Origin of the sequence: Streptomyces sp. NPDC018833 (genome assembly GCF_044390825.1) — a bacterium.
Taxonomy (GTDB): Bacteria; Actinomycetota; Actinomycetes; order Streptomycetales; family Streptomycetaceae; genus Streptomyces.
Genome location: NZ_JBIRZM010000005.1, coordinates 115,741 through 172,131 on the forward strand (window position 1 = coordinate 115,741; position 56,391 = coordinate 172,131).

General features: G+C 69.3%; 49 protein-coding genes, 1 tRNA gene, 4 pseudogenes and 1 riboswitch (1 of these 55 only partly in view). Of the genes and pseudogenes, 21 read left to right on the forward strand and 33 right to left on the reverse strand.

Going from position 1 to position 56,391, the window contains the following annotated elements; all coding sequences use genetic code 11:
- Window positions 1-168: 168 nt before the first annotated feature.
- Both ACH5AF_RS12530 and ACH5AF_RS12535 read right to left on the reverse strand, forming a co-directional pair.
- The gene (locus tag ACH5AF_RS12530; protein WP_398901570.1) at window positions 169-1,665 is read right to left on the reverse strand and encodes a polysaccharide biosynthesis tyrosine autokinase; all 1,497 of its coding nucleotides are present in this window, start codon (window positions 1,663-1,665) and stop codon (window positions 169-171) included.
- A gap of 133 nt (window positions 1,666-1,798) precedes the next feature.
- Complete coding sequence (locus tag ACH5AF_RS12535; protein WP_398901571.1) at window positions 1,799-3,067, reverse strand: nucleotide sugar dehydrogenase; 1,269 nt, start codon at window positions 3,065-3,067, stop codon at window positions 1,799-1,801.
- 153 nt (window positions 3,068-3,220) lie between these two features.
- On the opposite strand from ACH5AF_RS12535, the gene ACH5AF_RS12540 reads away from it, so the two are divergent.
- Window positions 3,221-4,396, forward strand: a complete 1,176-nt coding sequence (locus tag ACH5AF_RS12540) for an NAD-dependent epimerase/dehydratase family protein (protein WP_398901572.1) — start codon at window positions 3,221-3,223, stop codon at window positions 4,394-4,396.
- Window positions 4,384-5,442: an MraY family glycosyltransferase gene (locus ACH5AF_RS12545; protein WP_398901574.1), complete on the forward strand. Its 1,059-nt coding sequence runs from the start codon at window positions 4,384-4,386 to the stop codon at window positions 5,440-5,442. The genes ACH5AF_RS12540 and ACH5AF_RS12545 overlap by 13 nt, the downstream gene beginning before the upstream one ends.
- Before the next feature lie 142 nt (window positions 5,443-5,584).
- Here the strand turns inward: ACH5AF_RS12545 and ACH5AF_RS12550 are convergent, their stop codons facing one another.
- The 3 genes from ACH5AF_RS12550 to ACH5AF_RS12560 form a co-directional block, all read right to left on the reverse strand.
- Window positions 5,585-6,721: a glycosyltransferase family 4 protein gene (locus tag ACH5AF_RS12550; RefSeq protein WP_398901576.1), complete on the reverse strand. Its 1,137-nt coding sequence runs from the start codon at window positions 6,719-6,721 to the stop codon at window positions 5,585-5,587.
- Entirely contained in the window at window positions 6,718-7,614 is an 897-nt protein-coding gene (locus ACH5AF_RS12555) for an FkbM family methyltransferase (protein WP_398901577.1), read from the reverse strand. The genes ACH5AF_RS12550 and ACH5AF_RS12555 overlap by 4 nt, the downstream gene beginning before the upstream one ends.
- Before the next feature lie 220 nt (window positions 7,615-7,834).
- A complete protein-coding gene (locus tag ACH5AF_RS12560) occupies window positions 7,835-9,184 on the reverse strand; it encodes a lipopolysaccharide biosynthesis protein (RefSeq protein WP_398901578.1) in 1,350 nt (449 codons plus the stop codon).
- Window positions 9,185-9,622: 438 nt separating this feature from the next.
- On the opposite strand from ACH5AF_RS12560, the pseudogene ACH5AF_RS12565 reads away from it, so the two are divergent.
- Window positions 9,623-9,981, forward strand: a pseudogene (locus ACH5AF_RS12565) (transposase); the annotation flags it as partial.
- A 615-nt stretch (window positions 9,982-10,596) separates the two neighbouring features.
- Window positions 10,597-10,809 (forward strand): hypothetical protein, encoded by a 213-nt coding sequence (locus ACH5AF_RS12570; RefSeq protein WP_398901923.1) that lies wholly within the window; start codon window positions 10,597-10,599, stop codon window positions 10,807-10,809.
- A 26-nt stretch (window positions 10,810-10,835) separates the two neighbouring features.
- Here the strand turns inward: ACH5AF_RS12570 and ACH5AF_RS12575 are convergent, their stop codons facing one another.
- Window positions 10,836-11,813, reverse strand: a complete 978-nt coding sequence (locus ACH5AF_RS12575; protein WP_398901579.1) for an NAD-dependent epimerase/dehydratase family protein — start codon at window positions 11,811-11,813, stop codon at window positions 10,836-10,838.
- Between the two features lie 5 nt (window positions 11,814-11,818).
- A complete protein-coding gene (locus ACH5AF_RS12580; protein WP_398901580.1) occupies window positions 11,819-13,018 on the reverse strand; it encodes a glycosyltransferase in 1,200 nt (399 codons plus the stop codon).
- A 174-nt stretch (window positions 13,019-13,192) separates the two neighbouring features.
- Here ACH5AF_RS12580 and ACH5AF_RS12585 point away from each other — a divergent pair, with 174 nt between their 5' ends.
- The 3 genes from ACH5AF_RS12585 to ACH5AF_RS12595 are packed head-to-tail and all read left to right on the forward strand — an operon-like array spanning window position 13,193 to window position 15,866.
- Window positions 13,193-14,128 carry an FkbM family methyltransferase gene (locus ACH5AF_RS12585; protein ID WP_398901581.1) on the forward strand — a complete coding sequence of 312 codons (936 nt, stop codon included), beginning with the start codon at window positions 13,193-13,195 and terminating at the stop codon, window positions 14,126-14,128.
- Window positions 14,125-15,231, forward strand: a complete 1,107-nt coding sequence (locus tag ACH5AF_RS12590; RefSeq protein WP_398901582.1) for a glycosyltransferase — start codon at window positions 14,125-14,127, stop codon at window positions 15,229-15,231. The genes ACH5AF_RS12585 and ACH5AF_RS12590 overlap by 4 nt, the downstream gene beginning before the upstream one ends.
- 14 nt (window positions 15,232-15,245) lie before the next feature.
- On the forward strand, window positions 15,246-15,866 hold the full coding sequence (locus ACH5AF_RS12595; RefSeq protein ID WP_398901584.1) for a low molecular weight phosphatase family protein: 621 nt from the start codon (window positions 15,246-15,248) through the stop codon (window positions 15,864-15,866).
- An 11-nt stretch (window positions 15,867-15,877) separates the two neighbouring features.
- On the opposite strand, the gene ACH5AF_RS12600 is transcribed toward ACH5AF_RS12595, so the two are convergent.
- The 3 genes from ACH5AF_RS12600 to ACH5AF_RS12610 all read right to left on the reverse strand — a co-directional run bounded on the left by ACH5AF_RS12600 (window position 15,878) and on the right by ACH5AF_RS12610 (window position 20,527).
- A complete protein-coding gene (locus ACH5AF_RS12600; protein WP_398901585.1) occupies window positions 15,878-17,722 on the reverse strand; it encodes a DUF4012 domain-containing protein in 1,845 nt (614 codons plus the stop codon).
- Window positions 17,723-18,290: 568 nt separating this feature from the next.
- The gene (locus tag ACH5AF_RS12605; protein WP_398901586.1) at window positions 18,291-18,563 is read right to left on the reverse strand and encodes a hypothetical protein; all 273 of its coding nucleotides are present in this window, start codon (window positions 18,561-18,563) and stop codon (window positions 18,291-18,293) included.
- Window positions 18,564-19,099: 536 nt separating this feature from the next.
- A complete protein-coding gene (locus ACH5AF_RS12610; RefSeq protein ID WP_398901587.1) occupies window positions 19,100-20,527 on the reverse strand; it encodes an O-antigen ligase family protein in 1,428 nt (475 codons plus the stop codon).
- A gap of 447 nt (window positions 20,528-20,974) precedes the next feature.
- On the opposite strand from ACH5AF_RS12610, the gene ACH5AF_RS12615 reads away from it, so the two are divergent.
- Window positions 20,975-22,153, forward strand: coding sequence for a glycosyltransferase (locus ACH5AF_RS12615; protein WP_398901588.1), 1,179 nt, complete (start codon window positions 20,975-20,977; stop codon window positions 22,151-22,153).
- A 51-nt stretch (window positions 22,154-22,204) separates the two neighbouring features.
- Window positions 22,205-23,410 carry a glycosyltransferase family 4 protein gene (locus ACH5AF_RS12620; RefSeq protein WP_398901589.1) on the forward strand — a complete coding sequence of 402 codons (1,206 nt, stop codon included), beginning with the start codon at window positions 22,205-22,207 and terminating at the stop codon, window positions 23,408-23,410.
- A gap of 341 nt (window positions 23,411-23,751) precedes the next feature.
- Here ACH5AF_RS12620 and ACH5AF_RS12625 read toward each other — a convergent pair whose 3' ends face one another.
- On the reverse strand, window positions 23,752-24,849 hold the full coding sequence (locus ACH5AF_RS12625) for a glycosyltransferase family 4 protein (RefSeq protein ID WP_398901590.1): 1,098 nt from the start codon (window positions 24,847-24,849) through the stop codon (window positions 23,752-23,754).
- A 234-nt stretch (window positions 24,850-25,083) separates the two neighbouring features.
- Entirely contained in the window at window positions 25,084-26,031 is a 948-nt protein-coding gene (locus ACH5AF_RS12630) for an LPXTG cell wall anchor domain-containing protein (RefSeq protein WP_398901591.1), read from the reverse strand.
- 458 nt (window positions 26,032-26,489) lie between these two features.
- On the opposite strand from ACH5AF_RS12630, the gene ACH5AF_RS12635 reads away from it, so the two are divergent.
- Window positions 26,490-27,233, forward strand: coding sequence for a hypothetical protein (locus tag ACH5AF_RS12635; RefSeq protein WP_398901592.1), 744 nt, complete (start codon window positions 26,490-26,492; stop codon window positions 27,231-27,233).
- A 42-nt stretch (window positions 27,234-27,275) separates the two neighbouring features.
- Here the strand turns inward: ACH5AF_RS12635 and ACH5AF_RS12640 are convergent, their stop codons facing one another.
- Together ACH5AF_RS12640 and ACH5AF_RS12645 are read right to left on the reverse strand one after the other, a co-directional pair.
- Window positions 27,276-28,463, reverse strand: a complete 1,188-nt coding sequence (locus tag ACH5AF_RS12640; RefSeq protein ID WP_398901593.1) for an acyltransferase family protein — start codon at window positions 28,461-28,463, stop codon at window positions 27,276-27,278.
- A gap of 663 nt (window positions 28,464-29,126) precedes the next feature.
- Window positions 29,127-29,200: transfer RNA gene (locus ACH5AF_RS12645), tRNA-Pro, on the reverse strand.
- 150 nt (window positions 29,201-29,350) lie between these two features.
- On the opposite strand from ACH5AF_RS12645, the gene ACH5AF_RS12650 reads away from it, so the two are divergent.
- Together ACH5AF_RS12650 and ACH5AF_RS12655 are read left to right on the forward strand one after the other, a co-directional pair.
- The gene (locus tag ACH5AF_RS12650; protein WP_398901594.1) at window positions 29,351-30,055 is read left to right on the forward strand and encodes a transketolase; all 705 of its coding nucleotides are present in this window, start codon (window positions 29,351-29,353) and stop codon (window positions 30,053-30,055) included.
- 107 nt (window positions 30,056-30,162) lie between these two features.
- Entirely contained in the window at window positions 30,163-31,059 is an 897-nt protein-coding gene (locus ACH5AF_RS12655) for a transketolase family protein (RefSeq protein WP_398901595.1), read from the forward strand.
- A 561-nt stretch (window positions 31,060-31,620) separates the two neighbouring features.
- On the opposite strand, the gene ACH5AF_RS12660 is transcribed toward ACH5AF_RS12655, so the two are convergent.
- Window positions 31,621-31,989 (reverse strand): MmcQ/YjbR family DNA-binding protein, encoded by a 369-nt coding sequence (locus ACH5AF_RS12660; RefSeq protein WP_398901596.1) that lies wholly within the window; start codon window positions 31,987-31,989, stop codon window positions 31,621-31,623.
- Between the two features lie 346 nt (window positions 31,990-32,335).
- On the opposite strand from ACH5AF_RS12660, the gene ACH5AF_RS12665 reads away from it, so the two are divergent.
- From ACH5AF_RS12665 to ACH5AF_RS12675, 3 genes are all read left to right on the forward strand, one after another.
- On the forward strand, window positions 32,336-32,776 hold the full coding sequence (locus ACH5AF_RS12665; RefSeq protein ID WP_398901901.1) for a substrate-binding domain-containing protein: 441 nt from the start codon (window positions 32,336-32,338) through the stop codon (window positions 32,774-32,776).
- A gap of 74 nt (window positions 32,777-32,850) precedes the next feature.
- Window positions 32,851-33,051, forward strand: coding sequence for a hypothetical protein (locus tag ACH5AF_RS12670; RefSeq protein WP_398901597.1), 201 nt, complete (start codon window positions 32,851-32,853; stop codon window positions 33,049-33,051).
- Between the two features lie 18 nt (window positions 33,052-33,069).
- Window positions 33,070-34,266, forward strand: a complete 1,197-nt coding sequence (locus ACH5AF_RS12675; protein ID WP_398901599.1) for an acyl-CoA dehydrogenase family protein — start codon at window positions 33,070-33,072, stop codon at window positions 34,264-34,266.
- Window positions 34,267-34,581: 315 nt separating this feature from the next.
- Here ACH5AF_RS12675 and ACH5AF_RS12680 read toward each other — a convergent pair whose 3' ends face one another.
- The 5 genes from ACH5AF_RS12680 to ACH5AF_RS12700 are packed head-to-tail and all read right to left on the reverse strand — an operon-like array spanning window position 34,582 to window position 38,429.
- Window positions 34,582-35,145: a GAF domain-containing protein gene (locus ACH5AF_RS12680; RefSeq protein WP_398901600.1), complete on the reverse strand. Its 564-nt coding sequence runs from the start codon at window positions 35,143-35,145 to the stop codon at window positions 34,582-34,584.
- Window positions 35,142-35,759 (reverse strand): GTP-binding protein, encoded by a 618-nt coding sequence (locus ACH5AF_RS12685; RefSeq protein WP_398901601.1) that lies wholly within the window; start codon window positions 35,757-35,759, stop codon window positions 35,142-35,144. Before ACH5AF_RS12685 ends, ACH5AF_RS12680 begins: the two co-directional genes overlap by 4 nt.
- On the reverse strand, window positions 35,737-36,108 hold the full coding sequence (locus ACH5AF_RS12690) for a DUF742 domain-containing protein (RefSeq protein WP_398901602.1): 372 nt from the start codon (window positions 36,106-36,108) through the stop codon (window positions 35,737-35,739). The genes ACH5AF_RS12685 and ACH5AF_RS12690 overlap by 23 nt, the downstream gene beginning before the upstream one ends.
- Window position 36,109: 1 nt before the next feature.
- Window positions 36,110-36,544, reverse strand: coding sequence for a roadblock/LC7 domain-containing protein (locus ACH5AF_RS12695; protein WP_398901604.1), 435 nt, complete (start codon window positions 36,542-36,544; stop codon window positions 36,110-36,112).
- 7 nt (window positions 36,545-36,551) lie between these two features.
- Entirely contained in the window at window positions 36,552-38,429 is a 1,878-nt protein-coding gene (locus ACH5AF_RS12700) for a sensor histidine kinase (protein WP_398901605.1), read from the reverse strand.
- 385 nt (window positions 38,430-38,814) lie between these two features.
- Between ACH5AF_RS12700 and ACH5AF_RS12705 the strand changes: the two genes are divergently transcribed.
- The 3 genes and pseudogenes from ACH5AF_RS12705 to ACH5AF_RS12715 all read left to right on the forward strand — a co-directional run.
- Window positions 38,815-38,943 (forward strand): hypothetical protein, encoded by a 129-nt coding sequence (locus ACH5AF_RS12705; RefSeq protein WP_398901606.1) that lies wholly within the window; start codon window positions 38,815-38,817, stop codon window positions 38,941-38,943.
- Window positions 38,944-39,157: 214 nt separating this feature from the next.
- Window positions 39,158-39,257 (forward strand): annotated as a pseudogene (locus tag ACH5AF_RS12710) (DUF664 domain-containing protein); the annotation flags it as partial.
- Between the two features lie 329 nt (window positions 39,258-39,586).
- A pseudogene (locus ACH5AF_RS12715) lies at window positions 39,587-39,850 on the forward strand (DUF6228 family protein); the annotation flags it as partial.
- Window positions 39,851-40,162: 312 nt separating this feature from the next.
- On the opposite strand, the gene ACH5AF_RS12720 reads toward ACH5AF_RS12715, so the two are convergent.
- A complete protein-coding gene (locus tag ACH5AF_RS12720) occupies window positions 40,163-41,368 on the reverse strand; it encodes an MBL fold metallo-hydrolase (protein WP_398901607.1) in 1,206 nt (401 codons plus the stop codon).
- A gap of 301 nt (window positions 41,369-41,669) precedes the next feature.
- On the opposite strand from ACH5AF_RS12720, the gene ACH5AF_RS12725 reads away from it, so the two are divergent.
- A complete protein-coding gene (locus ACH5AF_RS12725) occupies window positions 41,670-42,248 on the forward strand; it encodes a carboxymuconolactone decarboxylase family protein (RefSeq protein WP_398901608.1) in 579 nt (192 codons plus the stop codon).
- Between the two features lie 78 nt (window positions 42,249-42,326).
- Window positions 42,327-42,947, forward strand: coding sequence for a TetR/AcrR family transcriptional regulator (locus ACH5AF_RS12730; protein WP_398901610.1), 621 nt, complete (start codon window positions 42,327-42,329; stop codon window positions 42,945-42,947).
- Window positions 42,948-43,053: 106 nt separating this feature from the next.
- Here ACH5AF_RS12730 and ACH5AF_RS12735 read toward each other — a convergent pair whose 3' ends face one another.
- Together ACH5AF_RS12735 and ACH5AF_RS12740 are read right to left on the reverse strand one after the other, a co-directional pair.
- Complete coding sequence (locus ACH5AF_RS12735) at window positions 43,054-43,845, reverse strand: SGNH/GDSL hydrolase family protein (protein ID WP_398901612.1); 792 nt, start codon at window positions 43,843-43,845, stop codon at window positions 43,054-43,056.
- Window positions 43,846-44,003: 158 nt separating this feature from the next.
- On the reverse strand, window positions 44,004-44,921 hold the full coding sequence (locus ACH5AF_RS12740) for a peptidoglycan DD-metalloendopeptidase family protein (protein WP_398901615.1): 918 nt from the start codon (window positions 44,919-44,921) through the stop codon (window positions 44,004-44,006).
- A 4-nt stretch (window positions 44,922-44,925) separates the two neighbouring features.
- Window positions 44,926-45,081, reverse strand: a riboswitch (cyclic di-AMP (ydaO/yuaA leader).
- A 764-nt stretch (window positions 45,082-45,845) separates the two neighbouring features.
- Here ACH5AF_RS12740 and ACH5AF_RS12745 point away from each other — a divergent pair.
- Window positions 45,846-46,658: a tyrosine-protein phosphatase gene (locus ACH5AF_RS12745; RefSeq protein WP_398901616.1), complete on the forward strand. Its 813-nt coding sequence runs from the start codon at window positions 45,846-45,848 to the stop codon at window positions 46,656-46,658.
- A gap of 20 nt (window positions 46,659-46,678) precedes the next feature.
- Here the strand turns inward: ACH5AF_RS12745 and ACH5AF_RS12750 are convergent, their stop codons facing one another.
- From ACH5AF_RS12750 to hpnD, 10 genes and pseudogenes are all read right to left on the reverse strand, one after another.
- Window positions 46,679-46,843, reverse strand: coding sequence for a DUF6126 family protein (locus tag ACH5AF_RS12750; RefSeq protein WP_398901902.1), 165 nt, complete (start codon window positions 46,841-46,843; stop codon window positions 46,679-46,681).
- Between the two features lie 22 nt (window positions 46,844-46,865).
- Window positions 46,866-47,453: a helix-turn-helix domain-containing protein gene (locus ACH5AF_RS12755; protein ID WP_398901617.1), complete on the reverse strand. Its 588-nt coding sequence runs from the start codon at window positions 47,451-47,453 to the stop codon at window positions 46,866-46,868.
- 60 nt (window positions 47,454-47,513) lie between these two features.
- Window positions 47,514-48,908: an aspartate aminotransferase family protein gene (locus tag ACH5AF_RS12760; protein WP_398901618.1), complete on the reverse strand. Its 1,395-nt coding sequence runs from the start codon at window positions 48,906-48,908 to the stop codon at window positions 47,514-47,516.
- Between the two features lie 195 nt (window positions 48,909-49,103).
- A pseudogene (locus tag ACH5AF_RS12765) lies at window positions 49,104-49,292 on the reverse strand (1-deoxy-D-xylulose-5-phosphate synthase N-terminal domain-containing protein); the annotation flags it as partial.
- 90 nt (window positions 49,293-49,382) lie between these two features.
- A complete protein-coding gene (gene hpnH / locus ACH5AF_RS12770) occupies window positions 49,383-50,402 on the reverse strand; it encodes an adenosyl-hopene transferase HpnH (RefSeq protein WP_398901619.1) in 1,020 nt (339 codons plus the stop codon).
- Between the two features lie 5 nt (window positions 50,403-50,407).
- Window positions 50,408-51,073, reverse strand: a complete 666-nt coding sequence (locus ACH5AF_RS12775; protein ID WP_398901620.1) for a 1-hydroxy-2-methyl-2-butenyl 4-diphosphate reductase — start codon at window positions 51,071-51,073, stop codon at window positions 50,408-50,410.
- Window positions 51,073-53,112, reverse strand: a complete 2,040-nt coding sequence (gene shc / locus ACH5AF_RS12780) for a squalene--hopene cyclase (RefSeq protein ID WP_398901621.1) — start codon at window positions 53,110-53,112, stop codon at window positions 51,073-51,075. The genes ACH5AF_RS12775 and shc overlap by 1 nt, the downstream gene beginning before the upstream one ends.
- Before the next feature lie 134 nt (window positions 53,113-53,246).
- Complete coding sequence (locus ACH5AF_RS12785; RefSeq protein ID WP_398901903.1) at window positions 53,247-54,332, reverse strand: polyprenyl synthetase family protein; 1,086 nt, start codon at window positions 54,330-54,332, stop codon at window positions 53,247-53,249.
- A 38-nt stretch (window positions 54,333-54,370) separates the two neighbouring features.
- Entirely contained in the window at window positions 54,371-55,756 is a 1,386-nt protein-coding gene (hpnE, locus tag ACH5AF_RS12790; RefSeq protein WP_398901622.1) for a hydroxysqualene dehydroxylase HpnE, read from the reverse strand.
- Window positions 55,757-56,327: 571 nt separating this feature from the next.
- Window positions 56,328-56,391 carry the end of a presqualene diphosphate synthase HpnD gene (hpnD, locus tag ACH5AF_RS12795; protein ID WP_398901623.1) on the reverse strand. It continues 887 nt past the right edge of the window, so the window shows 64 of its 951 coding nt (coding positions 888-951); its start codon lies off the right edge, out of view; it ends in the stop codon at window positions 56,328-56,330.

The window sequence follows — 56,391 nt, forward strand, 5'->3', positions numbered from 1 at the left end:
GGCGGCCCCCCGGGCCCCCGGCCGGGGGCCCCGGGGGGGGGCCGCCCCCGGGCGGGCCGGCCGGGGTGGCGCGGGCGCCCCGGCACCGCCCGGGCCGGGCCCCCCCCGGGGGGGGCCCCCGGACCTGGCAGGACGGCCTGTGCCGAATATGTCCGTGGCCGTCCGGTTCTACGACCGCGTCTTGGCCGACACCGGCTCCGTATGACCGTTGGCGGAATGGCCGTTGGCGGACGACCCACGGCGAGGAACCACGGACGACAGGCGCGCCGACACGAGCGCCGAGAAGCGGCCTGACGGCTCCGGCTTCGGCTGGTACCGGTATGCATAGCCATGCACCTCACCGTCGCCTCGTGCCGGAGCCGCGTTCAGAACGGCCCCCAGTACAGGCACGTTGACGCGTTCGAGGACGCCCAGGGCGTCGAGGATCTGGCTCTTGCTCGTCCGTCCGGCACGTGCGACGAGCAGGTAGCCGTCGACGGCGTGTGCCATCGCCGGGGTGTCGGCGAACGGAAGCACCGGAGCGGTGTCCACGACGATGTGGTCGAACTCCTCGGCGAGGTCCTCCAGCACCGACGCGAATTGGGCACTGCCGAGGATCTGTGTCGGGTTGGGGGGAATCATCCCACTGGTGAGCACCGAGAAGGACCCTGTCGACTGCAGCACCTCACGCACCCCGGCCTTGCCCAACAGAGCAGTGGTCAGCCCGGCGTCCCTGACGAGGCCGAGGGCCGAGTGGACGGAAGGGCGGCGGAGGTCGCAGTCGATCAGGCACACTCTGGCGCCTTCCTCGGCCAGGGTGGCGGCCAGGTTGACCGACACGCTGCTCTTGCCTTCACGCGGCAGCGGGCTCGTGACGGCGATGACCTTCGGCCGTTTGCCCACTTCGGCGAACTGGAGATTGACCCGCAGCTTCCGGAAGCCCTCCGCACGGGTGCTGTGCGTGTCGTCGCGCAGGGAAACCGGGCGCCGTGCGGCTCGCGAGTCGTGCACGATGCTGGACAGCACAGGGGGCCCGGCGGCGGCCGCCAGGCATTCGGCCAGGGCCTTGGAGTCCCGCATCGACGTATCCACCGTCTCCACCGCGACGCCGATCCCGAGTCCGAGCACCAGGCCCACAGCTAGGCCGAGTGCGAGGTTGAGCGTGGTCTGCGGTGACGAAGGGGCGGACGGCACGGCCGCGGGCTGGATGACGGTGAGCCGCACCGGGGACTCGGTCGTGTCCCCGTCGGGACTCTCCAGCTCCCTGATCACCTGGGCGAAGCGGCTGGCGACGGCATTGCTGATCCGGGCGGCACGTGCCGCATGGGTGTCGGTGACGGTCAGACGGACCAGCACCGTGTTGACCGGAGCCTCGGCCGAGACTCGAGAGCCCAGTTCGCTAGGTGTCATTTTCAGCTCGAGGGATTTCACGACCGGAGTGGTCACCTCGGGGCTGGCCACGATATCGGCGTAGGACTGAACCCTTGCCTGGGTGAACGAGTTCCCCTGGTTGAGCTGGGATGTGTCGTCGCCACCTTGGAGGGAGGCGAAAAGTGTGGTCGTCGCCCGGTACTCGGGAGTAGCGGCCACACTGGCGAGGATGCCTGTGGCCGTCCCCAGCAGCGCCACCAGGGCGATGACGCGCCATCGGCGGGAAAGGACTCGTAGGTATTGGTGAAAATCCAAGGTCTTCTTCCCCGATCAGAGCGAGTAATTGGTCAGTCACCTTAGGGTTCGCATCGAGAATTTCGGCCACACGGCATGCGTGTTCGGCCACTCGGTGCCCTCAGCACCCCTCAGCGGAGTGCATTGCGCCTTCTCACAGGCGCTCGGCGGCGCCTGAACGGCAACGGTTGCACGCGTCGAACACGTAATCGGCGACACGCTCCACCATTGCGTAGTCGAAGGCGTCGTGATCGGTGGCAACGACCACTGCGTCGGCTGACGCGACCTGTTCCTCCGTGAGGTCGACACACAGGATGTCCTGGGGGAGCTGCGACGGTTCGACATACGGTTCCACCGCGAGGACGTGAGCGCCGAGTTTCTGGAGACCCTGGGCGACGGCGACGGAAGGGGATTCCCGGACGTCGCCGGTGTTCCTCTTGTAGGCGAGCCCGAGGACCAGGATCTGGCTGCCGTTGACGGGCTTGCGCCGTGTGTTGAGCCCTCTGGCCACCCGGAGAACCACATGATCAGGCATATGGCTGTTGATGTCGTTGGCGAGTGACACAAAGCGGAAGTCGTGCTGCAGAGCCTGTTTGACCTGCCACGAGAGATATGAAGGATCGATGGGCAGGCAGTGACCGCCGACACCGGGCCCGGGCAGAAAACGCATGAATCCGAAAGGCTTGGTCGACGCCGCGTCGATCACTTCCCAGATGTCGATGCCGAGCGGCCTGCAGAACATGGCAAGCTCGTTCACCAGGGCGATGTTCACATGCCGGAAGGTGTTCTCCAGAAGCTTTGTCAGCTCCGCCGTGCGCGGTGAACTCACCGGGACGGTACGGTCCACCACGTCGTTGTAGAAATCCTGGACATGCCGCAGGGAAACGTCATCGACCCCGGAGACCACCTTGGGTGTGTTCTCCAGCCGCCAGGTCGGGTTTCCCGGGTCGATCCGTTCCGGACTGTATCCCAGGAAGAAGTCCTCCCCGGCTTGAAGACCGCTGTGAGCCTCCAGGAGGGGGCGCACGACGTGCTCGGTCGTGCACGGGTACGTGGTGGACTCGAGGATCACCGTGGCGTTCGGCCGGAGGTGCGGGGCGACTGCCCGCGCAGCGCTCTCCACGAAACTCAGGTCGGGCGCACCGTCCTTCAGCGGCGTGGGCACCGTGATGACACACACGTCGAAGCCCGCCGCATCCGCGTAGTCGGTGCTGAGGCAGTAGCGGCCCGAATTGAGGGCGGCCAGGAGTCGGGAGGACGTGACGTCCTCGGCGAACGATTCGCCGGCCGCCAGACGCTTGACGCGCATCTCGTCCACGTCGAGACCCACGACGTTGTGCCCGGCCTCGACCACCCGAATGGCGAGGGGAAGGCCCACATACCCTTGGCCGACGACGACCACCTTCTGCTCTGACACCGACACGTCTGACACTCCTCTCGCCTGCCCAGCTCAATTCCTCTGTGGAATATGCGCGATGTATGCCAGCTTCGTCCGTCACGCGCCTGCTGAGTGACACCGCTTCAGGCAAACAGAGTCATCCTGTCCTTCGAGCGGCGGGCAAGTGGACTAACCGATATGTCAATTCACTCCGTTTGTGTCGTTCCGGGCTATCGTTGCCATGCGTCGCCGGTGCACATGACCCTGGCAATGCCCCACCCACAGACATGGAGTGACGGCGTGACGGACCATCCGAAGTACCTGGTTACCGGCGGAGCCGGTTTCATCGGCTCCCATCTCGTCGATGCGCTGCTGGCCCGTGGCGAGCCAGTCGTCGCACTCGACGATCTCAGTACCGGACGCCTGCAGAATCTTGCCGGCGCACGCAATCACGGACACTTCCAGTTCGTCGACGGCTCCGTGCTGGATGCGCCGCTGGTCGACAAGCTGGTAGGTGAATGTGACCGGGTCGTCCACCTGGCGGCAGCAGTTGGGGTGAAGCTTATTGTCGAGCAGCCACTGAGGTCCTTCACCATCAACACCAAGGGAACAGAAACGGTCATCCAAGCGGCGTACCGCCGTGGCCGGCCGGTCATTCTCGCCAGCACATCGGAGATCTACGGCAAGAACTCCTCGGGGCCGCTGACCGAGATGTCCGACCGAATTCTGGGAAGTCCCTCCGTGCCGCGATGGTCCTACAGCACGGCCAAAGCGGTGGACGAGATCCTCGCCGAGCTGTACCGCAGGGAGTACGGACTGCGTTCCACTATCGTGCGCTTCTTCAACACGGTCGGCCCCCGGCAGAGCCCGGCCTACGGCATGGTGATTCCGAGATTCGCCAGACAGGCGGTACGGGGGGAACCGCTCACCGTCTACGGCACCGGTCGGCAGAGCCGCTGCTTCCTCCATGTCACCGACGTGGTCGGGGCACTCGTCTCGCTGATCGACCGTCCGGAGGCCGAGGGAGAGACCTTCAACATCGGAAGCGACGAGGAAATCAGCATCCTCGATCTCGCCGCACGCATCATCACGTGCGCGAAGAGCGCGTCGACGGTGGAGCGGGTCTCCTACAACGAGGCGTACGGACCGGGGTTCGAGGACATGGACCGCCGGGTCCCGGACACGACGAAACTGAGGGCCCTCACCGGTTGGCAACCACGGCGGAACCTCGACGACATCCTCGCGGACGCCGTGGCGGACGCCCGCGGCGAAACGCGGCAGCACGAGCCCGTGGCCGCTTCCGGTCACCCGGACGAAGGACCCACCGGCGACACCAACGGCCAGGCGGTGGGGCTGAGTCCATGTCCAGTCTGAATCCGTGGATGGTGACGGCGCTCGCGGGGCTGGTGGCTCTGGCCGTTGCCGCTCTGCTGACCGAGCCCCTGCGTCTCCTCGCCGTGCGGCGCGGATACACCGACCAGCCCGCGGCACGTAAGGTGCATGTCTCCCCCACACCGTATCTGGGCGGCATGGCCGTCGCGGTGGCGACGGCGGGCTCGGCGAGTTTCGTGATGTTCGCTGTGGGCGGGAGTGACTCCACCCTCGGCGTCGTGCTCGGATGTGCCGCTGCGATCGCCGTGCTCGGTCTCGTCGACGACCTGCGTCCGCTCAGTATCCGGGTGCGGCTCTCCGTCGAGGCGGCCGCGGCGCTCGTGGTCGTCACGTGGTGCGGCCATCCCGTGCTCTTCGGCACGTGGCTCGACGCGGTCCTCGCGGTGATGTGGATCCTTTTCACCACGAATGCGTTCAATCTGCTGGACAACATGGACGGCGTGGTGTCCACGGTGACTGCGGTCATCGCGGCATTCCTCTGCTGCGCCGCGCTGTCCGCCGGTCTGATCGGCACCGCCGCGGTCACCGCCGCCCTGGCCGGGGCCTGTGCCGGGTTCCTCTTCCACAACTGGCACCCGGCGCGCATCTTTCTCGGTGACGCGGGCGCGCTCTTCGTGGGCTTCCTTGTGTCGTCCGCGAGCATGACCCTGCACAAGGACAGCACCGCGCTCTCCGGGTACGGCAGTCTGCTCCTCATCACGCTGGTGGTCACCGCGGACACCGGTCTGGTCATGGTGGCGCGGCGCAGAGAGGGGCGGCCTGTGCTGCAGGGCGGCAAGGACCACATCGCACACCGGCTCCAGCAGCTAGGGCTGACGGTTCGGCAGGTGGCCGTCGCCATCGGAGGCTTCGCGGCGATGACGAGCCTGACGGCCGTCCTGGTCATGCTCAAGGCCGTCCCGCAGCCGGTCGTGTTGATCACCGTTGTCGCCATGACCGCCATCGTCTGGCTCCGGCTTCTGCGCGTCCCCGTGTACAGCGCGATTCCGGCGAACAGCGCTGAGGGCAGCCACAGCAAGGCGGCGTGATTGGCCCTGGTGGCGACCTGCGGACCACCGTGCCCCGGCCACCACCCACGTCGGTAAGCACAAGAAGGGGTCGCGGCGTCAGCACCCCGCCCTCACTGTCACTGCGACAGGCGCTCGCACGACACCACAAAACTGCCTCAGGTCACCCGAGAGACGCGGCGTCGGTGGCACCGTTCACGGCGTGACCGGGTGGGAGGAACTCCTCCAGCACGTCGGAATAGCGTTGGGCCAGAACTCTCCAGTCCACGTCGGGGGCAGCCGCGACGGCGTTCTCAGCCAGCCGTGTGCGCAGATCCGTGTCGCACAGCACCCGCACCAGGCTCCGGACGAATTCCTCTCTGGTGTCGGCCACAATCCCCGCACCCGTGCAGCTCACCAGTTCCGTCGGGACGGAACGGTAGCCGACCACCGGAACTCCGGCCCCGATGTACTCGGATAGTTTGACCGCGGCGCGCCTGTGCTGGATGCGGCGGGGGTAGACGGCTACATCGACCTCGGCAAGATAGCTGGCGACATGGGTTTGCGGCACCCGGCCGACGAGTTCGATGTCACCCCGCGAATGAAGTTTGCGGCGGAGTGCGGCACCGATGTTCCCTACCAGCCACAGGCGAGCTTGCGGGCAGGCTGTCCTCACTGCCGGCCAAATCTCGTCGATGAGATGATCGGTGTCGTATGCGGCGTTGGGACCGGCCTCTTCTCCGGTCATATGCCAGGCTGCGACATATCCCACTGTCAGTTCCCCTGGCGCCCGGCGCCGCCGCACCTGTTGGACGAGGCTCGAGTCAAGTGGGGTCGGGGTCACCCCCTGCCCAATGACTCGGAGAGCGGTTTGAACGCCGAGTTCTCGATAGTGCTCAGCAGCTGGCTCATTGGTCACGACGATCGCGGCGACCTGCGGCGAGCGGAGCAGTGAGACTTCCTCCGCGGTAAAGAAGGGATCGTCCATGTCAACGACGACGGGGAAGTGCGCGTGCCTGATGTGCCGGACGTTGGTGATAAACCCGTGGCGGTATGTTCGCGCCGCTCTGCCAAACAGGTAGCGCCCGTACAACGGGCTCGTCGCGTGCAGCAGCCGGAACTGGATTCCTCGGAGCAGTCTGGTATCGGCGCATCTGAGCAGGTAGTTGTCGACACGACTCAGATTCGGTAGCAGACTTTCATAGCGGGCGTTGGCGCCGGAAAACCAGATGTTCGAATGGAAGATTCGATCCGGGGGGGTGTTCCCTCGACCAAGGGTGAGAAAATCCTTCGGAGCTTTCCCCACAAGCTGGACGCTCATCCGCTGAACGCCCCTCGCTCGGAGTAGGGTTCGGTGGAGAAGAGGAAGTTCGAGAATTGCGCAGAAGGTCCCGGGAAGGAAGCCTCAACCGAGGTGACGCAGCCAGGGCCGATATGAAAGATGTGATGGTAGCCCAGATCAGCTACCACATCGCGCGCGCTGTTCAACGCGGCCCCGTCGAGGCATTCGACGACGAGTTTCGGCGAGCGGGCCCGCAGTACTTCGGTCATGCCACGCAGTACCTTCGCCTCCAGACCCTCCGCGTCGATCTTGACCAGATCGACTGGTAGGCCTGCAAGAAGCTCGTCCCCGGTCTTGACCTTGACCTCCACAGCCCCTTCACCCGGGTCCGGGCTGCGCAGCGATGCGGCGTGGCTTCGTTTACGGGGAACGGACAGGGTGGCACTCCCGGAGGTGTCGGACATCGCTGCCTCCACGATCGTAATCCGATCGCCCAGTTCGTTCAGCAGGACGTTGGCTTCGATACGCCGGGCTAGATCCGGGTTGGGCTCGCATGCAAAGACTCGCAGTTCAGGATTGGCGAGACATGCCAGTAGCGAGTAGAGCCCCGTGTGCGCGCCGACGTCGACGAATACTTCGGACCGCTTCGCGAGCGAAAAAAGCAGCGGCTGGGTTGTCGGTTCCCAGTCCCGCATATCGCGCCATACAATATTTCGACCGTGACTGTCTTCCTCGAAGGACTCATACCGGAACGGGGAACCGTCCGGAGCATGCAAGGTGACGACGCCGATGGGCTGGATTCGCCGGTAGATGCTCTTGGGGAGGTATCCGCGCACAGCGCCATATTGGATGAGTTTCTGCAACTTGGGTTGTCGGCACAGGGCTTCGTTCCGAGCGTTGATGGCGGTTGAGCGCAATCTAGTCGTGATCATCAGCAAGTACTCCTGCCCACGCGGCCGTTGAAATCTTCATAGCGACTATACTGACGGCCTGCGCGAATAAGGATTCCGACGTCCGGCTGCTCGGTTTGTCACTCGGTTGCGCCATCTGAACGGACGCGATCGAATGCGGCGAGACCGTGAGGGTTCGCACGAACCGCAGATCGTTTACGAGCTGCGGTGAGGAGGGCCACCAGCGGGGATGGCCGCACGTTCAGGTCGCGCTTGCGGATTTCTCACGAGGGGCACCGCTCGATGACCGCGCCGTCGGCGCCTCAGGCATCATGGTGACGAGGATTCGCAGCACCAGAAACCAACACCCCGTACTCACCATCGTCAGACAAAAAGAGCTCCACGCGAAGCCCAAAGCCATGTCCTGCGCACGCGCCCACTGCTGAGTCACGAAGACCACCAGCGAGAGCTGGCAAGCACCCTCACTTAGGAGGAAGACGAGGCGCACGCCGGGGAATCCCAGCGCCGGCGGCAGGACCTTGCCCCAGATAACCGATCCCCGGAGCGCGGCTGCCGCCAGAAGTACCACCGCGGCAGTGGAGAGTGCCGTGTACTCGGCGCCATACACCAGGCGCAGGAGGAGAGCGCTGACGGGAATCGTGACCGCCACCGCGAGCGCGCCGATTCCGCCGGTCAGCGCGCTGGAGCGGAGGGCATCGCGCCATACCGCCCTGCGGTGTGCCAGCGCTCCTGCCTCCGCCAGGCGTGGGTAGAGCTGTGCTGCAACCGGACTGATCAGGCTCGCGAAGAAGCGGGACATCGAGGCAGCCACCTTCAGGTATGTCACCAGCGCCGGCCCCCCGAACACCCCGGCGAGCAGTGAGACTCCGCTCTCCGATGCCACGGAAACCGAGCCAGTGGCCGACGTCTTCACCAGAAAGGGCACCAGGCCTGGTGGCATCGGCACCGGCTCTGCGGCCGGCGGGCCGCAGGCTTCACGCACCCGTTGACACGCACCTACGGTGAGCACAATCGTGGAGATGAGGCCCGTGACCACGGTCGCCGCCAGATATGCGACCGGGCCGAAACTCGCCAGAGCCGCCAGTGTCACTGCACAATTCAAAGGTGCAAGCACGAGACGGGTCCTACCCATTCGGGAAAGCTGGTCGGCCAGCGCGAAGCCGGCCGACGCACTTCCCGCGGGTGTCGCCACACCGGCGCCCAGTACGGCAGGCACCATCAGCCAGAGGAGTTCGGTGGAGATCCATCCGAGACCCGCAGTGGCCATCGCAGCCCCTACTCCCACGACTGTCGCCAACACTCCGGCCACGAAATCCAAACGTACAAGCCGATAGTAGAGCTGTGTCCCACGGCCGGGGCCGTGCATTTTCTCTGACGGAACGAAGCGCTGCTGCGCATCCTCCAAACGGGGGTCCCACAGCAGAAACCAGACCACGGCCACCGCCTGGGCGAAGAGCACCTGCCCCGCGTCAGCAGCACCCGCCAGCCTGACGAGAGCGGCAGTGGTCACGAACGACAGTGCAGCCTCCACCTGACTGGCGAGGCTGAGCGCGCCGAAGGTCCGCATGTGTCGCAACTTGTTCTTGGACACCCACACGTTTACAGCACCTCACCGGCGGCGTTGGCGAATGTGTGCCCGGAACTCCCCTGTCGTAAAGGTTCGCCATGGGCAAATGACCCTGCGTCTGAGTTGAGGCTAGGCACTCTTCGTCGAGTCTCGACTGCCAGCGTCCTTCGGGCCCTCAAGGGTCATGCTTCATCCAGCAGGCCTCGTGGAAGTAGTCAAGCTCCTTTTGCCGCCCGACAAAAGGTCAGGTGCTGACGGCTTGCCATTCTCGCTGCCTGACCAATCCGCCTCCGCCTGCCGAAGCAGTATCACGCAGAGGGTTTGGCGGCGCCACCACCGATGAATGCGTGTTCCAGACGACCAACAACGGCTGCGCACGCAATCTCACCGACCGTTCCGTCACTCTCTACCTCAGCCCCGCCTGCCAGGTGAGCCCCTATTAGAGGTCCTAACAGAAGCCGGTTGTCGGCTTTGACGCTCGTTGGGTTGTCCGTAGGGAAGAGGGACGCGCGTCCGTGGATCGTCTCGAACGAACTCTGGTTGCTGATCGAGCCGTTGCCGCCGAAGTCAGGTCCGAAGCTGGTTGCGGGGCGGCCGCGAGTGCCTGACCGGCAGGCGCTCTGCGGGATGCTGTTCGTGCTGCACACCGGGATCCAGTGGGAGCACCTGCCGCAGGAGCTGGGTTTCGGGTCGGGGATGACGTGCTGGCGGCGCCCGGCCGCGTGGAACGAGGCCGGCGTGTGGTGCCGGCTCCATGCGGAACTCTGGCGAAGCTGCGGGCGGCGAAGCAGCTTGACTGGTCCCGGGTGGTGATCGACTCCAGCCACGTCAGGGCCGCTCGAACCCCTGATCGCCCGCAGAGGCGTCCCTCATGGATACGGACTCGGAGTCCATCGGTGGGTCGTCGAGCGCACATGGTGCGCTCAACCGTCCAGCGTTTCGGCAGCGGGGTGAATCGCCTGGCCCAGCGCCTGCTCCGCCTCGGCCGCTCCCGCCGCCGGGTCCACGGAGTGCCGGCTCCGCCCGCAGACGACCGCGTCGAACTTCCGGCCGCAGACCTGAGGCCTCGAGCGTCCCGCCTCGGCGTCGCGTACATGCTGTCGCGCCAGGTCGGCGTTTCCGTGCGCCGGCGTCGGCCCCCAGGCCGCCCTGCAGTCCCAATTCGAACTGTCGGGCCGCGAGCCGGTCCCACGACCAACGTCGGAGCCAGGGGCGGCGGCAACGATCCCGTCCACGCTCGTGCAGGAGCGCACCCCCCGCGTCGGCAACCTGGCCGCCGCCCTGTGCGAGCCCGTCGCGCCGGCAGCGTCGCCGACACCCGCCGGTGCTCTGGCGGACCTGTTCGCGTCGGTCGCCGTGGCGATCGACGGTCTCGTGACATCCCGGACGACCCGCGCGCCTGGCTCCGCCGGACCACGCCGACCGGCATCCCGGTGGTGACGCAAGCGACGGCCGTGATGGCCTCCTGCCTCACCGAGCGCGCACTGGGCCGCCTCGCGGCGGACGGCGGCGTCGGCCTCCTGGCCCATGCGGTCGGGACCGGACGGATACTCTTCGCCGACCGGAGAGAGCGCCCCGCCGGAGGCCGGAGCGGCTGCAAGGTCGTCACCTCCATCATCGCCGACGTCGTACAAGAACCGCTCGGATGAACGAGCACGTCCGTCGGCATCGACCGTCAGCCCACGTCCACCGAAACAGTCTCAGCGGGTTGCCGCACCGCATAGTCGGGAAGGGTGCGGAACCAGCTCACCGTCTTCGCGAGGCCCTGCTCCAGAGGCACCTGGACGATGTCGGGGAAGAGTTCGCGCAGCAGGTCGTCCGCCGCCTGGGAATCACGGACGTCCCCTGCCCTCGGCTGCTCGTGCCGGATGTCGGCCGGCAGTCCGGTGATGCCCATGAGGTCCCGGGCGAGGTCGAGAACGGTGACCCGGGTGCCGAAGGCGAGGTTCACCGGACGGTCGCAGGAGACCTTGCGCATCACCGCGTCGGCCAGCACCCGGACGACGGTTCCGACATAGGTGAAGTCCCGGCTCTGCAGTCCGTCCCCGAAGATCCGCACCGGGGTGCCGCGCAGCATGGCGTCGATGAATGCCGGGACCACGGCCGCGTACGCATGGCTGGCCGGCTGCAGCGGCCCGTAGACGTTGAAGAAACGGAACGCCAGGGTGGGCAGGCCGAACGAGGCGCCGTAGGCGAGGACGTACGCCTCGGTGGCGAGCTTGCTCGCGGCGTAGGGGCTCAGTGGCCGGGTCGCCAGGTCCTCGTGCTTCGGCAGGACCGCGGTGGCTCCGTAGACCGAGGAGGACGAGGCGGCGACCACGGGGACGCCCGCGCGCCGGCATGCCTCGAGGACGGTGACCGTGCCGGTCGCGTTGACGTGATGGCTGGCGACCGGGTCGGCCAGCGAGCGAGGTACGGACGGGCGCGCCGCGAGATGCACGACGGCGTCCATTCCGGGCACGTAATTGTCGAGGAGTCCGGCGTCGAGGATGCTGCCCTCGACCAGTTCCACGTCGGTTCCAGCGAGGTTGGCCGCGGAGCCCGTGCTCAGGTCGTCCACTGCGATGACCTTGCCCACGTTCGGACGCTCCACAAGCTCTCGGCACAGGTTGGCGCCGATGAACCCGGCACCTCCGGTAACAAGGACGTTCACTGTGCTCACCTTTCGGACGAGGGTGCGGTCCACCAGCCGCGGGCGACGGCGATGGAGGTGTAGAGGGCCTGGGTGTCGGCCACCAGGCGCTCTTCGCCGAAGCGCCGGGTGGCGAACGCACGTGCCTGTGCCCCCATCTCCCGGCGCAGCAGCGCGTCGCGCAGAAGAGTCACCGTGTGGCATGCGATGTCGGCGGTCCGTGGTGCGGCCAGGAGTCCTGTCTTTCCGTGCTGGACGACCTCCGCGACACTGCCGACGTCGGTGGCCACGGTCGGCAGCCCGGCGAGGCCGGCTTCGATCAGACTCACCGGCATGCCTTCGTTGTCCGACGTCAGCAGCACCATGTCGGCCGCGGCGTACACGGTCTCGACGTCCGCGCGCCAGCCCAGCTGGTGCAGCGAGTCACCGAGTTCGGCGACGGCTTCCGGATCCGGGCGGAGGTCTCCTGCTCCGCACACCACGAAGTGGGCTTCCGGTACGACCCGGTGCACCTCGCGGGCGACGGCGAGAAGGCGGTCGGGACGCTTGATCGCGGTGATACGCCCCACGTACGCGACCACCGGGCACCCCTGGGGGAGTCCCAGCAGGGCCCTGGCCTTCGCGGGGTCGAGCGCGGGGGCGAGGCTGGTGCCGGGCGGAACCACCGTGTACTGAGCGGCCTTTCCGATACCCGCGGCGACGAGATCGTCGCGCACCCGCTCGCCCACGGCGACCAGACGGTCCGTGACGGCAGCGAGCCCGCGTTCGGCGGTCACCACGACCTTGGTCTTCGCAGGGGAGAAATAGCCGTGCAGGAGATGGCCGTGAAAGGTGTGCACTCTTGAGGGCACCCGGGCCAGCACGGCGGCGGTCCGGCCGAGCGCGCCGGCTTTCGCCGTGTGCGTATGGACGATGTGGGGCCGGAAGCGGCGCATGGCAGCGACGAGTTCGGCAAGGCAGCGTGCGTCGTCCGTGGGCCGCACGGCACGCCCCAGGCCGTTGATCCGGTGCACCGGGAGGCTGGGCGCACGCTGATCCAGATGGTCCGCCTCTCCCGGACCCACGAAACCGGTGAGCAGGCGATGCTCGAACCGCTCGGGATCCATGCCGCGCATGAGCGCCGAGACCTGGACGGCGGGACCACCGATGTTCATTCGCGCGATCACCCTCATCACGCGCAGGCGAGGAATTCCCGAACCGCTGGTTCGCTGCATGGCGGTCGACATGTGCCGATATTAGGCGGAGCGCAGTCCACTGTCCGTCAAGGGCACGAGAAGCCCGCGTGGCGGCCCCCGGCGCTCCCGGTCACGCCAGATATAAACGGCACAGACCCAGCCGGGTCTTCTCATTCAGGTGACGCACCGCAAATGCGCTGTCATTTGCATCGGAAGCAGGAGCCCATGCCGACTACCGTGCAGGAAATTCTCAGACTGATCTGGAACCATCCGGCCAACCGGGGCCACCGCTTGGGGGCCTACGCGCGCATGGCGCTCTGGCAGGCGCACAAACGCCTGGTGGGCAGGCCCTTCGACCTGAAGGTCTACGACGGCATGCGGTTCCGTGCCCATCCTGACAGCACTCAGGTGGGGCGTCTGCTCTATTTCGGCGGACTGCCTGACTTCCAGGCCATGACCTTCATGAAGCGCTATCTGCGTCCCGGTGACGGATTCATCGACGGAGGCGCCAACGAGGGAATCTTCACTCTTCTGGCCGCCGAACTCGTGTCGGACCGGGGCGAGGTGCATGCATTTGAGGCTCACCCGGTCTATGTGAAGAGGCTGCGTGAGAACGTGGAAAGGAATCGGCTGAGTTCCGTGTCGGTGCACGAAGTGGCGGTCGGAGAAAATCCCGGCACGCTGCCCTTCGTGCTGCGCGGGACCGGTTCCCGGATCCGGACCGCGGAGGACGCCGGCGAGGTCGTGTCCGCACAGGTCGTACGCCTCGACGAGACGCTGCCGGACCGCACCTGGGCCATGGGCAAGCTCGACATCGAGGGTGCTGAGCACTCTGCCTTGCGCGGAGCGGAGAAGCTGCTGTCCCGTGCTGAACCGCCGGTGTGGTTCCTCGAACTCGTCGATCCCTTTCTCGCACGCTTCGGCTCGTCGGTCCACGAGGTGAGCCGATGGCTCGGGGACCACGGATACGACCTCATGCACTACGAGCCCTGGCTGAACCGATTCGTTCCCGGCCCGGGGGCCGGCGCTCCGGACGTCTTCGCGGTCTCGCGGGAACGCCTCGCGGAGGTGAACAACCGACTTCGCGCGAGCCACGAGCGGGCGGGTGGTCACTCCTTGATCCGTTCGGGGCCGCGCGAGGCACGAGAGGTGGCGCGGTGACAACAGCACGGATCTGCGAAGTCATCAAGACACTCGATGTCGGTGGCGCCGAGGTTCTTCTGGTGGAACGGCTGCGTCGCGCGCCCCGCTCCGAACGCGACTACACCGTCGTCTTCCTCCGCGCATCGACCGAGACACTGGCCGATCAGTTGCGTGCCTGTGGAGTCAACGTCGTCGATCTGCGAGACCGCCCCCGGTGGTTGCGCTACGCCGAACTGGTACGCGTCGTACGGAAGCAGTGCCCCGACATCGTCAACATCCACTCCCCCGCACCGGCGGCGGTGCTGCGCCCCTTCCTGTACCTGATGCGTCGCCGCCCGTTCCTGGTCTCCACGGTGCATCAGGTCTGGTACCGCCCGCTCACCATGCTGCTCGACCGGTCGACCCGCTGGCTGGACGACGTCACGGTGGCCGTGTCGCCACAGGTAGCGACCGCTCGTACTGTGCGCGGAGCACGCCGGGTACGGACGCGGATCCACGGCGTCGACGTCGGCGTCCAGCGCTCCTGGGCCCGGCGGGCACAGCAGGTGCGGTCGGAGTTCGGAATTCCCATGGACTCCTTCGTGTTCGTGTGTGTGGCGAACCTCAATGCAAAGAAGAATCACGCCCTGCTGATCGAAGCGGCTGAGCGATTGCTCGCCCAGCGCGCCGATGCGCTCTTCGTCCTGGCCGGGGACGGACCTCTTCGGGAGCAGGTGCTCTCCGAGATCGGGCGCCGCGGGCTGGGAGAGCGCGTTCGCTTCCTGGGGTCGGTTGAGGGTGCCAACCGCCTGGTGGCTGCCGCGGATGCGCTGGTGCTGGCCTCCACGTACGAAGGCCTGCCCGTGGTGATCATGGAGGCGATCGCGGCAGGCGTACCGGTGGTGTCCACGGCGGTCGGCGGTGTGCCCGACCTGGTGCGTGACGGCGACAACGGCATCCTCGTGCCGCACGGCTCGCCGCAGGGGCTGGCCGAGGGCATGCTGCGAGCCATGCAGCCCGACGTGCATGCGGCGCTCGCCGCCGGGGCACGCGCCGGCGCCGAGGCGGTGGACGTGAACGCCACAGCGGAGTGGTTCGACGAGCTGTACGGCGTCGCCGCGACGGGCGGTGTACGCGGATAGTGGACATCCAGCTGATGGAAGAAGATCCGGACGTGCTGCTCGACCATGACTCGTCCTCCGGGACGTCGTGCGCGCCCGAATTCCGCGTGCTCACCGTCTGCACCGGCAACCTTTACCGCTCCCCGCTCACGGAGTGCCTGCTGCGGAAGCGGCTGGCCACAGTACGGGAGGCGATCCATGTCGGCAGCGCGGGCACACGGGCCGTCCCCGGCACGCCGATGGAGGCCGCACTTGTTCCCGTGATCGTCGAACGGTGCGGGGACCCGTCGGAAAGGGTGGCCCGCCGGCTGACGGCCGGCCTGGTCGAGAGTGCGGATCTGGTGCTCGGGGCGGCGGTGGAGCACAGGGAGGCGGCCGTGCGCCTGGCGCCGGTGCGGGCGCTGTCCCGGGCCTTCAGCCTGCGCGAGTTCGCCCGGTTGGTGAGGGCGGAGGACGGCGCGGATGTCGTGGATCCCGTCGCCAGGTTCACCGCTCTCGTCGCGGGCGCCGCGGCACGGCGCGGCGCGGCCCCGGCGGGCATGGCCGATGACGACGTGGCCGACCCGCTCGGTGGCGGTGAGGAAGTGGTGCGGGAGTGCGTGCGGCGTATCGAGGAGTCGGTGGAGCGCATCGCCGTCGCGATGGGCGTCGACTGAGGGGGTTCCGCTCAGACACCACAGGCCGGGTAGGGCTCCACACGAGCCCGCAACGGCGTGACCAGCGGCTGGCGCAGGAGCACCGGAGCGCGGTCACTGACCGGCTCGACGAGCCGGAGCGTGAGGGTGCGGCTGCTCCGCGCCGGCAGTTCCAGGTCGACGGTGTAGACCCCGTGACCGCGCTCGACACCGCTGTGCAGCATCGCGGGACGCCCGTCGACGGTCAGATCGGTCAGCCGTGCGCCCTTGCTGGCGTAGTAGGAGACCAGCAGCCTGTTGTCGCCCGGTCGTGTCGGGTAGGACGGTTTGTCGCCGCGCTGGGTGACGTACGAGGGAAGCCCTGAGGTGGGAGCCCGGTTGGTGAGCGTGATCCGCGCGGTGACCAGCCGCCCGTCCCGGGTGCAGCGGCCGGGGATCCAGTGCAACTCGCGGTCCAGGTAGTAGTCGAGTTTTCCGCCTGCGGCGTTGTTGACGACAAGCCCGGCGAAGGGACCGGACGTCGCCGGAAGCACGCCGCTCAAGGGCCGGGTCATCAGCAGCCGTTGCTCGTCATCCCGGGCGCTCCAGACCTTCAGGCGTTCCTCCGTCATGACGTCGTAGGTGCCTCTGAGCAGTGCGGGGAGCCGCTGGGGGTCGCCGAGGGCCTCCATGAGTGACGTGGCGGCCGTACGCGCCACATCGAGGAGGAACGACTTGCGTTGCACGCTGTCCTGATAGCGCGCGTAGCCGTCCCGCTCCGCGAGGTCCAGTGCGTTGTCGGCAGTGAGCTCAGTACCGTCGGGCATCCGCGCCGGACCGGTAGCCCGCAGCAGCCTCGCGAGTCCGCTGGGGTCGAGGGCGATCACGCCGTCCACCCGTTCTCCGCTGTGGTCGTGCCAGGCTGCCGACCAGATGCGGGCGGCATGAGGAAAGTGCGGGCTGATGTTGGAGTTGGCCCAGGTGCCGGTGGGGTCCATACGCGCGTACTGGGCCGTGTACTCGGCACCCAGATCGATCGAGGGTTCGGCCTCGGCCAGCATCGTGTCGGTGCCGAAGGTCTCGAAGCGCGGTTGCCCCTGCTCGACGGTGAGCACGGCGAACGCCCCGGGCAGCCCACCCGTGCCGCGCGCCTCGGCGGTGTTCTGGAAGACCACGAGATACCGCCGTGGACTGTCCGCTCCCAGCATGGGCGGCACCACACGTGCCGCCACGGCGGCGTCGGTCAAGGTGGGGGCGAGCCGGTCGAGTTGACGCACCATCTGGATCCGCGCGTGGTCGGCGGCGCCCACCCACGGGGTGGCCGGCAGTCCGTGCGCCTCGTCCCTCATGTCGGCGGCCACCTGTGCCGCCCGTTCGAAATCCGGAGCCGTCTTGTCCAGCCTGGTCAGCATGGCCTGAATGCCGCCGTCGCGAGAGTCCCCGCCTCCCGCCGCCATGCCGACCACCGGAGGGAGCACGTCGTGCGTCAGACGGTCGGCGGCATGCGTGACACCGCGCACCGTCGTAAGCGGCCGGCCGATGATAGGTACCTGCGCGGCGGCGTACCAGGCGGGGCCCGTGGTGAGGCTATGGGCCCGGGCGGCGTGCTCTGCCGCGGACCGCATCGCCGCCTTCGGATCCGCCGACCGCTGCGGCCCGGCCTTCGGGGCGGCGTTCGCCGCAGACCCGGAGACTGATTGCCGCAGCGTTTCCAGGGACCGCTGGGTGGCGAGGAGTTCGGAACGGGCGATCAGGCCGGTGACCACGATCCAGCCGACTCCGGCCAGACACAGCAACGTGGCCGCCCCGATGACGTATGCGGCCCGCCGCCGCAGCGACGGCCCCGCCGGATCCGCTTCGGCCGGCCGGCCGAAGCGGATCCAACCCTTCCACTTCACCAGGGAACGCGGACGAAGAGTCCTCATCGGAGCGGCCGGGGCAGGTCCGACGGTGCCTCACAGGAAGTGAGTGAGGCGGAACGCCACCTCCACGGGGCCGTCATCTCTTCACGCTCCTCGGTTCGGTTCGGTCCGGCCTTTGCACATCGCGGCCCTTCGGGCCGACTGATGCATACATAACCCTCGTGTGGTGCCCGAGCGGTCCGCCTCCCCGAAACCACCGGATGGCGTAACAGCCCTCAGGCGCCCCCATGTACGGGCACCGCACCGGCGTGGTGTTGCTGCATCAGGGTGGTGCCGGAGGGACACACAAGGAGTCGGGATGAGAGCTCCGAGGGCATGCGTCAATGGCCACGGAAGAGGCATCGAGGAGCGTATGGAGTGCTGAAGGTGTGGCGAAGCGGGTCCAGTGAACCGCGGCTTGTGGTCGCCGCAGGGCTCGTCGCGACCGGCCTTCGCACCGTCGGTCGCACGCTCGCCGTGAGCCCGTGAACCCGTGAACCCGTGAACCCGTCGCGGCCGGGTCGGCAAGCGCCGTGCCCGGAAGCGCCACCTGCGGACCCTCGGCTCACTCACCGTCGCCGGCCAGGTGGCGGCGGCGCTGTCCTTGGCCACCACCGCCGCGCTGGTGCGGCAGGTGGGCGGCGCCGAGGCGGGACAGGTGCTCTTCGTGCAGTCCGTGGCAACAGTCTGGTTCTTGCTGTGGAATCCGCGCCTGGAGGACGCGCGGCAGCGCTTCGTTCCGGCGGCGCAATTGCGCGGTGCGGGCCGAGGCACCCAGCCGTACCACCCGCTCGTCCGGCTGGAACGTCTCCGGGCTGCTGGCCGCGATCGTGGACATGGTGATGGCCCCTCGCCGCCGCGGCCGCCGGATGGCTGCCCGCCGAGCCGCTCTGGCTGCTCGTCGCCGCCGTGCTCGGAGCCGGTGTTGCGACACCCGCGGGCAGCGCCACGGTCGGCTATGCGCTCACCGGCCGGCTGGGCACTGGTTCCACGGTCATGCTCACCATCGGCGCTGTCCGGCAGGTGCGCGAAGCATGCGGTCCCCCAGTCGCCATACCCATAGCACTGCCAGCGGGCCCGGTGCGCTTCCTGGTGAAGACATCGGCGACCGGATCGGTCTCCGCTGCTTCGGAGAGCGGTGTTTCCGTGCTCGCCAGGGTCTTCGGGTGCCCCACGCTGGTGACGTATCTGAAGGTCGCGACGCCGATGCCCCGCCTCTTCGTGAGCTTCGTCAGCCCTGTGGCAGCGCAGTTGTATCCCCGCCTGGCACTGGCCGGAGCCCATGGTCGCCGCACGGCGATGATGTGGGACGCCCTCCGCTCCAGTGCGCTGACCGGGGCGGTCGGGGCACTGGCGGTGGCGGTCTCGGCTCCCTCACCGGACTGCTCCTGGGCATGGACTGTGCCTGCTGGCGTTGAGCCCGGCGTGCTGGTTCCTCGTGCTGCCCGTCCTCGTCAGGTCGCTGCCCCACGCGGTCCCGCCGACCGCTCCGGTCGGCGAGCCCGCGGCAACGATACCCGTATGAGTGGCAGGGCCCTCCGCCGAGGCACGTGAGGGCCCCCCTCCTCCCGTCGTCGGAGGGTCCGACGGCATGGGTGCATCGGTTGCCGGGGCCAGCCCCATACCCGCGTAGGTGAAGAACAGCAGCGTCAGCATGGACCCTGCGTACAACGTCATCTCGGTGAGCGACATCGCGAGCACCGCGACCGTGAACAGCAGCGGAGCGCCTCGCCTCGCCACCAGACGGTGGAGCAGCCGGCACACGAAGAGCGCGAGCATCAGCACGCCCGGTACGCCCACCGAGGCGAAGACGCACACGAACAGGTTGTACGGGAGGACGGAGTCCACTGCCTGGTTGAGGTAGGACGGCACGGAGTGGTCGAGACCGGACGAGGCATAGCCCCATCCGCTGCCGAAGAGGGGGCTTTCGAACCCACGACGCAGGCCGGCGTCGATGGTCTGCCAGCGGTAGTCCGCGCTGGTGGAGTTGAGTCCGAACACGCCGGTGACCCAGCTGACGGTCTGCAACCCCAGCAGGGCGAGTGCCGTGAACCAGACGAGGAGCCTGGGCAGCGTCAACCTCTTCTGAGCCCAGACGACGAGCACGACGACCGTGGCGAACCAGACGCTGCGGGTCTGCGTCAGGAAGATGCCGCAGAGCAGCACGGCGCCGACGAGCCACGGCAAGGGCGTCCGCAGTTCCGACGTCAGCAGAGGGCACAGTGCCGCCAGGAGCAGGGCCCCGGTCTGTGCCGGATCGCCGATGTCCAGGCCGACCAGCCTCGTCTGGTCCTGGATCACTCCACCGACGACGTTGACGAGGGCGTAGCAGGTGACGATGGCGTACACCGGCTTCCGGTTCCCGCGGTGACGGGCCAGGAGGAGGAACACCGCGCCGTAGAGGGCGATCCGGAGCAGCGGCGTCACGGACGTCCCCACGTGGAGTGTGGCCAGCAGGGACCAGCCGACGAACAGCGCCAGGGATACGGCGAGGAACCTGTCGTGCTTCGCCTCGCCCGGACGCCGCTGGAGGAGACAGCCCAGGCAGGCGAGCAGCAGCAGATCGCTCAGCAGCAGCGGGCCTACGAGAGGGGCCTGGAGGGCGGTGATACCCAGGCCACTGCCCGTTACGAGGGCTGCCGCCAGCAGGACTTCGGGTGGCAGGAAGAGCGCCGAGAGCGCAATCACGGCGGTGAGAGCCACGGATAGCGGCCCGCCGGGGCCCGCGAAGTGGGCGATCAACGTCACCGCAACTGTGAGAGCCAGGATCGGCGCGGCCTGTCGGGACAGTACCGGCATCATGTGATTCCTCCGCCGCAGACAGGACAGCTCCTCGTGTGAGTCCCGCCGAGACGTCGCAGGTGCGGACGGAAGAACAATGAGCAGGCGTCCTTGGACATGTCGAGGGCCGAGTATCGCCGTGCCGCGGGCCGCTGCGGATCCGGCGCGCGGAAGGGCCTACTCCTCCGGGTGCAACGACGCCTGGGGGATGTGCGCCGGAGGGGTGTACGGACGTTCCCGGCGGCCCCGTCGGCGACCCCACCCGAGTCGGGCGTGTCAGGCTGTGGCGGCTTCCACTCAGCGCAGGAGCCGGGCGGGGAGTTGCGTATGCGCGGCGCGCGCGTCGACGCAGGACGAGCAGGCTGCTCCCTTTCCACGGTGCCGGCCGACCAGCCGGCCTACTTTGGAGGAAGATGTGACGCCTTGGGACAACGCGACGTTCACGTGCGCCGTGTTGGACGACCCGTCATGACCGCCGGACTTCACTCTGCCGAATCCGTGGCCGTCGATCCGGCGCAGAGCCGGATCACGGTGGTCACGCTCTCGGGCTCCCGGCAGGCGGACGTCAAGGATTCTGTGGACTTCCGCACCTGGACCGCGCTTGCCGGCCGTCTCGGCGCCGCCGAGTGCATCTGGGCCGGCCCGGACCTGGAGTGCCGGCGAGGAGCGCTGCACGTGCTCAGGCGCCACCGAGGTCCGGGAGTGCTGCGCTCGCTGGTCTGGGCGGCCGGTTCGGCGCGCCATGGCGTGCGCGTCGCCCGCGCCGCCCTGCACAGAGGCGACACTGTCGTGATCAACGGAGCGGAACCGTGGGGTTGGCCGTCCGCCTGGTTCATCGCACGCGCCACGCGGTGTCCGCTGCTGATCGACGTGCACGGGGACCTCCTGGCGTTGCCGGTCGCCGTCTTCGGCCGCTGGCGGCGGATCGTGCTGCGGCGGGCCGCCGTCACCTTCACCCGGCACGCCGACGGCTGCCGGGTCGTCGCACGCTCGGTGCAGGAGGGGCTGGCCCGGCGCGGCATCCCCTCCGCGCTCGTCCCACCGCGGCTCCTGCCCGTCTGGGAAGAGCCGTTGCAGCGCGCCCGGCCGCCACTCGCCGATCCGGGGGCGCCTCAGCTCCTGACGGTCGGCCGGCTTCATCCCTCCAAGGGCTTGGACCTGCTCCTGTCGGCGATGGCCGAGCTCGTGCAAGCACTCCCCTCGGCGCGACTGAGGATCGTGGGGGACGGACCGCTCCGGGGCCGCCTGACCGAACAGGCCGCCCAGCTCGGCCTGGCGGGCCAGGTGGACTTCCTGGGCGCACGCGGAGTCGACGACATCCGCGCGGAACTGGCCCGCGCGGACCTGTTCGTCATCTCTTCACGGGACGAAGGACTGCCGAGGACTCTTCTGGAGGCCACGGCCGCCGCGGTCCCGGTCGTCGCGACCAAGGTGGGTGGCATTCCGGCCGCCGCGGCACGCTGGGAGAGCGTGACGCTGGTGGCCCCGGACACCGGCGCTATCGCGGACGGGGTACGCCGGCTCCTCGCATCCCCGCCGAGCGACCGGCAACTGCTCGCGGTACGCGACAACGTTCTCGCGCATTACGGCTTCGACGTGAACATCGACGCCGTGGCCGCCCTCATCCGCTCCGTCGCGGCCAAGTGAGGCGAACGTCCCTGGACGGCACCAGCGAACGAGACGAGCGAGGAGATTGTCGTGGACCGAGCGTCGGCGGATGATCAGCTGGCACGGGAGTGTGCACCGGTCCCCGAGGCGCGGAACCCGCGCCCGAGGCTGGTCTATGTGGTCCCCCATCTGTCCGAGGCCGAGTCGGAGCACTTCGCGCACATCCCGGCCCTGCTCGCGGCGCTGGGGCAGCGGATCGACGTCGCGGCAGCCGTCGAGCGAGGGAACCCGCCGGCTCGCCTCGCCGGGGTGCGGCTGCTGCTGCGCGTTCCCGGCCGGGGCCGCCTGGGCCGTCTCGTGGGCACCGTACGCACCGTCCACCGCTGTGCCCGGGCCGGCTACCGGACCTATTTCCTGCGTTACTCCACGCTGTTCGTGACCGTACTGATCCTCACCCGCCCGGTGTACCGGCACCGCATCCTTCTGTGGCGCAGCGGTACGGCGAATCTGCCGGTGCCGGGCGAGCGCACCTCCTGGCACCAACGCCTTCGTCGTCCCCTCAACCGGGTGACGGCACGGTCGGTGCACTGTCTGGTCACCGGTCCCGAGTCGATGATCCCCGTCATGGCCGGCCAGTGCGGAGTCCCGCGCGACAGGATGCGGCTGCTCTACAACGACATCGACGCCGAGCGGTTCGCCCCGCTGTCCCCGGAGGCGCGAGACGCGGCGCGGGCGAGGCGCGGGTGGGGAGACGACGAGTTCGTCCTGCTGTACGTCCACCGGCTGTCGTACCGGAGGGGGGTTCGTCTCCTGGTGCCACTGCTCACCGCACTGGGCACGACGGAGGAGGGTCCGGCCCGCGATGTCCGGCTCGTCGTCGTGGGCGATGGCCCGGAAAGGTCACGGCTGGAGCGTGCGGCGGCCGATCCCGCGCTCGGCGGTCGGATGCAGGTCGTGGGGCCGGTGCCCAACCGCGACCTGCCCGAGCTGTACGCGGCGGCGGACTGTCTCGTCATGCCGAGCTACGAGGAGGGGTTTCCACGAGTGCTGCTGGAGGCGATGGCCTCCAGCACGCCTGTCGTGACGACGGACGCGGGCGGATCGGCCGACGTGGTGGGCGCCGACTACCCTTATGTGGCTCCCGTGGGCGACCTGGATGCGCTGATCCGCCACGCCCGCGCCGTCATGCTGTTGATGCCGGAGGAGCGCCGCCTCCTCGGACAGCGGCTGCGGGAACGCGCGCGCAGGGAGTTCTCACCACAACGCGCAGCCGCAATGCTCGAAGCGATCCTGTGACCCCTGCACCACCGTTTCCCGGCGGAGGATCCCGGAGCCCGAACGGCCTGGGCCGCAGCATGCCGCGGCATCACCCGACGGGTGCGAGCAGAGTCAGATACGTGGAACCCAGCAGGTTGGGCCAGCCGCGAACGGCCCGCCCGGCACATTGCGCATGCGGACCGGCCAGCACCCGCTCGTCCACGATCCGCCAGCCATGCTCGCGCCCCGAGTTCCGTACGAGCGCCCGCGCCCATTCATGGCGCGCGGGACGACGCTGGTGATCTCATCACCCGGTACGCGCGCGAAATGTCCACTATTCTCACCATTCACCCCGATGCATCCCGCCTGAGGCATGCGCTTCAGGTGCAATGTCGTCCCAACGCCGCCGCGTAGCAGTCCTCGACGCGGCCGGCCACCGCGGGCCAGCCCAGTTCGGCCGCCGCCTGCCTGCCGAGGTCGCTCATCTGGCCACGGGCGGACGCGTCGTCGAGCAGGGCGCGCAGCGTGGCGACCAGGTCCGCCCGTGCCCCGGAGTGGAACACCCGGTAGGTCCCGTCGGCCACCACCGGTGCGAGCGACGCCTCCGACGACACCACGACGGGTGTGCCGAGCGCCAGCGCCTCCAGCGCGGCAGTGGGCACGCCCTCACCCTTGCCCGGCAGTCTGCGCGACGCGAGGACGAACACTTCGGCGCGACGCACGAGTTCGTAGACATGTCCGCGGGGCAGCGCGCCGGCCAGCTCCACTCCAGGTCCTGCGGCCGCCAGCGCGGCAAGCCGGTCCCGCTCCGGTCCCTCTCCCGCGATGACAAGTCGCAGTCCGGGCCGGGTGCGGACCAGGTCGTGGAAGGCTTCGATGAGCAGCCCATGGTTCTTCACCGGGTCCAGTGAGCCGACGCTGACGATAAGGCCGCGTTCACGGCCGGTGTCGGCGGGGGGCGGCATACGGGACAGGTCGAGGCCGCTGGACATCGTGAGGATGCGTCGCTCGGGCACTGCGCATCCCAAGAGGTCGGTTCTTGTTCCCGATCCCAGTGCGATGAACGCGTCGACGTACCGAAACGCACGGCGCGCCAGGCGCCGGTGCCCGTCGCTGAGTCGTCCGTGGACAGTGAGGAACAGCGGGATGCCGAGTCTCCGGCACAGGGGAGCCAGCCACATCGCCTCGACATGGTCACCGTGCACATGAACCAGGTCCGGGACGTGCGGACCCGGGCGGCGGGACAGCCGCCGGATCGCCGCTGCCGCCTCTGCCGCGAACGCCGTCCGGTCGGACAGTCTCGTCAGCCCGCGCGACAGGGCGCTTGCACGCAGCGGCAGCTTCACCGCCCCCGTCGGTACGGTCGTTCCGTGCCGGAAGGCCATGGTCACCCGGTGCCCGCGGGCGATCTGTTCTCGTGTCAGGCATTCCACATGGCGCTCGAGGCCGCCCGGTTGCGGGGGGACTCGGTAGCTCAACCGCATGATGTGCATCGCTGTGCCTGCTCCGTTCCGTACGCCGATCCGGCGTGGGATGGCAAAGCCGCCGAAGAAGGGCGACCCGGCGCGGGAAATGCCAAGCGCTGGGCCAGAACGTAAGGCAGACGACACCCGCGTCGGCTGCTTGCTGCGGCATGTCGCAGCAAACAGACGAATCTCGGACAGCGCAGTGCTGTCCGAGATTCGCCGATGCTACGCCGTGCAGGTGTCCGCTCAGTCCCGCGGAGTGGCAGCCCGTCGACGCTTCACGAGGACCAGAGATCCTCCGCCGAGCAGCACGAGGCCGCTAGCCGCGGCGAGCATGGCCACCGTTTGGTCCGATGAGCCGGTCTTGGCGAGCGAGTCGCCGTGGTCATCGGAGGACTTGCCGCTGACGGAGTCGTCGTGGTCCCCCTTCTGGTCACGGGAATCGTCGTGGCCGTTGTCGTCGGATCCGGGTCGGCCGTGGTCGTCGTCGCCATGGTCGTCGTCACCGTGGCCACCTCGGCCGTGGTCGTCGTCACCGTGGCCACCTCGGCCGTGGTCGTCGTCACCGTGGCCACCTCGGCCGTGGTCGTCGTCGCCATGGTCGCCTCGGCCGTGGTCGCCGTCGTCGCCATGGTCGCCGTCGTCGCCGTCGTCATCACCTTCGATGGTCACCGCGGCGGTCAGTACGAGACCCGACTCGAGACCTTCGAGTGTGAAGTCGTACTCGCCGGGCTTGGTGTCCTCGGGAATGGTGACCGAATCGGCCACGCGGCCATTCGCATCCGCGAAGTGGGTACCGAGTGGCACGACCACCAGGTTGTCGTCGCCGCCGTCGTCGTCGCCATGGTCGTCGCCGTGGTCGTCGTCGCCGTCGTCGTTGGACACGGCGCGTACCACCGAAAGGGGCGCCGGGAATGCGGGGGTTCCTCTCAGTGCGGCCGTGTTCACCGATCCGGCGGCGCCGGCTCCGTCTCCGTCGGGGACGAGACTTGATTCGACCTCTTCGTTCGGATCGAATCCGGTCCCAACGAAGTCGACCTCATCGCCGGGAGCGAGGGTGACGTCATCGAGCGTAACGCTTGGGGCTGGTGGGTACTGAGCGAGCGCCGGCTCCGCAGCGATGAAGGGAGCTGCGGCAATGAGGCCTACGGTGGAGGCGGCCAGGGCGACTCGCCATCCGGAGCGTCTGGGCATGGTTTTGGGCTCCTTCGGACGACGCTTGATTCAGAGTTGAATGTCTTGTTGTCGATATGGAGGTTCGAACCGCGTTGCAGGACAGAGCTGTCTGCCGTGTCCGTTTCCCGCCGTGGCCGTGTGTTCCGGACACCGACCCGGTCTGTGTTCGCATTCGAGGGCACACAATTGACGTCTGCCGTCCAAGCACCGGATCCATAGACGTCGACGGCTTCACCGAAACAGGCACACAACGACGCTCGTCAGGACGGTGTACGAGTTGCACTCGTGTGGCCCCCACCGCTCGCGATCGCGGCCCGGATCTGCTGTGGTCCGTCGTGTGTCGCGGGGCGCGATGTGCCGCCGACCTGCAGGCGACCGACTCGCCCGCACGGGGCCCCGCCTCCTCGGCCCGTCCGGGTGAGGGGGTGAGTACGAGTACTCATGTGCCCGGTGATCGGCATCCGCATGATGCGTGCATGCGATCGACATCCCTCCCGAAGCCCGTGGTGGTGGCCGCGCTCGCCTGCATGGTCCTGTCCGGCTGCGGCACCCTGAACGCCGCCACCGATCAGACCCCCGCAGGCAGCGCCGTCTCGGCGACAACCCCGCCCGGCGCCAAGGCCAGCGACAAAGATCCGGAGATGCGGTTCCTTGAGCTGACGACCCGCATCACGCAGAGCTGCGCGCCGGACGCCCCCAAAGGCAGCGGTGGAGCGCCCGGGCCCGAGGACCTGCCGGGTTGGGAGGAGTCGCCCACACCGAGGTACGGGCCGGGCGAGACCCCGCCGGGCGTTCCGACCGCCGACGGAGACATACCGATCCCCCTGGATGATCCGGCGCCGTCGAGGCCGACCCCTGACTCCACCGGGCCCAAGCCGGTCAAGGAGGTGCCGCTGACCGGTATCGAGACGTGCAGTGGCATCGAGCACGCAAAGCACGTCAGCGAGGCGTTCAAGAACACGAAGACGACCGGCTACCAGGCGATGCACAAGAAGCTGACGGACCTGGACTACCCGGCGCCGCGAATTCACCAGATACCGAACCATGCGGGCGCGCCCCGGGCAAGGCTCGACTTGCGTGTGATGGGCAGCCACTTGGCTTTGGAGGTCACCGGCACCAGCAGCGGGGTGACCGTCGAAGCGTTCGGGGCTCCGGAGACGGAGGACGTGAAGGTGACCGATGTGAAGCGGAAGCCGAAGCTGGACGCGCCCGCGTCCTGACCCGATCGCACGGGAAGATCTGATCCCGTCAGTGGCCCCTGTTCACTTCCAGGAGTCCTTCGACGACGGGCCGACCTGTGGGCGTGAGTTGTCCTGGCCCGCATCGGGATCTTCGCTCTGCCGGGGAGGTGACGCAATGACCGTCGACGTCACGACCCGGGACGGGATGAGGCGGCGCGACAGCGCCCGCCTGGCAGGAGTTTCGAATCGGTCGACCAGCAGGACGCAAACCGAAACCAGCAGCGCGAGGAAGACCAGGCCGCCCCATGGCGCATACTGCTCCACCCGCAGACCGAAGAACTGCAGAAGGACTCCGCAGCTGAGCATGTACAGCCTCTTGTGCAGGGCGTACACCGCGTACGAGGCGAGTCCGATCCTGCTGCACAGATAGGCCGTGCCCCCCTGTGGCTCGGCCTTTGCGCCGAGCAGGACGAGCAGGGGAAGCACCACCAGTGCGCAGAAGAGCTGGCCAACGGTGCTCAGATCGAAGGCGGCAAGTACCGGAAGAACTCCGAGCAGGAGGAGCGGATGAATTCGGGGGACCTGTACGGTGCGGTGCAAACGATGGAGTAGAACTCCCAGCATGAACGAGTAAAGGACTCTCGCTAGACCACCGGCGAATGTATCCCAGCCGACGCCGAGAGCCGTGGAGTCCCACCAGAGAGCAGCACCGGTGAAAAGCGCCCCCGAGACGAGGACGACACCGACGAGAACCTTGGTGGATTCGAGGAGTCGGCGGGACAATACCCACACCAGGTTGGCGAGCAGTTCGAAGAAGATCGACCACATGATCCCGTTGAGCGGGAACAGAGCGGCGGCGAACGGATCGGGCAGCATCAGGGCCGCGAAGGGAAGGTCCGTCAGGAGCCATGTCCACTCCTGGTCCGGGTGGTTCTCCATCACCTCCTGCCCCTGGTACCGCATCATGCTCAGCGCCTGCACCAATCCCAGAATGATGCCCAGCAGGTACACCGGATAGAGCCGCACATACCGCGCGAGCATGAAGCGCCAAGGACTCATGCCTTCACGGAAGCGCTCCTCGTAGGCGTGCGCGAGGACGAAACCACTCAGCACGAAGAAAAGGTCAACGGCCATCTGTGCGGATGGCAGCGGGTCCCCGAAGTACCGGTGCGAGTGCAGAACGACGATGCACAGCGCGGCGACACCGCGAATGCCGTCGAGTGTCCTGAAGGCTCGATCCTTCATACGTTCATCCACATTCGACACCACGAAGCATCTCCAGTCGGCCGGGCTCGGTCCGTTGACGGGGCAACGCTATGCCGCCGAACCAGACATCGAAACGGGAACCGAAGTCGACAGAACATGTCTCAGCGGGAATTCACTCACGTGCCGCACGGCGAGCCGACGGCTTGCGATCTCGGCTGATCCAGGCTGCCGGCATGAGTGCGGGAGGAGGTGTCCGCCGCATTCCTGGGCGCTGCTGCTACGCCGCTGGGCATGACCTGGTTGCGCCAAGGGAGTTGGCGACTTTCTCTCTGGATTTGCGGGTGAGGCCACGATCGACGTCGGCCCTCGGAGCCAACGGTGACATCGACGGGCACGAGATGCGGCTGCCATCGGGACGCACCCGTCGTTCGGGCCTCACCAGATTCGCCGAGGCCGGGTCCCGGCGGTAGGTGCTGCGCAAGATCGCCGGGGACGGTTCACTGATGACCACCCGACGCTGCCTGATCCCCGGCGTCCACAAGATCACCGCTGCCGGAGCCGCACTCTCCACCCGCATCGGCGCTCCGCGGCCCCACGCTCGCTACGGTGCGGATCGCCGCCGTCACTCGACGCGGTCAAGGAGGCCGGCCACGACTGGCCCCCAGGATGACCAAGGGGCCGTTTCAGATTGCTCTGAAACGGCCCCTGACCTGCGACTCTTTCAAGTCGGGACGACAGGATTTGAACCTGCGACCCCTTGACCCCCAGTCAAGTGCGCTACCAAGCTGCGCCACGTCCCGATGCCCGTGTGACCTGGGGTTTCCCCCGGCTGTACGCGCATGAGAACAATACCGCACTCGGCCCGGTGGTCACGAACCCGTATTGCGCCGTTCCCGCCCGATCGCGACATGCTTGACCTCAACCAAACTTGAGGTTGCACGGTGGCAGTCATGACGACGACACGCACCGTCCCGGCAGCCGGCTTCCGCGACCTGAACCGCCTCATGGCCCTGATGACCGGCGACGAGAAGCACGGTCCCGCCGCGACCTCCACCCTCGACGCCCTGTGGGTCCTGTACGACCGCGTGCTGCGGGTGACGCCCAAGACCGCCGACGACCCCGCCCGCGACCGTTTCCTGCTCTCGAAGGGGCACGGCCCCATGGCGTACTACGCCGTGCTGGCGGTCAAGGGCTTCCTTCCCGCGGAGTGGCTGCCGGGCTTCGGCTCGTACGACTCCCCTCTCGGGCATCACCCCGACCGCACGCTCGTGCCCGGCGCCGAGATCGGCAGCGGCTCCCTGGGCCACGGACTCCCGCTCGCCGTCGGCACCGCGCTCGGCCTGCGGGCACAGAGCTTGACCGATCCGCGGGTGTGGGTGCTGATCGGCGACGCCGAACTCGACGAGGGCAGCAATCACGAGGCGATCGCCTATGCGGGACCGGCCGGCCTGGAGCAGCTGCACACGCTGGTGATCGACAACTCCTCCGCGACGTACGGCCGGCCCGGCGGCATCGCCGCCCGTTTCGAGGCGGCCGGCTGGTCGGTCGAGACGGTCGACGGCCGCGACCACGAGGCGCTGCACACGGCCTTCACCGCACAGCACCCCGGCCGACCGAGGGTGGTCATCGCCCGGGCCGAGCCCAAGAACGCCTGACGCCCCACGCCCTTCCACCGCTTCCACCGCTTCCGCCGCTTCCACCGCTTCCGCCGCTTCCGCCGCTTCCGCCGCTTCCGCCGCTTCCGCGAAGGGAACCACCCACGATGGACACGATGCGCGACCGCTTCATCTCCACCACGACACGACTGCTGGACGAGGACCCGCGGCTCGCGCTCGTCCTCGCGGAGATCAGCCGGGACGGTTTCGACGCCGCCCAGCGGCGACACCCGGACCGGGTGATCAATGTCGGCATCCGCGAGCAGCTGCTCATCGGCGCCGGCGGCGGCATCGCGCTCACCGGGATGCGGCCGATCATGCACACGTTCGCGAGCTTTCTGGTCGAGCGCCCCTTCGAGCAGGTGAAGCTGGACCTCGGCCACCAAGGGGTGGGCGGCGTGCTGGTGAGCGCCGGCGCGTCGTACGACTGGCCGGCCGGCGGCTTCACACACATGTCGCCCGGCGATGTCGCGCTCCTGGACACCCTTGAGGGCTGGACGGTCCATGTCCCCGGCCACCCCGACGAGGCGGAGGCGCTGCTGCGCAAGGCCGCGGCGGGCGACGACCGCGTGTACGTCCGCCTGTCGAACCAGTCCAACACGCAGCCCCGGCCGCTGCCGGGCGGGGGTTTCCTGACCGTACGGGAGGGCCGGGGCGGGGTCGTGATCGCGGTCGGGCCGATGCTCGACAACGTGCTCGCGGCGACGGAAGGCCTCGACGTCACCGTGCTGTACGCCACGACCGTGCGCCCCTTCGACGGCGCGACACTGCGGTCGGCCGTCCGGCAGGGCGCCGCCGACGCGGTGATCGTCGAGCCGTATCTCGCGGGCACGTCGACGGCATCGGCGACCGAGGCCCTGGCGGAGGTGCCGCACCGCGTGCTGGGGCTCGGAGTCTCCCGCCACGAGCTGCGCAGGTACGGCACGATCGAGGAACACCTGACGGCGCACGGGCTGGACGCAGCGGGGCTGCGGGCGCGGCTCGCCTCCTTCCTCGGGCGGTGAGATCTCGCGAACCTCGTGAGGACGCTACGGTCGCGACGAGGGGCCGATCGCGGCCGGCGGAGGCCGCGAGAACGGCCGCGTGAGGAAGGAAGAGGACACCGCGGTCACTGAACGCGTTCTGCTGGTGGAGAGTCGCGCCGACGAGAGTGCGCTCGCGGCTCTCGGTCGGGCTTTTCCACCGCGGTCCGCGAACGAGCAAACCTTCTTCCGCTCGTACAACTCCGCCGATGTGCCGGTGGGAAGGCGCTTCGACTGCTGCTTCCGACACGGAGATGAGAGCGACGTCGTCTGGGGTGCGAGACCACCGTCGTTGCCGTGACCCAGAAGTTCGGAGCCTCATGGGACGTGATCCATCACGGCTGGAAGTCTCTCGCCCCGCTGAGGGTCGAGCCGGAGACGCCGGCATTGATCCGCGACCTGCCCGAAGCCTCCGCATGGTTCGAGCACCCCATCTCCCTTTACATCTCGGCCAGGGAGAACGGGGAAGTGCGAACTCAGGCAGGGGACCCCTTCAGCACAGCCTCGTACAGCGCACCCGCGCGGCGACCGCCGCCCCGCCGTTCATTCCCCCGGGGTTGCCGCGAGCTCCGGGTGCGCGTCCAGGAGTGTGCGCGGGGCCGCCTGGCGCCACGCGTCCCGAAGGATCGCGCTCAGCTCGTCCTCGTCCTCCAGGGCGGCCAGACGTACCCGGATCCAGGCGTAGTTGTCGTCGTGGCCCGCGCGCAGGAAGAACTTCTCCGGCTCGGCGGTGATCAGCTCCTCCCGGTCCTCCTTGGGGCACTTCACACCCATCACGCGGTCGTCGTCGTCCAGCGAGGCGAAGATCCGCCCGCCCGCCTCCAGCCGGAAGGTGGGCATCCCCCAGGACAGCTTCTCCATCGCGCCCGGCAGTGCCAGCGCGATTCTGCGTACGTCGTCGGCAGTGGTCATACAGCGACCGTACGACCCGCCACTGACACTCGCCCGCGACCGTATGACGTACTACTGACGCTCCCCCCACAGCCTGCGACGCGCCACCCGCGCCGCCGCCGCGCGTCATGACCCCGCGGCCGCAGCCGCAGGCCGCCGCACGCCAACTGCCTGACACAGTGGACACTTCGGACCCATTGACCGCCCGTGAGCGGAACCTACGCTGCCCACAGCCGCGAGAAAGCGCTTTCCGCATCCCGCCGTGCGTGCGCCGCCGGCCCCGGGGCCCGCTGCCCACCTGCGTGTTCGTGGGACCGATGTGGTGGCCGTGGGTGCGCTCACGGCCTTCCGGGAGGAGGACGTACGGGTGCCCGAGGACGTCTCGCTCGCGGGCTTCGACGACATCCCGCTCGTAAAGGAGCTGTCCCCAGCGCTCGCCACGGTCGCCCTTCCGCTCGCCGAGATGGGGCAGCAGGTGGTGGCGCTCGCGCTGCGTGAGCCGCGGGGGGCCGCGGTCCCGTGCGCTCCGGATCGGCGGGGAGGTCGCGCCGCGGGGGAGCGTCTCCGCTCCCCCGGCGGCCTCCTCTCCGGCCGGGCCCCGCGCATGACCTTCCAGGAGTGTCCGATTCCGTACGCGCGGGGGCGTGCACCCAGGAGGAGCCTTCAGGGCGCCGTGCGCCGTGTGCCGCCTCTATGCGCCGGCCGACTCGTCCGGCACCGATCAGGAACGGCTGCCTTCGTTCCAGTTGGACGCTGTATCGATCCTGCAGATGGTGTCCGACGGCACTCCTGCATACATCTGAGGTGATCCCCCAACTATCCTCCGCCATATGCCGACGCTCCTTGTGCCGTTGGCATGTGGCAGAAGGAGATCCATGGGGAATGGTCCCGAGCAGCACGAACACCGGTGGTACCCACCCGGCCCATATCTTCAATCAAACGTCAGCACTCTGGATTTCGGCCAAAGTTGACATCGAGCTTGTTCCGGTCGGAAAGGGTCAACAGGCTGAAGTGGTCGGCCTGTTCGGGACGGGATTACTGCCGATGCACCACCTGCTCGCACAACTGCGCGAACAGGCGTAAAGCGGAGGGGAGCTCGCGATGGACGGTTACTTCGCCAGCCGACTGCATCATCAGCTGCGCGCTCAGGTAAGGGATTTCGCCGAGCGGGAGGTGAGGCCTCGTATTCCGGCCATGGAAGCGGCGCGCACGGTCGACCGGGACCTCTCCCTGTTGATCGCCCGGCAGGGCTGGCTCGGCGCCACCATAGGCGCCGACTTCGGCGGCATGTCCCTCGGCCACCTCGCCAAGACCATCATCATCGAGGAGCTGTCCCGGGTCAGCGGGGCGATGGGCGCCATGGTCCAGGCGTCGCAGCTGGGCGTCGCCAAGATTGTCCATTTCGGCAACGACGAGCAGAAGAAGACCTGGCTGCCGGCGATAGCCGCCGGCGAATGCCTGCCGACCATCGCCGTCACCGAGCCGGACTCCGGCGGGCATGTGCTCGGCATGAGCGCCACCGCAGTCCGGGACGGCGACGACTACCTCCTCAATGGCCGAAAGGTGTACGTGGGGAACAGCCACGTCGGCGATCTCCACGGCGTCGTAGTCCGGACCGGTCCCGGTTCCCGCGGACTGACCGCCTTCCTCGTCGAGTCGGACCGGCCGGGCTTCCGCATCGGCAAGCAGAAACCCACGATGGGACTGCACGGCTTCAGTTTCGGCGAGCTGTCATTCGACAACTGCCGTGTCCCGGCCGCCAACCGCCTCGGCGACGAGGGCGACGGACTGTCCGTGGCGTACTCCTCCAGCGTTCTGTACGGACGTGCCAACCTCACCGCCGTGTCCCTCGGCATCCACCGGGCGATCCTGGAGGAGACCTCCCGCTTCTGCGAGCAGCGCCGGCGTTACGGCAAACCGCTGCACGAACTGCCGTCGGTGAAGCTCAAGCTGGGCACGATGCAGTCACGGCTGATGACATCGAGGCTCGCCGCCTATCACGCCGTGCATCTGCTCGACGCGGGCATGCCGTGCGACGCGGAGCTGATGAACGCCAAGCTGGTCAATGTGGAGTCGGCGATCGACTCGGCCCGCAACGCCATGGAGATCCATGCCGCGGCCGGGCTGTTCACGGACCGGCCGATCGAGCGCTACATGCGGGACGCGCTGCACATGTTCGCGCCCGCGGGAACCTCGGACGTACAACTGCTCCGCCTGGCCGAGGTCGCGCTCGGCACGGCGAGGGGCCAGTGGTCGCAGCGGCTGTCCGAAGTCGTACGCATGACGCCCACCGGGTGAGCGCTGCCGCGAGAACGGCCCGCACACGAGGTCGGCGGCGACAGTGGTGGCCTTCGGCCGGGAGCCGGGAGCCGCGAGCCGGAAGCCGCGAGCCGCGAGCCGCGAGCCGCACCAGGCTGTTGCCGATTGCGGCAAGGCGACGAGCTTCACGGTCGGTTGGGCCGCGCGGTCGATGGAAGAAGGCCTGCGCGGAAGGTCGGGCTGTGCGGTGGACCGAAGAAGGCGTGCGCGATCGGCCGGCGTAGGGCTCCGGCGCTGCGAGGTTCCGAAGACACGTCACCCCGGGGAGCAGCCTGCACCCCGGGGCCCGCTACTTCAGATGCGTCCGTCCTCCCGCCGGTGGATCTGCTCGATCAGCTCAGCGGCAAGGGACTTGATGGTCGCGAGCCCCGCCCTGCCCCACGGCCGCGGCTCGGTGTCCACCACACAGATCGTGCCCAGCGCGATCCCCGTGCGGTCGATCAGCGGCGCCCCCAGATAGGACCGGATGCCGATCTCGTCGACGACCGGATTGCCGGCGAAGCGCGGGTAGTCGCAGACGTCCTCCAGCACCAGCGCCTTGCGCCGTACGACCACGTGGGGGCAGTAGCCGTGGTCGCGGGCCATGAAGCGGCTGACCTCACCGCCTGCCGCGCCCAGGTCAGCGCCGCTGTGTGTGCCGGTCGGCGTGTGCAGTCCGGCGAAGAACTGCTGGTTCTCGTCGATGAAGTTGACCATCGAGTACGGTGCGCCGGTCACCTCCGCGAGCTTGTGGGCGAAGTCGTCGAAGGCCGGGTCGGGCCGCTCTCCGAAACCGAGCTGGCGCAGCCGCCGCACCCGGGCGGGTGCCTCACGGTCGACCGGGGTCAGCAGCAGATGGCCGGTGGGGTCGTACGTCATGTCGGTGCTCCATAGCTCGGTGCCGGGGCGGGCTGAGGGGTGGTGGTGAGCAGATGCTGGACGAGAGTGACCAGGGTTGTGATCCCGGAGCCGGCGACCCGCGCGTCGCACAGGACGACCGGCACCTCCGGTCTGAGGTCGATCGCCGCTCGCACCTCGTCGGGCTCGTAGTGGTACGCCCCGTCGAACTCGTTGACGGCGACGACGAAGCCGATGCCGCGCCGTTCGAAGAAGTCCACCGCGGAGAACGACTCCTCCAGTCGGCGGGTGTCCGCGAGGACGACCGCTCCGAGCGCCCCCTCGGACAGCTCGTCCCACATGAACCAGAAGCGCTCCTGGCCCGGTGTGCCGAAGAGGTAGAGCACATGGCGGGCGTCCAGGGTGATCCGGCCGAAGTCCATGGCGACGGTGGTCGTCGTCTTGGACTCGATGCCGTCCAGGCGGTCGGTGGTGGCGCTGACCTGGGTGATGAGTTCCTCCGTGCTGAGCGGGTCGATTTCGCTGACCGCTCCGACGAACGTCGTCTTCCCCACTCCGAAGCCGCCCGCGACGAGGATCTTCAGCGCGGTCGGAAAAAACAGGCGAGCGGCTTCAGAGCCGTCGTCGTAGGCCATCGAGCACCGCCTCCAGCAGTGAACGGTCCGTAGGCGTGTCATGGGAGCGCGGTGCCCGCGCGGTGACGGCACCGCAGTCCACGAGGTCGGACAGGAGCACCTTGGTGACGACGGCCGGCAGTCGTAAGTGCGCGGAGATCTCGGCGACCGAGGTCGGGCCGTGGCACAGTCCGAGCGCCATGGAGTGTTCGGGGCCGAGTTGTCCCTGCGGGACCGATCCGGTGGCCATCACCAGGCTGAGCAGATCCAGCGCCGCCGTCGGACGGGTGCGGCCGCCGCTGACCGTGTAGGGACGGATCAGCCGCCCGGCCGCGTCGTCCAGCAGCGGCCCGTCCTTGGGCGCCGGCACGTCACTTCCCCGCAGCGCTCGGCGTCCCCGCGGCCGCTCTGGCCGGCGTGACCAGGTATGGCCGTACGCTCTTGACCAGCATCGCCATCTCGTATCCGAGCACGGCGGCGTCGGCCTCGCGTCCGGCGAGCACGGCCAGGCAGGTGCCCGAGCCGGCCGTCGAGACGAACAGCAAAGTGGAGTCGAGTTCGACGACCACCTGACGCACTTCGCCGCCGTCGCCGAAGCGTGCTCCGGCGCTGCGGCCCAGCGAGTAGAGGCCGGAGGCCAGGGCGGCCATGTGATCGGCGCTGTCGTTGTCCAGGCCGTGCACCGATCTCACCAGGCCGTCGGAGGAGAGCAGTACAGCGTTGCGTGTGTACGGCACACGCTGCACGAGGCCGCTGAGCAGCCAGTCGAGGTCCGAGACGTGGCCGGACGGCACATCGCTCGCCATGGTGCATCTACTCCTTGAAGGTGGTGTCCTGGGAATGCAGGTCGGATGGTGCGGGGGGCGGTTCGGCCGGCGGCTGCGACGCGGCGAGGCCGATGCCGCGCTGGAAGGCGGCCATCAGTCCCGGGTCGTGCAGGGCATGGTCGTCGTCCCTGCGCGGCGCGGGCGCGTCGCGCAGCTGCGGCACCAGGTGCTCCTGGCTGCGGCGCTTGGGGAGTTGGGGCCGGCCCGTGGTGTCCCCCGCGACATGCGGCCGCAGCGGGTCCCCGACGGGCTGTCGGGAGCCGGCGGCCGTGTCGTGGTGGGCCTGGGTGCCGTAACCGGGCTGCCCGGTGGCCGGGTTGGGCCCGTCGTCGTGTTCGCCGCGTACGGGGAGGGGCGCGAGCCGGTCCGAGACGCGAACGGGTTCACGCTGGGCGGGCAGCGACCGCTGACGGGGCTGTGCCCCGGACGGCGTGCGGGCGTCCGCACGGGCGGGCTGCTGATGCAGCTGCTGCGGCTGGTGGTGCTGCTGCGGCTGCTGCGCCTCCGGGGGAGGCTGCGACGGGGCCGGTGGCTGAGCAGCCGCCTGGGTCTGCGGCAGCTGGGGCGGTGCGGTGGCCGTGATACGCCCCGTCGAAGCCCGCTCGCCGTCGTTCTGGGCGAGAGAGCTCGAATCGGAGCCGAGCAGGCTCTGCGGCAGGACCAGCACGGCCTGCACCCCGCCGTAGATGTTGGACTGGAGCCGTACGGCGATGCCGTGCCGGCGGGCGAGCGCGGAGACGACGAACAGGCCGATCCGCCCGTCCTGGAGCAGATGCGCGACATTGACCTGGTCGGGGTCGGTGAGCAGGGCGTTCATCTTGTCCTGCTCACCGAGCGGCATGCCCAGGCCGCGGTCCTCCACCTCGACGGCGAGCCCGGCCGTGACGTGCTGGGCGCGCAGCAGGACCTGGGTGTGCGGCGCCGAGAACAGGGTGGCGTTCTCGACGAGTTCGGCCAGCAGGTGGATCACATCGGCGACCGCGTGCCCGCGCAGGGTGCCGTCGACCGGCGGCACCAGCTTGACCCGCGGATACTGCTCGACCTCGGCGATCGCCGACCTGAGCACCTCGGTCATGGCGACCGGGTTGGACCACTGACGGCGGGAGATGGCGCCGCCGAGGACGGCGAGATTCTCGGCGTGCCGGCGGATACGGGTCGCCAGGTGGTCGATGTGGAACAGGCCCTTGAGCAGCTCGGGATCCTCGACCTCGTTCTCCAGCTCGTCGAGCAGCTGGATCTCGCGGTGGACGAGCGACTGGAGCCGCCGGGCGAGGTTGACGAAGACCTCGACCTTCTGCTCGTTGCCGACGCTGCTGGACAGCCGGGCCGCCTGGACGACGGCCGCGACGGCGGCGTCGTGGTAGCGGCTCAACTCCTTTGCCAGGAGGTCGAATTCGTCCGCGCCCGGGGCCGGCGGTCCAGGGTTGTAGCGGGGCGGCGGCCCTTCGCCGCGGCGGAGTCCGTCGACGACGGTACGCAGTTCGGCCTGTCCGCGCGCGATGGTGCGGCGCAGCGCGGAGGCGCGGTCGAGCAGGGACCTGGCCGTGCGGTCGGCGCCCACGGCGGCCGCTCCCACGGCCGTCATGGCGAGTGCGGCCATACCCAGGAGCACGACCCACAGGGCGAGGGTCGGCTCGGGGGACGCGCTGCGCAGGGTGAACAGCACCGCTGCGGCGCCGCTGAGTGCGGCAACCACGGTGGGCAGGACCGCGGTGCGCAGCAGTTGGGGTCGTATGCGAGCTTCCGGCGGCGCCGGGGAGGTGTGCGCCCGCCCCGGTGACGACAGGGCGCGGGCGCCTGGCCGGCCGTGACGCCCTCCCTCTCGGCGGTCGGACCGCGCGGCGGATGCGCGTAGTTGAGACATCAGCGTCCTTGGTACCTGGGTCCCCAGGAATCGGCGTACTGCGGTTGGGCGACGTCGGTGCACGGCGGGCCGAGGGCACGCGAAGGAAAGCCCACTGTGGATCACCGGCCACTCACGGTAGTCGCCGCGCGGACGCATGCGGCGCGCAGTTGAGAAACTTCCCACAGTTCGTCCCGCTCTGGTATGAGGGCTCGTACGTCAGCCCGATAACGGAGTACGAAGTGGTCCTGTCCCGGCCGAGGCGGACCGATGGTCTCCGCCGCTTCATGGCGGCCTGGCACGGCACCTGACCTGGGATCAGCGCCTCAGAGAGCGACAGCCGGCTGCTCTGCCTCTGCAACCGCGTCAGGGAAGATGTCAATTCTGATCATTTGGCTCCGGGCGCATGACGTACGTCTTCGACGTGTTCACCGATGCACGCGACCGCACCACCCTCACCGGCAGCGTGCAGTACCGCGATCCCGCCGGCTACGGGGTCTCCCAAGGGCCCGCATTCGGGAGACAGCTCGGATGAGTTCGACGAGGACGATGGGGCGTCCGCCCACTTCACCGTCGAAGTGAGCGACCTCCGCTATCTCGAGCACTTCACCAAGAACACGCTTTTCAAAACGGCCTTCACAGGCCGCCTGTCCTCGTAGGTTCGGCAGAACCGGAGTCAGGGCTGCGCCGGCCGGCATGTGAGCCGACGCTGCGCCGGCCGAGCATTCGGAGCTGGTGCGCGCGTGGATCACGACAACACCTCCATCCGCGAGCTGTGGGTACAGGATCGAGGAGTACGCCCACCATTGTGGACAGGGCGACCTGCTGCGCGAATGCATCGACGGCCGGGGGGCAACAGCGGACTCGGCCCGCTGGAGGCAGAGTTCACGCGGTGCTCCCGCGGTCGAAGAAGACACGCGGACGATCACGGTGTCGCTGACGGCTTGACGCGGGTGCGCGTTGACACTGCACACCGATGGCTCGGCAAGCGACCAGCGACGCCGGTTCTCCGATCTCTGACGGGCACCGCACGCAGGCGTTGACGTCGGCGTGTCAGACGTGGGTGAGGAGGCGTTCCAGCGGCCGGGGAACGCGCTCGATGTCCAGGTGCGCGACCAGCGCCTGCGCGTAGAGCGCCTTGCGACCGCTGTGCGTGCCCATGAAGCGCCGCAGCTGGCACGCTTGGGGGCGACGGCCTCGACTCCTTCCTCTACGAGTTGGCCGAGGACTTCAGAGGATGGGAGGGAGCCCGGACGTGGCGCTCTCTTGAGCATGATCTGACGCTATCGGCCACACACGGTTCGAGAGGCTACGTACATCTGACGTGGGGGCTCCACGACCGGCCACCCGCTGAGGAGTGGTGTTTCGAGACCACCACGGTTCACGCGGCGGGAGAGGACATGCTCAACCTCGCTGCCGAGGTCCGAGCCTTCCTGGAGAGTGGTTCATGGTGCCTGCCGCCGACGGCAACACGACGCGTGGGGACGCGGCGTGAAATGCCCGCTGGGCCGGCACTCTGCCGCTCGGACGCCTGCTGCGCAGCGCGCACCCCGACCGGTGCATGCGCTTTCTCAGCCTGCCGGACTCCACAAGGTACGTCGACACCGAGGAGGAGTACGCGATCGTGCTCGGGCGGCAGCACGTCATCTTCGACGAGCTCTGGCGACACCGGAAACTCCTCGTGATCACCTACGAGTGGAGCGGCCCCGCGCCCTGCCCGCGGGGGCCTCGCTCTGGCACGGCGCAGACCCGCGTCAGCGGGACGGTGCCGCCTCCGGGGTGCCGGTGTCCTCGTCCCTGGGCGGGGGTGCCTGCGGTGCCGTGACGGCCTGTGCCGTGGCCGCGGCCGCCTCCGACGCCGTGGTCCAGCCGCCCGCCGGGGTGGTCGCCACCGCGCGCCACCACGGCGCGGACGGCAGGAGTCCGGACGTCGGCTCGAAGGGCTCGCCCGGGCGGGGCAGCGCGAGGGTCGCGCCCGCCCCGGCCCCGGCGGCGACCGTGCCCTCGCCCGGCTCGGCCCACGCGTGGGGAGCCAGGTTGAACGTGCACCAGTGGATCGGCAGCATCACACCGGACGGCGTACCGCCCTGGAGGTCCAAGTGGGCCCGCATGCCTTCGGCGGGTGTCATGTGGATGTCCGGCCAGTACTCCGAGTACGCGCCGATCTGGATCATGGTCGCGTCGAACGGTCCGTGCTCCGCGCCGATGTCCTGGAAGCCGGTGAAGTAGCCGGTGTCGCCGCTGTGGTAGATCCGGTGCTCCGGGCCCGCGACGGCCCAGGACGCCCAGAGGGTGTGCTGCTGGTTGCGCAGTCCGCGGCCGCAGAAGTGGCGGGCCGGAGTGGCGGTCAGACGTATGCCGTGCACATAGGCCGACTCGTTCCAGTCCAGCTCGCGCAGCCGGTCGGGAGCCACACCCCAGCGCTCCAGGTGCGCTCCCACCCCGAGCGGGACGGCGAAGACGGTGCCGGTGCCGGCCAGGGCCCGGATCGTGGGGAGGTCGAGGTGGTCGTAGTGGTCGTGTGAGATCACCACCACGTCGACGGTGCCGAGGGCCGCGAGCGGCGCGGGCACGGGATGCAGCCGCTTGGGGCCGACGAAGGTGAAGGGGGAGCAGCGCTCGCCCCAGACGGGGTCGAACAGCACCCGGCGGCCGTCGATCTCCGCGAGGACGCTGGAGTGGCCCATCCAGGTCAGCCTCAGCCCGGAGACGGGCGGTGCGGCCAGGTCGGCGACGGTGGTGGGGTGCACGGGCACCTCGCCGAGCGGTGACCGGCGCGCCCGTGCCTCCTTCTGGAAGTAGATCTTGGCGAATTCGACCATGGAACCGCCGGAGGGCCTGGTCCGGGCGCCCTCCGGGTTACGGAAGACACCGTCGGCGAAGTTCGGGGAGCGGCGGATTCGGGCCATCCGCTCCCCGGCCGGGTCGGCTCCGAAGGCTGGCGGTCTGAGGATACGCATCCGGGCTCTCAGGGAGTGGGGGGAGGCAGCGCCGGTCACGACACCTCCTGGTGATCGAGGCTCTGTCCATTACGTGCGGGCGCGCTCACGCCGGGTGTCCTGCTGTGCGTCCGATCCGTCATGACCGGGCAACGCGCGCCCCGGCGCAGGTGTTCCTGAAGCGTCTCCCCGGTGCCCGTGGAAATCGGCGGGCGCGATGTCACATCTCGGTGGACCGCTCCGTCGTATCCGTGAAGGACACCGCGAAGGCCCGTACGACGGCGTGGACCACGACGCGTACGACGACCCCAGGAGGCCCGACATGGCCCGTATCTCCCTCGAACCACGCCGCTCCCTGTTCCTGCGTGTGATCGAGTGGTACACCCGGCGCACGTACGGCAAGGCTCTCGACCCGGTCCGGGCGCTCGGACACCACCGGGGGGTGCTGTTCACCGATCTGCGCCTGGAGACGTCGGTCGCCAAGTGGAAGGCGCTCGACGAGGACCTCAAGGCGCTCGCCACCACGGCGGCCGCGGCGTCGATCGGCTGCAGCTGGTGCCTGGACTTCGGTCACTGGCTGAACCGGACGCGCGGGATGGACGCACGCAAGCTCCACGACGTGCCGGTGTGGCGCGAGAGCGATGCCTACTCCCCGCTGGAGCGGGACGTCCTGGAGTACGCCGAGGCCATGACCGCCAATCCGCCGGAGGTGACCGACGAGCTGGCCGAGCGGCTGTGCACGGCACTGGGCGAGGAGGCGTACGTTGAGCTGACGGCGATGGTTGCCGTCGAGAACCTGCGCTCGCGCATCAACTCGGCGCTGGGGCTGACCAGTCAGGGTTTCAAGGACCACTGCGAGATCCCGGCCGCGCTGCCGCCGACCGCCCGTACGACGGCCTGAGAGGCGCCGGCCGCCAGGGCGAATTCCGTGCGGTACGGGAGCGATCTCGCCCATGATCGGCTGTGTAGGGTGACGCCCGTGGCCAGGATCCGGTTGAGTGTGCAGGAGCGGCGTGAGGAACTGCTGAACGCGGCTGTCGAGCAGATCGAACAGCGTGGTGTGGCGGCCGTGCGGATCGCCGATGTCGCCTCTTCGCTCGGCGTCTCCAGCGCCCTGGTGCTCTACCACTTCGCGTCCAAGGAACAGCTCGTCGCGGCGGCGTTCACCCACGCCGCCGATGCCGATCTGGCCCATCTGCGCAAACTGTTGGGCCGTCGCACGTCCGCGCTGCGCCGGCTGCGGGCCGCCGTGCGGTGGTACGCGCCGACCGGGCAGGCCAAGGGCTGGCGGCTGTGGATCGACGCCTGGGCCGCGTCGCTGCGTGATCCGGCCCTGCGGGAGGTCGCCCGCGCTCTCGACCAGCAGTGGAAAGCGGCGCTGACCGAGGTGATAGCGGAGGGCGCGGCGGCGGGGGAGTTCCCGTGCGAGGACCCCGCTGCGGCGGCCTGGCGTCTGACGGCGTTCCTCGACGGGCTCGCCGTGCAGATGACCTCCTACTCGGGCTCGTTGACCCGTGCGGCGATGCTGCAGTGGACGGACGAGGCGCTGGCCCGCGAGCTGGGCGTGGATCGCGCGGGCGTCACGGCGACGGCCCGCTGACCCGCGGGCGGACCGCACGTGCCCTGGGTGTCCGGCCGGCGCAGTGACTCGGCCTGTGCGTCCTTGTGTTGCGGCGCCGTCCCGGGACGGGTCTTCGGCACGCCCTTCAGAGCGGCAGCAGGTCCGGACGCTTGGCCGCCACGTGGTCGCCGGAGCTCTCGCCCCGCAGGCGCCGGCCGATCCACGGCACCAGGTACTCGCGCGCCCAGTTGATGTCGTCGCGCCGCACCTCGAGTGCGCCGCGCGGCGGCAGCGGCGGCCAGGGCTGGTCGGGGTCGGCGGGCACGTCGAGGCCGAGCACCTGGGCGGCGCGCAGGGCGACGCGGGTGTGGCCCTCGGGGGAGAGATGCAGCCGGTCCGCGTCCCAGGCGCGCCGGTCCTGGACGGACCTGAGCGACCACAGGTCGAGGACGGGGCAGTCGTGGCGGTCGGCGATGGCCCGTACGTGCGCGGTGTACGTGGCGATCTTTCCGCGCAGATGGCGCAGGACCGGCACGTCCCGAGTGTCGAAGCCGGTGGTCACCATGACGGTGCCGACCGAGCTCGTGAGGTCGGCGACGGCCCGCTCGAACCGCTCGGCCACATCGTCGGGGTCGCTGCCCGGCCGGATGATGTCATTGCCTCCGGCGCAGAACGTCACGAGGTCCGGGGCGAGTTCCTTGGCCCTCGGGACCTGCTCCTCGACGATCTGGTCGAGGAGACGGCCTCGTACGGCGAGGTTGGCGTACCGGAAGGTGTTCTCCGGCATGAGGTCGGCGAGCAGCACCGCGAACCGGTCCGCCCAGCCGACGTACGTCCCGTCGGGACCGGGGTCTCCCACGCCTTCGGTGAAGCTGTCACCGATCGCCGCGTACGACCCGAATGCGCCCTTGTTCTCTGTTCTCGAATCGTCTGCCACGAGAGCACATCTTTCCTTTACGGATGTGACCTACGCGACCGTAAGGAGGGGTTGACGGGAAGTGATCTTTACCACCGTCGAAGTTCGACCGAGCCGGAATACGCGGAATCCCTCGCTCCGCCGCCGGACGGAACGAGGGACGCGCGTCTGACTGCGGGTCAGACAGAGACGCCGTGCTGACGCAGGTAGGCCACCGGGTCGATGTCCGAGCCGTACGAGGGGCTGGTACGGATCTCGAAGTGCAGGTGGGGACCGGTGGAATTGCCGGTGGAACCGGACAGACCGATCTGCTCGCCGCCCGAGACGCTCTGACCGCTGGAGACGGACAGGGAGGAGAGGTGGGCGTACTGCGAGTAGGTGCCGTCACCGTGCTGGATGACGACCTCGTTGCCGTACGAACCGCTCCAGCCGGCCGAGACGACGGTACCCGGGCCGACGGACTTCACGCTGGTGCCACTTCCGGCGATGAAGTCGACGCCGGTGTGGTAGCCACTGGACCACATGGCACCGGACGCGCGGTACGGCGTGGAGATGCCGCCTTCGACCGGGGCGGTCCAGCCGGAGGAGGCCGGGGTGGCGGCCTTCTCGGCGGGCGCCTTCTTGGCGGGGGCCTTCGGCGCCGGAGCGGTCCGCGAGGCGTCGCGCGAGGAACGGGCCTCGGACGCGTCGCGCGGCTCCGGGTCGTTCTTCGCCGTGGACTTCGCGCCGATGGTCAGCTCCAGGCCCGGGTGGATCAGCGCGGGGTCGGCACCGATGGCGCGACGGTTGTCGTTGTAGAGACGCTTCCAGCCGCCTCGGACGTCCTGCTCGTCGGCGATCTTCGCCAGGTAGTCGCCGGCGACGACGGTGTACGTCTTCGGCGCCTTCTTGCCGGCCGGAGCGGCCGCGGCGGCGAAGGCCGGTGCCGAGGCGGCGGCCTGCTGCGGAGTCACTGCGGGGGCCGAGGCGGGCGCGGCGTTGGCGCCGGTGGCACCGAGCAGCGGCAGGGCTATGACGGCACCACCCGTACCGGCGGCGACGAAACCGCGCGTGAGGGGGTTGGCCTTGGGACGGCGGTGCTTACCCTTTCCGGGCATGACGCATTCCTCTCCGGCGCCTGCGAGGTGAGCTGTCGGGTTCGGACTGGAGATGCCCGTTCGAGCTGAATGCGCGAATTAACCCCAAGCCGTCCGAAATTTCCGATACGGCGTACTACCTGGGTCCCCCGCTCCTGCCACACGTGGGTGGGTTCGAGCTCCGGTCGGCGGCAGGATTAGGCGGTCCGTCCGGATTGAGCGTGACCGTAGGCGAGCGCACCGGGCGGTAACAAGCCACGAATTTTCCCGATCTCCGCCGGGCGTGATTTCGGGACGCCTTTCCCGTCACCCTCCGTGGAGGCATAACAGTCAATTCCCTCGTCGGCAAGGGAATTGACACGGGGAAACCGGGCACGTTCCGTCACGGATATGATCCTGCTCACGGAGCATGTCCCATCTCCCCTGTAGACGGGGCACGTTAGTCACAAAGGCCCAATTAGGACAGAAGGCACAAAAGATCCCCTAACCATCCAGTTAGGCATCAAACTCCGTCCGCAACGCCCGACTTCGTCCCGTGCCGCCGTTCGGTCTCCGACGCAGTCCCCGCCGCCCGGTCCCATCCCCGTGAATTCGGCGGCCGCCGCCGACAGCAACGCGTGGCGAAAGAGGTTCCCTTTCACGCAAAGGGAATCGGTCCCGGCGGCCATACCCTGCACAGCGTGATCACTCGGCATGCTCCTCACCCGCAGGTCGCAATGGGCGCGGAGAACCCGTAATGAGCTCCGGAATGGAGTGAGAGGGGCGCGGCGCCCCTCGAACCCCCACACGACCCCGCGCGCCCCCGCAGCCGGGCGCGCCTGGGCAGAGACGCCCGCCGCACGCACCGGCGCTCGCGAGATGATTGGCCGATGAACCTGTGCCGTATCGTCGGATCGCGCCATCGTCGGCGACCGGCGCCGACAGCAGTCACCTGAAGGAGTCCACGTGACGCAGCAGCTGCCGCAGGCCTCGTCGACCGAACCCCGGCTCGCCGGAGTACGAAACTTCCGGGACGTGGGCGGACTGCCGACCGTGGACGGCGGTCATGTGCGGCACGGCAGGCTCTTTCGCAGCGGGCACCTCGCGCACGCGACCGAGAGCGACACCGTCTTCCTCGCCTCGCTCGGGCTGCACACGATCTTCGACTTCCGCAACGCGGCGGACCAGCGGCTGGAGGGCCCGGACGTCGAGCTGCCGGGCGTGCGCAATGTGAACCTGCCGCTGAGCGACCCGGCCGACGGCGCGGAGTTCTGGAAGATGGTCCGGGACGGCAACCTCGACCAGCTGAAGTCGATCCTGGCCGACGGCAAGGGCGCCAGGCGCATGATCGCCTCCTACCGGATGATCATCAGGGAGCGGACCGCCGAGCACAGCCGCGTCGTGCACGCACTGGCCGAGGACAGCGTCCCGGCGCTGATGCACTGTGCGGCCGGCAAGGACCGCGCCGGTCTGTCGATCGCGGTGACGCTGCTGGCCGTGGGCGTGGAGCGCGACGCGATCGAGGCGGACTACCTGAAGTCCAACGACCCGCATCGCCGCTACAAGGTCAAGCGGGGTGACGACTCCCCCGAGGCCATGTCCGCCGAGGTCATGGAGCTGCTCAATCCGCTCTTCGACGCCCGTGCCGCCTATCTGTCCGCCGCGTTCGAGACGATCGAGGAGACCTGGGGCGGCACCGAGAAGTACCTGTCGAAGGGGCTGGGGCTCTCCGCCGAGACCCGTGAGCGGCTGCGCGAACGGCTGGTCGACGGGAGCTGAGCCGTCGCCCGGCGGGGCGCCTACCGGTTCTGGCCGCCCACCAGGAACAGCAGGTAGAGGAACGCGGCGATGAGGTGCCCCGCCACGAGGTAGGCGAACAGCCGGATGACGAGGCCGCGCGGGAAGCGCTCCTCCCGCCTGTTCTCGGGCGTGTCCGGCAGGGGCTTGTCCAGGGGGTCCCACATGTGCGTGATCACGACCTTCGGGTCAGGCGTGCGGATGGAGATCGGGGCTCTGCAGCAGGGTGTGCACGAAGAGCAGTTCGGCGCCTTCTGGCGACGCGGCCGCGATGCGGTGCGGTGTGAGCGAGTCGAAGTGGGCACTGTCCCCGGGGGCCAGCTCGTGGACCGCATCCCCGAGCGCGAGGCGCAGCCGTCCACCGACGACGTACAGCCACTCCTCGCCGGGGTGCACCCGGACCAGATCGCCCTGGGCGCCGTACGGGACGACCACCCGCAGGGCCTGCATGGCCCGGCCCGGGGCGCCGACCTGGTGGTACGTCCAGCCGTCGGCGGTCGCGGGCTCGCGGCGGCCGGCCCGGATGACGGGCTCGCGCTCGGGCGGGAGCTCGCCCAGCACCTCGGCGACCGTCGTACCGTAGATCCGGGCGAGGGCGAGAAGCATCGGCAGCGAGGGCTGTCGGTTTCCGGTCTCCAGCCGGGAGAGATGGGCTGGGGAGAGCCCGGCGCGCTGGGCGGCGGCCTCAAGGGTCAGTCCGCGGCGGCGGCGCAGATCGCGCAGCCGAGGCGCGACCTGGTGCAGCCCCTCGCCCGTCGGTGCGGCGGAAGTGGTCATGCGTCCATTGCGCCAGCCTCTTGCCTGGTAGGCAAATTTCTTGCCTCTGAGGCAAGCGGCTCAGCGGTTCGCCATGGCCTGTTTCACCAGCGTCCTGCCGAAGTCCCACATCAGCCCGCCACCGTTGTGTGCGTCGTCCATCACCGCCGTGAACGCCGCTACGAACCGGTCCACCTCGCGTTCGCCGATGATCAGCGGCGGGATCAACTTGATCACCTCCATGTGGTCGCCGGAGACCTGGGTGAGGATCCGGTGCCTCTGCAGCAGCGGTACGACGACCATCTGGGCGAACAGTCCCTTCCGGGCGGCTTGCAGCATCGCCCACCGGCTCCGCAGCCTGATCGACTCGGGGCGGCCGAACTCGATGCCGATCATCAGCCCGCGACCGCGGACCTCCCGCAGCAGTTCGTAGCGGTCCACGAGCGCGGCGAGCCTCGCCCGCAGCAGCTCGCCGGTCACCCTGGCGTTCGCGACGACCTGTTCGTCCTCCAGCACCGACAGGACGGCGAGCCCGGCGGCCATGGCCTGGGCGTTGGAGCCGAAGCTGGCGGAGTGCACCAGCACACGGTCCATGGACGAAAAAACCTTCTTGAAGATCCAGTCCTTTCCGAGTGTCGCGCCGACGGGGATGTAGCCACCGGAGAGGGCCTTGGCGACGCAGACCAGGTCGGGCTCCACACCCGCTTCGTACTGGAAGCCGTAGAAATCCCCCGTGCGCCCGAGACCCGTCTGCACCTCGTCGGCGATGAGCAGCGCCTTGTGCCGGTGCAGGAGCTCCTGCGCGGCCCGCAGGAATCCCGGCGGGCTCGGCACCACTCCCTTGCCCTGGACGGGCTCGACGATGAGGGCGGCGACGTCGCCGCGCCGCAACTCCCGCTCCAGGGCGTCCAGATCGCCGAGTTCGATCAGCGAGTCCGGCAGCAGCGGGTCGAAGCCGGCGCGGAATCCGTCTTCTCCGTTGACCGAGAGGGAGCCCGTGGTCAGTCCGTGGAAGGCGTGCGAGCAGTACAGCATCCTCGGCCGGCCGGTCGCGTACCGGGCGAACTTCAGCGCCGTCTCCACCGCCTCCGTCCCGCTGTTGCCGAAGAACACCCGGTCCAGATGCGGGGTGTGCAGGAGCAGCTTCTCCGCCAGCAGCCCCGGCAGCGGGGCACAGTCGAAGCGGGTGAGATCGGGGAGCGAGGCGTCGAGCACGTCGTGCAGGGCCTTGCGTACGACCGGATGGTGGCGACCGAGGCCCATGACGCCGAAGCCGGCCAGCATGTCGAGGTAGTCGTTGCCGTCGGCATCCCAGAAGTAGGCGCCCTCGGCCCGTTCGTAGACCTTGTCGAAGCCGATGGTGTGCAGCATGCGCGGGAGCTGGTGGTTGAGATGGAGGCCGTGCAGTTCGTAGCGCTCGGCCCCGCGCCGGGCCAGCAGTGTCGCCAGGTCGAAGCCCTTGGACGCCTCGGTCATCGCTCAGTCCTCCTTGCCTGGGCCCTGGGCGGGCCGGTCCTGGACGCCGCTGCGGCTGTTGTCGGCCACGACGGCGACCATGCGGCGCCGCGCCGCGAGCGGCGGCCCCGTCCGGGTGCAGCACGTCCGTCCGGTCGATCCGTCCCGTCGCCACGATCGCCTCGCCCCCCGACCCCCTGGGGAAGCGACCACGGTCGGGGCGTCGGAGACCCGGTGGAGGGCGATGGTGAGCCCGACCACGCGCAGGTGGGGACCGAGGTGCCCGCCGGTTCGTGCCACCGCACGGATCGGGAACTCGCGGATCTCCGCTGGGAGTCGGCCGGGCTCGGGCCGGGTGAGCGCCTTCTGGTCCCGCGGCACCCGGATGTGTTCGAGAAGCGTCATGTCCAGCCCCCTTCGCGTGCAGTACGACTCCGGTGGCGGCGGACGACCGGTCCCCGGGCCCCGAACCGCCCGCTCGTCGCCGCCGTGAGGTCACCGGCTGCCGGTGACCGTCTCGCGGGCCGCGCGCAGGGACTCCTTGAGCGAGCCCATGGTGGCGAGCACGGCGGTCGGTTCGTAGCCGCAGTGCGCCATGCAGTTGGCGCAGCGCGGGTCCTTGCCGCGGCCGTACTTGCTCCAGTCGGTCTCCTCGATGAGCTCGCGGTAGGTGGGGACGTAGCCGTCGCTCATCAGGTAGCAGGGACGCTGCCAGCCGAACAGCGAGTAGTTGGGGATCGCCCAGGCCGTGCAGGGGAAGTCGGCCTTGCCTTCGAGGAAGTCGAGGAAGAGCGGGGAGTGGTTGAGGCGCCAGCGCCGCCGGTTGCCGCCCGCGAACGCCTTCCTGAACAGCTCGCGGGTCTGTTCCACGCCGAGGAAGTGCTCCTGATCGGGAGCCTTCTCGTAGGCGTAGGCGGGCGAGATCATCAACTCGTCGACCTTGAGGTCGTCGTTGAGGTAGTTGAGTACCTCGATGACGGTCTGGGGTGTGTCGGTGTTGAAGAAGGTCGAGTTGGTGGTGACCCGGAAGCCGCGGCTCTTGGCCTCCTTGATCGCCTCCACGGCCTCGTCGAAGACGCCCTCCTTGGCAACCGACTCGTCGTGCCGCTCACGCAGTCCGTCGATGTGCACGGCGAAGGCGAAGTACGGGGACGGCGTGAAGTTCTCGATCTTCTTGCGCAGCAGCAGCGCGTTGGTGCACAGGAAGACGTACTTCTTCTTGCTCACCAACTGCCGGACGACTTCATGAATCTGAGGGTGCATCAGTGGCTCGCCACCGGCGATGGAGACCATCGGCGCCCCGGACTCCAGCACCGCCCCGACGGCCTGCGCCACCGGCATCCGCTGCTTGAGCACGCCGGCGGGATGCTGGATCTTCCCGCACCCCTCGCACTTGAGATTGCAGGCGAACAGTGGTTCGAGTTCCACGATCAGCGGGAACTTCTCACGACCGCGAAGCTTCTGTTCGAAGAGATAGGTCCCGACCCTGATGGTCTGGCGGAGCGGCATGGCCATCTGGCTCACCTCCTGGGGAGCAGCAAAGAACGGTGCCATTCGTAGAAAGCAGGAAGGACGGCACGCAGAACACGGAAAGCTGATATTCCACCGCGTACCGTGCCGATTCGGACCAGTTCGTGCTCCGGAGCGTCCACGACCACCCGGACGGCCGCAACCGGACGGGGACCGGCGCGCAGCGCGCTGCTCAGGGTGGCCGCCGACTCCATGTCGACGGCGATCGCGCCGGTCGCCTCCAGCCGGGCCCGCTCGGGCCCCCGCACCACGTGGTCGGCGCCGGTCAGCAGGCCCCCGTGCACCGTGCGTCCCGGTACGGCCCTGGCCACTGCCCTGCGCAGCAGCTCGGCTCCGGTGCACGCGGTGGTGACCTCGTCGATGCGGGTCTCGTCCGCGACGACGAGGTCACCCGGGTGCATGCCCGGGGCCAGCCCCGCGCAGAAGCCGGAGGCGACGACGGCGGCTTCGCGCAGCGGGCCGCTCGCGCAGGCGGCGAGCACGGCCCGTTCCGCGTTGACCGGGCCCATTCCGGTGCGCAGCACCGTGACGTCACCGGTCCGCCCCTCCTGGTCGAGGGCGCGGACACCGCTGCGCAGGGCGGCCTTCTCGATGCCGAGCGCACAGGCGACGAGCAGCCGGGCAGCGGAGCCGGGGGGCTCCGGGGGACGGCCCATCAGCCCCCCTTGCGAGCGTGTGCACGGGTGGCGAGCGGTTCGCCGTGCATGAAGCGGCCCAGCGCGGTGAGCGGGAAGACCTGCCGGTAGAGGTGGTAGTTGATGGAGAAGTCCCACGGGAAGCCGGTGCCCGTGAACTGCGGCTCGTCCCAGGAGCCGTCCGGGCGCTGGGTGCCGGCGAGCCAGGCGATGCCGCGCTGGACGGCCCTGCCCTCCTGCTCCCCCGCCGCGATCAGCGCGAGCAGCGCCCAGGCGGTCTGGGAGGCGGTGGAGGAGCCGTGTCCGATCCACTTCTCCTCCCGGTAGGACCTCAGGTCCTCGCCCCAGCCGCCGTCCTCGTTCTGCACGGACACCAGCCAGGAGACCGCCCGGCGGACGGCCGGGTGGGACACCGGCACTCCTGCGGCGGTCAGCGCCGGGACCACGGACCCTGTCCCGTAGAGGTAGTTGACGCCCCAGCGGCCGAACCAGGCGCCGTTCGGCTCCTGTTCGGCGAGCAGCCATTCGATGGCGCGGCGGGTCCGCGGGTGGCCGGCCTTGCCCTCGTAGGCCAGCATCTCCACGACGTGCGCGGTGACGTCCGCGGACGGCGGGTCGATCACCTCGCCGAAGTCGCAGAAGGGCAGCCGGTTGGGAAACGCGCTGGTGTTGTCGGCGTCGAATGCGCCCCAGGCGCCGTTGCGGGACTGCATGCCGAGCGTCCAGCGAGCGCCGCGCTGGACGGCCGCCTCCAGGCGCTCCTGATCGGGGTGCCCTGTCCTGCGCAGGGCGAGGATCACCTCGGCGGTGTCGTCGATGTCGGGGTAGTTGTCGTTGTGGAACTCGAACGCCCAGCCTCCGGGCGTGAGTCCGGGCCTGCGCACGGACCAGTCGCCCGGCCGCACGACCTGCTCGCTGAGCATCCAGTCGGCGGCCCTGACCAGCGACGGATGGTCGGCGGGCAGGCCCGCGTCGGCCAGCGCGATGGTGGCGAGACAGGTGTCCCACACCGGCGACTGGCACGCCTCGATCATGCGGACGGGCACCCCGTCCTCCTCGTACCAGACGGCGAACCGGTCCAGCGACTCCAGGCCGGCCCGCATCACCGGGTGCTGGAGGTCGTAGCCGAGCAGGTACAGCGCGATCACGGAGTACACGGCGGGCGGCTGGATGCCGCCCCAGCAGCCGTCGTTCTCCTGGCGCTCGATGATCCAGCGGGCCGCGCTGTTCATGGCGGTACGGCGCAGACGGCGCGGCGCGACCTTGTGGTAGAGGTGCATGGCCTTGTCGGCGCGCTGGAAGAACCCGTCCCAACTCGACGCGGGAGCAAGCTCTTTGCGCGGCTTGGGGTTGTCGGGGTCGGTGTGCAGCTCGTCCAGCGCGAACGGCGCCGGATGCACGGGCCGCTTGGCGGAGACGACGGTGAGCGGGACGATGGTCTGCCGTGCCCACTGGCCGAAGTCGTAGATGTTCAGCGGGAACCACTTCGGCAGGAAAATCAGTTCGGGCGGGAGTTCGGGCAGGTCCTCCCACTTCCACCAGCCGAACAGGGCGAGCCAGATCCGGGTGAAGACGCGGGCGGCGGCGATACCGCCCTGGCCGCGGATCCAGGCCGCCGCGCGCCGCATGTGCGGGTCGTCGGGACGGTCCCCCGCCAGGCGCAGGGCGACGTACGCCTCGACGGTGGTGGACAGCTCGCCGGGCCCGCCGTGGAAGGTGGCCCAGGTGCCGTCCTCGCGCTGCCGGCCGCGTACGAAGCGGGCGGACGCCGCGGTGGTCCGCTCGTCCTGGACGCCGAGGAACTGCCGCAGCAGCAGGTCCTCCGCGTCCATCGTCACATTGGTCTCGAGATCGCCCTTCCACCAGCCCTGGGCGTCCTGGCGTTTGAGCAGATGGTCGACCGCCCGTTCCACGGCTTTCCCGGCGGCCTCGCGGACGTCGGCCGGGCTCTTGGCTCCTGCGGCCGTCGTGGCGGTGGTGGCAGTGGTCGCGGTGGTGCTGCCGGCAGTGGCGGCGGAGGCCCGCAGGGGTCCGCTGCTTCCGTCGGTCGTCGCTGTCATGGCTTCCCCTTCGTTGCAGTGGTTCTCTGCTGAGCTGGGGTCTGACGTCGGCCGGTGACTGGTGAGGTCACCGGCCGGCGACGCGCTTCATATGGTGCGGCTGATCCTCCGCCCGGTGCGGCGTGTGATGGTGATCATCTCTTTCGTACGACGACGAAGTCCGCGAGCGCGACGAGCTGCGCCCGAACCATTTCCGGCATGTCCACACCGTCGAGGGCCTCGATCGCGGTGCCGTGCTGGCGGCGGGCCTCCTGGGAGGTCCACTCGCGGCCGCCCGCCTCCTCGATCAGGGCCGCCCTGATGGCGAACTCCTCCTCGGAGAAGCTGTCGAAGTCGTTGCTCTTGGCGTCGGCCGCGAGCAGTGTGCCCAGGCGCTGCGAAGCCGGGCCACCGGCGGCGAGCGCGGCGACGACCGGCAGCGACTTCTTGCGCTGGCGCAGATCGCTCCAGGTCTGCTTGCCGGTGGCGACGGGGTCGCCCCAGATGCCGAGCAGATCGTCGACAGCCTGGAAGGCCAGGCCGAGGTGGTAGCCGTACGCCTCCAGGGTGTCGGCGGTACGGTCGTCGGCCCCGCCCAGAACGGCGCCGATGGAGACGGCGCAGGCCAGCAGTGCACCGGTCTTGTTGCCCTCCATCTCCAGGCACTCCTCGACGGTGACCCGCTCGCGGTGCTCGTAGGAGATGTCCTGGGCCTGGCCGTCGATGAGCTTGCGCGTCGCGGTGGTCAGGCGGCGGGTGGCGCGGCCCGCCTCCACCGTGCCCATCTCCAGCAGGAGTTCATTGGCCAGGGCGAAGAGGGCGTCGCCCACGAGGATGGCCTGTGCGGGGCCGTGCACCTTCCACACCGTGTCGCGGTGCCTGCGCTGCTCGTCGCCGTCCATCAGGTCGTCGTGCAGGAGCGAGAAGTTGTGCACGAGCTCGACCGCGACCGCGCCGGGGATCCCGACCTCCGGCGCCGCGCCGGCCGCCTCCGCGGACAGCAGCGCGAGCGCGGGGCGCACCGCCTTGCCGCCGTCACCGTCCGAGGGACGGCCCTCGGCGTCGATCCAGCCGAAGTGGTAGGCGGCCACGGTGTCCATGGGCGGGGCGAGCCGGTTCACGGCGGCGCGCAGCACGGGTGTGGACAGGGTGCGACCGCGCTCCAGCAGCGCGGCGATGTCCGTCTCGTGCGCGGTCCTGGCGGTCTGTGCGGTGTCTTCAGCCGGGTTCGCCGAGGGCACTGTCGGCACGCTTACTCCTCTGGTTCCAGTACTGGTGCTCACGCCGCCTCCTTGAGCGGATGTTCATGGCGGCGGCCGAGCGCGGAGAGCGCAGCACCGGCGGCACTGAACCCGCTGCGCACGGCACCCTCCATGGTCGCGGGCCAGCCGGTGGCAGTCCACGCGCCAGCAAGGTACAGGCCAGGGGCGCCCGTTCGCGCACCCGGCCGCAGACGGCCGACGCCGGGAGCGGGGGCGAAGGTCGCCGTCCGCTCACGGGTGACGAAGAAATCGTGTACCCGTGCGCCGCGCGCCGCGGGCAACAGCCGCTGAAGTTCCGGCAGATAGCGCGCGCGCAGAACGGCGACCGGGTCGTCGATCTCGTCCTCGGCGGCAGACTGGGACAGCGCCAGGTACTGGCCGCCCGAGAATCCGGAGGCCTCTGTGCGGTCGAAGACCCACTGCACGGGCGTGCCGAGCGCGGCGAAGAACGGGCGGCGCAGCACCTTGCGGTCGTACAGGACATGGACGTTGAGGATCGGTACGGTGCCGATGTCCAGCAGCCGGTCGCTGTTCTCCATCGCCCCCTCCGGCAGCAGCGCGTGGGCCTCGCGCTGTGCCACGGCGAGGACGACCGCGTCGGCGTGGAGCGTCTCGCCGCCGGCCGACACCCGCCAGCCTCCGCCTTCGGCTCGGGTGATCCCCCGTACCCGGGTGGACAGTTCGGTGCGTACGCCTGCCGAGTCGAGGGCCTTGCGGGCGAGGGTGTCGTGCAGTTCGCCGAGGGGGACGCGCGCCCAGCCGATGTCGGCGGCGCCGGGCTCGGAGAGCAGTCCCGTCTTGAAGACCATGGCGGCGAGCGCCATGGAGGCGTGGGGCGCGCGGGCGTTGAGCGTGGCCACGCCGACAAGGTCCCACAGGGCGGCGACGGCGCGCGGGGACTGGCCGTGGCGGCCGAGCCAGGTGGCGAAGTCGATGCCGTCCAGCGCGGGGTCGGCGGGATCGATCCTGTACAGGGCCATCGCGGCGCGTGCGACACCGGCGCGCTCGGCGAGCGAGAGGTGCGGGTAGGCGGCGAGGCCGCCCGCGAGGTGCAGCGGCACGGGCAGCGCGGTGCGCCGCAGCCGGCCGAGCCGCGGCCCGCCGGGGGCCGCCACGTCCAGCACGGGCACGTCCAGCCGGTCCTGTACGGGCGCGAGGCCGGCGGCGTCGATCCGGTCGAGGAACCAGCGGTAGGCGGTGCAGCAGCGCAGGTAGACGTGCTGGCCGTTGTCGACGGTGAGGTCGCCGCGGCGGAAGGAGAACGCGAGTCCGCCGAGACGCGGCCGTCCCTCCAGGAGGGTGACCTCGAGCCCGGCGTCGGCGAGTTCCAGCGCGGCGGTGACGCCGGCGATTCCGCCGCCGACGACCACGGCGTGCGGGGCGAGGGTGTCGTCGGCCGTCATCGGCTCTCCCTCCTCGGGCGCGTCACGGACATGCCTCCCGCGTCCGTCACCGTGCGGGAGGCGGCTCGGCGCATGCGGGTCGATGGCGCCCGGCCGGGCTCGGCCGGGCGGTGACGCACTCCGTCGGGGCGGGCGGCCGCCCCCGCTGTGCGCGGCCGCCCGCCCGGCTCCGCCACGCGCGCGGGCGTGTGCGACCCGGGCACGACGTGCGGCTCCGCCGCCGGAGGGCGCACCGTCCCGAGCGGCGTGCCTCCTTCGAGCGAGCGAAGCCCGCGCAGTCGCCGCGGCCGCGACCCGCCAGGCTCAGCCGCGGGACCGGGCAGCCGGATGCACAGCCCGCGTCCGACCTGCGCCGCCGCGCGGGCGCACACCGTCCCGAGCCGCACGCCACCCGTGACCCTGCGACTCGCGCACGGCCTCTGCGGCCACAGTCCGCCCGGCTCCATCGCACGCATGACGGGCCCGGGCACCGCCGCGCGGGGGCGTGTGACCTGCGGGCGGGCGGTCGGTCCGGCGGGCGGCCGTGGCGCGCACAGGACGGGGCCGCGCGTGGTGCGCGCAGGAGTCGGCATCACGCGCGTCCTCCCAGCGTGCGGCGGCCGATGGTGCGGGCGTCGAGTCCCGAGAGGCCGCGG

Excerpts from the sequence above, each read along its gene's own strand:
- ACH5AF_RS12555 (WP_398901577.1), bottom strand. The coding sequence starts at position 7,614 with ATGATCACGACTAGATTGCGCTCAACCGCCATCAACGCTCGGAACGAA.
- ACH5AF_RS12655 (WP_398901595.1), top strand. The coding sequence starts at position 30,163 with ATGGACACGATGCGCGACCGCTTCATCTCCACCACGACACGACTGCTG.
- ACH5AF_RS12750 (WP_398901902.1), bottom strand. The coding sequence starts at position 46,843 with ATGTGGGACCCCCTGGACAAGCCCCTGCCGGACACGCCCGAGAACAGG.
- hpnE (WP_398901622.1), bottom strand. The coding sequence starts at position 55,756 with ATGACGGCCGACGACACCCTCGCCCCGCACGCCGTGGTCGTCGGCGGC.
- ACH5AF_RS12610 (WP_398901587.1), bottom strand. The coding sequence starts at position 20,527 with ATGATGCCGGTACTGTCCCGACAGGCCGCGCCGATCCTGGCTCTCACA.
- ACH5AF_RS12585 (WP_398901581.1), top strand. The coding sequence starts at position 13,193 with ATGCCGACTACCGTGCAGGAAATTCTCAGACTGATCTGGAACCATCCG.
- ACH5AF_RS12630 (WP_398901591.1), bottom strand. The coding sequence starts at position 26,031 with ATGCCCAGACGCTCCGGATGGCGAGTCGCCCTGGCCGCCTCCACCGTA.
- ACH5AF_RS12615 (WP_398901588.1), top strand. The coding sequence starts at position 20,975 with ATGACCGCCGGACTTCACTCTGCCGAATCCGTGGCCGTCGATCCGGCG.
- ACH5AF_RS12775 (WP_398901620.1), bottom strand. The coding sequence starts at position 51,073 with ATGGGCCGTCCCCCGGAGCCCCCCGGCTCCGCTGCCCGGCTGCTCGTC.
- ACH5AF_RS12605 (WP_398901586.1), bottom strand. The coding sequence starts at position 18,563 with ATGTCCACGATCGCGGCCAGCAGCCCGGAGACGTTCCAGCCGGACGAG.
- ACH5AF_RS12680 (WP_398901600.1), bottom strand. The coding sequence starts at position 35,145 with ATGACGTACGACCCCACCGGCCATCTGCTGCTGACCCCGGTCGACCGT.
- ACH5AF_RS12740 (WP_398901615.1), bottom strand. The coding sequence starts at position 44,921 with ATGCCCGGAAAGGGTAAGCACCGCCGTCCCAAGGCCAACCCCCTCACG.
- hpnH (WP_398901619.1), bottom strand. The coding sequence starts at position 50,402 with ATGGCCATGCCGCTCCGCCAGACCATCAGGGTCGGGACCTATCTCTTC.
- ACH5AF_RS12695 (WP_398901604.1), bottom strand. The coding sequence starts at position 36,544 with ATGGCGAGCGATGTGCCGTCCGGCCACGTCTCGGACCTCGACTGGCTG.
- ACH5AF_RS12650 (WP_398901594.1), top strand. The coding sequence starts at position 29,351 with ATGACGACGACACGCACCGTCCCGGCAGCCGGCTTCCGCGACCTGAAC.
- ACH5AF_RS12755 (WP_398901617.1), bottom strand. The coding sequence starts at position 47,453 with ATGACCACTTCCGCCGCACCGACGGGCGAGGGGCTGCACCAGGTCGCG.
- ACH5AF_RS12540 (WP_398901572.1), top strand. The coding sequence starts at position 3,221 with ATGTCAATTCACTCCGTTTGTGTCGTTCCGGGCTATCGTTGCCATGCG.
- ACH5AF_RS12705 (WP_398901606.1), top strand. The coding sequence starts at position 38,815 with ATGACGTACGTCTTCGACGTGTTCACCGATGCACGCGACCGCACCACC.
- ACH5AF_RS12720 (WP_398901607.1), bottom strand. The coding sequence starts at position 41,368 with ATGCGTATCCTCAGACCGCCAGCCTTCGGAGCCGACCCGGCCGGGGAG.
- ACH5AF_RS12595 (WP_398901584.1), top strand. The coding sequence starts at position 15,246 with ATGGAAGAAGATCCGGACGTGCTGCTCGACCATGACTCGTCCTCCGGG.
- ACH5AF_RS12660 (WP_398901596.1), bottom strand. The coding sequence starts at position 31,989 with ATGACCACTGCCGACGACGTACGCAGAATCGCGCTGGCACTGCCGGGC.
- ACH5AF_RS12760 (WP_398901618.1), bottom strand. The coding sequence starts at position 48,908 with ATGACCGAGGCGTCCAAGGGCTTCGACCTGGCGACACTGCTGGCCCGG.
- ACH5AF_RS12550 (WP_398901576.1), bottom strand. The coding sequence starts at position 6,721 with ATGAGCGTCCAGCTTGTGGGGAAAGCTCCGAAGGATTTTCTCACCCTT.
- ACH5AF_RS12685 (WP_398901601.1), bottom strand. The coding sequence starts at position 35,759 with ATGGCCTACGACGACGGCTCTGAAGCCGCTCGCCTGTTTTTTCCGACC.
- ACH5AF_RS12545 (WP_398901574.1), top strand. The coding sequence starts at position 4,384 with ATGTCCAGTCTGAATCCGTGGATGGTGACGGCGCTCGCGGGGCTGGTG.
- shc (WP_398901621.1), bottom strand. The coding sequence starts at position 53,112 with ATGACAGCGACGACCGACGGAAGCAGCGGACCCCTGCGGGCCTCCGCC.
- ACH5AF_RS12700 (WP_398901605.1), bottom strand. The coding sequence starts at position 38,429 with ATGTCTCAACTACGCGCATCCGCCGCGCGGTCCGACCGCCGAGAGGGA.
- ACH5AF_RS12670 (WP_398901597.1), top strand. The coding sequence starts at position 32,851 with ATGGTCCCGAGCAGCACGAACACCGGTGGTACCCACCCGGCCCATATC.
- ACH5AF_RS12725 (WP_398901608.1), top strand. The coding sequence starts at position 41,670 with ATGGCCCGTATCTCCCTCGAACCACGCCGCTCCCTGTTCCTGCGTGTG.
- ACH5AF_RS12580 (WP_398901580.1), bottom strand. The coding sequence starts at position 13,018 with ATGTCGACCGCCATGCAGCGAACCAGCGGTTCGGGAATTCCTCGCCTG.
- ACH5AF_RS12635 (WP_398901592.1), top strand. The coding sequence starts at position 26,490 with ATGCGATCGACATCCCTCCCGAAGCCCGTGGTGGTGGCCGCGCTCGCC.
- ACH5AF_RS12675 (WP_398901599.1), top strand. The coding sequence starts at position 33,070 with ATGGACGGTTACTTCGCCAGCCGACTGCATCATCAGCTGCGCGCTCAG.